Source organism: Micromonospora sp. C81 (assembly GCF_018070425.1).
GTDB lineage: Bacteria > Actinomycetota > Actinomycetes > Mycobacteriales > Micromonosporaceae > Micromonospora > Micromonospora zamorensis.
In genome coordinates this window covers 114572-172242 of record NZ_JAGPXS010000014.1, presented here as the reverse complement: position 1 = coordinate 172242, position 57671 = coordinate 114572, and the positions used below count along the sequence as shown (strand labels likewise).

General features: G+C 69.6%; 47 protein-coding genes, 1 tRNA gene and 1 pseudogene (2 of these 49 running past the window's edge). 17 read left to right on the top strand and 32 right to left on the bottom strand.

Annotated features, from left to right (window positions below; genetic code table 11):
* The 4 genes from KBX46_RS22470 to uvrB form a co-directional block, all read right to left on the bottom strand.
* Window positions 1-795, bottom strand: partial view of a helix-turn-helix transcriptional regulator gene (locus KBX46_RS22470; RefSeq protein ID WP_210793939.1) — the 5' portion only. The gene continues 63 nt to the left of window position 1, outside the view; 795 of the gene's 858 nt are visible here — the first part of the coding sequence; its start codon is at window positions 793-795; the stop codon falls past the left edge of the window.
* A 353-nt stretch (window positions 796-1148) separates the two neighbouring features.
* Window positions 1149-1517: a VOC family protein gene (locus tag KBX46_RS22465; RefSeq protein WP_210793938.1), complete on the bottom strand. Its 369-nt coding sequence runs from the start codon at window positions 1515-1517 to the stop codon at window positions 1149-1151.
* A gap of 79 nt (window positions 1518-1596) precedes the next feature.
* Window positions 1597-2451 (bottom strand): helix-turn-helix domain-containing protein, encoded by an 855-nt coding sequence (locus KBX46_RS22460; RefSeq protein ID WP_210793937.1) that lies wholly within the window; start codon window positions 2449-2451, stop codon window positions 1597-1599.
* An 84-nt stretch (window positions 2452-2535) separates the two neighbouring features.
* Window positions 2536-4644, bottom strand: a complete 2109-nt coding sequence (uvrB, locus tag KBX46_RS22455) for an excinuclease ABC subunit UvrB (RefSeq protein WP_088949283.1) — start codon at window positions 4642-4644, stop codon at window positions 2536-2538.
* 208 nt (window positions 4645-4852) lie between these two features.
* Here uvrB and KBX46_RS22450 point away from each other — a divergent pair, with 208 nt between their 5' ends.
* Entirely contained in the window at window positions 4853-6931 is a 2079-nt protein-coding gene (locus tag KBX46_RS22450) for a hypothetical protein (protein WP_210793936.1), read from the top strand.
* A 10-nt stretch (window positions 6932-6941) separates the two neighbouring features.
* Here KBX46_RS22450 and coaE read toward each other — a convergent pair whose 3' ends face one another.
* Entirely contained in the window at window positions 6942-8123 is a 1182-nt protein-coding gene (gene coaE, locus KBX46_RS22445; RefSeq protein WP_210793935.1) for a dephospho-CoA kinase, read from the bottom strand.
* Between the two features lie 293 nt (window positions 8124-8416).
* On the bottom strand, window positions 8417-9925 hold the full coding sequence (gene rpsA / locus KBX46_RS22440; protein ID WP_030337999.1) for a 30S ribosomal protein S1: 1509 nt from the start codon (window positions 9923-9925) through the stop codon (window positions 8417-8419).
* 491 nt (window positions 9926-10416) lie between these two features.
* On the opposite strand from rpsA, the gene KBX46_RS22435 reads away from it, so the two are divergent.
* The 4 genes and pseudogenes from KBX46_RS22435 to KBX46_RS22420 form a co-directional block, all read left to right on the top strand.
* Window positions 10417-11223: a class I SAM-dependent methyltransferase gene (locus KBX46_RS22435; protein WP_308159664.1), complete on the top strand. Its 807-nt coding sequence runs from the start codon at window positions 10417-10419 to the stop codon at window positions 11221-11223.
* 107 nt (window positions 11224-11330) lie between these two features.
* Window positions 11331-11882 carry a Uma2 family endonuclease gene (locus KBX46_RS22430; protein WP_210793933.1) on the top strand — a complete coding sequence of 184 codons (552 nt, stop codon included), beginning with the start codon at window positions 11331-11333 and terminating at the stop codon, window positions 11880-11882.
* 52 nt (window positions 11883-11934) lie between these two features.
* Complete coding sequence (locus tag KBX46_RS22425; RefSeq protein WP_210793932.1) at window positions 11935-12153, top strand: DUF2945 domain-containing protein; 219 nt, start codon at window positions 11935-11937, stop codon at window positions 12151-12153.
* Window positions 12140-12487 (top strand): annotated as a pseudogene (locus KBX46_RS22420) (DUF3140 domain-containing protein); the annotation flags it as partial. The gene KBX46_RS22425 and the pseudogene KBX46_RS22420, both read left to right, overlap by 14 nt.
* A 487-nt stretch (window positions 12488-12974) precedes the next feature.
* Here KBX46_RS22420 and polA read toward each other — a convergent pair.
* The 8 genes from polA to KBX46_RS22380 form a co-directional block, all read right to left on the bottom strand.
* Window positions 12975-15674: a DNA polymerase I gene (gene polA, locus KBX46_RS22415; RefSeq protein ID WP_088949290.1), complete on the bottom strand. Its 2700-nt coding sequence runs from the start codon at window positions 15672-15674 to the stop codon at window positions 12975-12977.
* Between the two features lie 134 nt (window positions 15675-15808).
* On the bottom strand, window positions 15809-16522 hold the full coding sequence (locus KBX46_RS22410; protein WP_088949291.1) for an ABC transporter ATP-binding protein: 714 nt from the start codon (window positions 16520-16522) through the stop codon (window positions 15809-15811).
* Window positions 16509-17450 carry an ABC transporter ATP-binding protein gene (locus KBX46_RS22405; RefSeq protein WP_088949292.1) on the bottom strand — a complete coding sequence of 314 codons (942 nt, stop codon included), beginning with the start codon at window positions 17448-17450 and terminating at the stop codon, window positions 16509-16511. Before KBX46_RS22405 ends, KBX46_RS22410 begins: the two co-directional genes overlap by 14 nt.
* Window positions 17443-18621 (bottom strand): branched-chain amino acid ABC transporter permease, encoded by a 1179-nt coding sequence (locus tag KBX46_RS22400; protein ID WP_088949293.1) that lies wholly within the window; start codon window positions 18619-18621, stop codon window positions 17443-17445. The genes KBX46_RS22405 and KBX46_RS22400 overlap by 8 nt, the downstream gene beginning before the upstream one ends.
* Window positions 18618-19601, bottom strand: a complete 984-nt coding sequence (locus tag KBX46_RS22395) for a branched-chain amino acid ABC transporter permease (protein ID WP_210793930.1) — start codon at window positions 19599-19601, stop codon at window positions 18618-18620. The genes KBX46_RS22400 and KBX46_RS22395 overlap by 4 nt, the downstream gene beginning before the upstream one ends.
* 66 nt (window positions 19602-19667) lie before the next feature.
* Entirely contained in the window at window positions 19668-20819 is a 1152-nt protein-coding gene (locus KBX46_RS22390) for a branched-chain amino acid ABC transporter substrate-binding protein (protein WP_099855881.1), read from the bottom strand.
* Window positions 20820-21184: 365 nt separating this feature from the next.
* Complete coding sequence (locus tag KBX46_RS22385) at window positions 21185-22372, bottom strand: hypothetical protein (protein ID WP_210793929.1); 1188 nt, start codon at window positions 22370-22372, stop codon at window positions 21185-21187.
* Window positions 22373-22437: 65 nt separating this feature from the next.
* A complete protein-coding gene (locus KBX46_RS22380; RefSeq protein WP_088951901.1) occupies window positions 22438-23061 on the bottom strand; it encodes an ANTAR domain-containing response regulator in 624 nt (207 codons plus the stop codon).
* Between the two features lie 97 nt (window positions 23062-23158).
* Between KBX46_RS22380 and KBX46_RS22375 the strand changes: the two genes are divergently transcribed.
* From KBX46_RS22375 to KBX46_RS22365, 3 genes are all read left to right on the top strand, one after another.
* A tRNA-Leu gene (locus KBX46_RS22375) sits at window positions 23159-23236 on the top strand.
* Window positions 23237-23269: 33 nt separating this feature from the next.
* Window positions 23270-24019, top strand: a complete 750-nt coding sequence (locus KBX46_RS22370; protein ID WP_210793928.1) for a transcriptional regulator — start codon at window positions 23270-23272, stop codon at window positions 24017-24019.
* Window positions 24020-24098: 79 nt separating this feature from the next.
* A complete protein-coding gene (locus KBX46_RS22365; RefSeq protein ID WP_210793927.1) occupies window positions 24099-24749 on the top strand; it encodes an NAD-dependent epimerase/dehydratase family protein in 651 nt (216 codons plus the stop codon).
* A gap of 9 nt (window positions 24750-24758) precedes the next feature.
* Here the strand turns inward: KBX46_RS22365 and KBX46_RS22360 are convergent, their stop codons facing one another.
* Window positions 24759-25937: a PLP-dependent aspartate aminotransferase family protein gene (locus KBX46_RS22360; protein WP_210793926.1), complete on the bottom strand. Its 1179-nt coding sequence runs from the start codon at window positions 25935-25937 to the stop codon at window positions 24759-24761.
* Window positions 25938-26020: 83 nt separating this feature from the next.
* Between KBX46_RS22360 and KBX46_RS22355 the strand changes: the two genes are divergently transcribed.
* A complete protein-coding gene (locus KBX46_RS22355) occupies window positions 26021-26500 on the top strand; it encodes an Lrp/AsnC family transcriptional regulator (protein WP_088949299.1) in 480 nt (159 codons plus the stop codon).
* A gap of 72 nt (window positions 26501-26572) precedes the next feature.
* The gene (locus tag KBX46_RS22350; RefSeq protein WP_199177177.1) at window positions 26573-27583 is read left to right on the top strand and encodes an LLM class flavin-dependent oxidoreductase; all 1011 of its coding nucleotides are present in this window, start codon (window positions 26573-26575) and stop codon (window positions 27581-27583) included.
* 200 nt (window positions 27584-27783) lie between these two features.
* Here the strand turns inward: KBX46_RS22350 and KBX46_RS22345 are convergent, their stop codons facing one another.
* On the bottom strand, window positions 27784-30030 hold the full coding sequence (locus KBX46_RS22345; RefSeq protein ID WP_210793925.1) for a cellulose binding domain-containing protein: 2247 nt from the start codon (window positions 30028-30030) through the stop codon (window positions 27784-27786).
* Between the two features lie 242 nt (window positions 30031-30272).
* Between KBX46_RS22345 and KBX46_RS22340 the strand changes: the two genes are divergently transcribed.
* The gene (locus KBX46_RS22340; RefSeq protein WP_307871488.1) at window positions 30273-31712 is read left to right on the top strand and encodes a pyridoxal-dependent decarboxylase; all 1440 of its coding nucleotides are present in this window, start codon (window positions 30273-30275) and stop codon (window positions 31710-31712) included.
* 220 nt (window positions 31713-31932) lie between these two features.
* Here KBX46_RS22340 and KBX46_RS22335 read toward each other — a convergent pair whose 3' ends face one another.
* Both KBX46_RS22335 and KBX46_RS22330 read right to left on the bottom strand, forming a co-directional pair.
* Window positions 31933-32910 carry a sulfite exporter TauE/SafE family protein gene (locus KBX46_RS22335; protein WP_210793924.1) on the bottom strand — a complete coding sequence of 326 codons (978 nt, stop codon included), beginning with the start codon at window positions 32908-32910 and terminating at the stop codon, window positions 31933-31935.
* Between the two features lie 302 nt (window positions 32911-33212).
* On the bottom strand, window positions 33213-33677 hold the full coding sequence (locus KBX46_RS22330) for an Rrf2 family transcriptional regulator (RefSeq protein ID WP_088949303.1): 465 nt from the start codon (window positions 33675-33677) through the stop codon (window positions 33213-33215).
* Between the two features lie 267 nt (window positions 33678-33944).
* Here KBX46_RS22330 and KBX46_RS22325 point away from each other — a divergent pair, with 267 nt between their 5' ends.
* A complete protein-coding gene (locus tag KBX46_RS22325; protein ID WP_210793923.1) occupies window positions 33945-34613 on the top strand; it encodes a YceI family protein in 669 nt (222 codons plus the stop codon).
* Window positions 34614-34678: 65 nt separating this feature from the next.
* Here the strand turns inward: KBX46_RS22325 and KBX46_RS22320 are convergent, their stop codons facing one another.
* From KBX46_RS22320 to KBX46_RS22305, 4 genes are all read right to left on the bottom strand, one after another.
* Window positions 34679-35563, bottom strand: a complete 885-nt coding sequence (locus KBX46_RS22320) for an acyl-CoA thioesterase II (RefSeq protein ID WP_088949304.1) — start codon at window positions 35561-35563, stop codon at window positions 34679-34681.
* Window positions 35560-37008: a pyruvate kinase gene (gene pyk / locus KBX46_RS22315; RefSeq protein WP_088949305.1), complete on the bottom strand. Its 1449-nt coding sequence runs from the start codon at window positions 37006-37008 to the stop codon at window positions 35560-35562. The genes KBX46_RS22320 and pyk overlap by 4 nt, the downstream gene beginning before the upstream one ends.
* A gap of 205 nt (window positions 37009-37213) precedes the next feature.
* A complete protein-coding gene (locus KBX46_RS22310) occupies window positions 37214-38590 on the bottom strand; it encodes an FAD-binding oxidoreductase (RefSeq protein ID WP_210793922.1) in 1377 nt (458 codons plus the stop codon).
* A gap of 134 nt (window positions 38591-38724) precedes the next feature.
* Window positions 38725-39090: a YciI family protein gene (locus KBX46_RS22305; RefSeq protein ID WP_088949307.1), complete on the bottom strand. Its 366-nt coding sequence runs from the start codon at window positions 39088-39090 to the stop codon at window positions 38725-38727.
* A 251-nt stretch (window positions 39091-39341) separates the two neighbouring features.
* On the opposite strand from KBX46_RS22305, the gene KBX46_RS22300 reads away from it, so the two are divergent.
* On the top strand, window positions 39342-40214 hold the full coding sequence (locus tag KBX46_RS22300) for an aldo/keto reductase (RefSeq protein ID WP_210793921.1): 873 nt from the start codon (window positions 39342-39344) through the stop codon (window positions 40212-40214).
* Window positions 40215-40345: 131 nt separating this feature from the next.
* On the opposite strand, the gene KBX46_RS22295 is transcribed toward KBX46_RS22300, so the two are convergent.
* Window positions 40346-41140 carry a triacylglycerol lipase gene (locus KBX46_RS22295; protein ID WP_099855912.1) on the bottom strand — a complete coding sequence of 265 codons (795 nt, stop codon included), beginning with the start codon at window positions 41138-41140 and terminating at the stop codon, window positions 40346-40348.
* A gap of 227 nt (window positions 41141-41367) precedes the next feature.
* Here KBX46_RS22295 and KBX46_RS33200 point away from each other — a divergent pair, with 227 nt between their 5' ends.
* The gene (locus KBX46_RS33200) at window positions 41368-42726 is read left to right on the top strand and encodes a pentapeptide repeat-containing protein (protein WP_210793920.1); all 1359 of its coding nucleotides are present in this window, start codon (window positions 41368-41370) and stop codon (window positions 42724-42726) included.
* Between the two features lie 18 nt (window positions 42727-42744).
* Here the strand turns inward: KBX46_RS33200 and KBX46_RS22285 are convergent, their stop codons facing one another.
* Window positions 42745-43320, bottom strand: a complete 576-nt coding sequence (locus KBX46_RS22285; protein ID WP_210793919.1) for a TetR/AcrR family transcriptional regulator — start codon at window positions 43318-43320, stop codon at window positions 42745-42747.
* Between the two features lie 215 nt (window positions 43321-43535).
* Here KBX46_RS22285 and KBX46_RS22280 point away from each other — a divergent pair, with 215 nt between their 5' ends.
* From KBX46_RS22280 to KBX46_RS22270, 3 genes are all read left to right on the top strand, one after another.
* Window positions 43536-45002, top strand: a complete 1467-nt coding sequence (locus KBX46_RS22280; RefSeq protein WP_210793918.1) for an MFS transporter — start codon at window positions 43536-43538, stop codon at window positions 45000-45002.
* Window positions 45003-45107: 105 nt separating this feature from the next.
* Window positions 45108-46094 carry an SEC-C domain-containing protein gene (locus tag KBX46_RS22275; RefSeq protein WP_210793917.1) on the top strand — a complete coding sequence of 329 codons (987 nt, stop codon included), beginning with the start codon at window positions 45108-45110 and terminating at the stop codon, window positions 46092-46094.
* A 127-nt stretch (window positions 46095-46221) separates the two neighbouring features.
* Window positions 46222-46668 carry a nitroreductase family deazaflavin-dependent oxidoreductase gene (locus tag KBX46_RS22270; RefSeq protein WP_210793916.1) on the top strand — a complete coding sequence of 149 codons (447 nt, stop codon included), beginning with the start codon at window positions 46222-46224 and terminating at the stop codon, window positions 46666-46668.
* 392 nt (window positions 46669-47060) lie between these two features.
* Here the strand turns inward: KBX46_RS22270 and KBX46_RS22260 are convergent, their stop codons facing one another.
* From KBX46_RS22260 to KBX46_RS22225, 8 genes are all read right to left on the bottom strand, one after another.
* Complete coding sequence (locus KBX46_RS22260) at window positions 47061-47372, bottom strand: hypothetical protein (RefSeq protein WP_308159663.1); 312 nt, start codon at window positions 47370-47372, stop codon at window positions 47061-47063.
* Between the two features lie 79 nt (window positions 47373-47451).
* Window positions 47452-49680 carry a DUF262 domain-containing protein gene (locus tag KBX46_RS22255; protein WP_210793915.1) on the bottom strand — a complete coding sequence of 743 codons (2229 nt, stop codon included), beginning with the start codon at window positions 49678-49680 and terminating at the stop codon, window positions 47452-47454.
* Between the two features lie 40 nt (window positions 49681-49720).
* Complete coding sequence (locus KBX46_RS22250) at window positions 49721-51220, bottom strand: class I SAM-dependent DNA methyltransferase (protein ID WP_247667952.1); 1500 nt, start codon at window positions 51218-51220, stop codon at window positions 49721-49723.
* Window positions 51217-52617, bottom strand: a complete 1401-nt coding sequence (locus KBX46_RS22245; RefSeq protein WP_210793914.1) for a restriction endonuclease subunit S — start codon at window positions 52615-52617, stop codon at window positions 51217-51219. Before KBX46_RS22245 ends, KBX46_RS22250 begins: the two co-directional genes overlap by 4 nt.
* Window positions 52614-56105 (bottom strand): DEAD/DEAH box helicase family protein, encoded by a 3492-nt coding sequence (locus KBX46_RS22240; RefSeq protein WP_210793913.1) that lies wholly within the window; start codon window positions 56103-56105, stop codon window positions 52614-52616. Before KBX46_RS22240 ends, KBX46_RS22245 begins: the two co-directional genes overlap by 4 nt.
* 251 nt (window positions 56106-56356) lie before the next feature.
* Entirely contained in the window at window positions 56357-56818 is a 462-nt protein-coding gene (locus tag KBX46_RS22235) for a hypothetical protein (RefSeq protein WP_308159662.1), read from the bottom strand.
* Window positions 56815-57258: a hypothetical protein gene (locus tag KBX46_RS22230; protein WP_210793912.1), complete on the bottom strand. Its 444-nt coding sequence runs from the start codon at window positions 57256-57258 to the stop codon at window positions 56815-56817. Before KBX46_RS22230 ends, KBX46_RS22235 begins: the two co-directional genes overlap by 4 nt.
* 342 nt (window positions 57259-57600) lie before the next feature.
* On the bottom strand, window positions 57601-57671 hold the 3' portion of the coding sequence (locus KBX46_RS22225) for a DUF6244 family protein (protein ID WP_088949318.1). It continues 193 nt past the right edge of the window; the window shows 71 of its 264 coding nt (coding positions 194-264); its start codon lies beyond the right edge, outside the window; the stop codon is at window positions 57601-57603.

The following is a 57671-nucleotide window of genomic DNA, read 5'->3' as shown; positions in this document are numbered from 1 at the left end:
CAATGCCTCGGTCATCCGCTGGTAGCGGTTGACGTCGAGCACGGTGGCCAACCGCACGTCGGTGGTCAACGCCTCCAACATCACCGTCCGCGGGTCCGCCGGGTCGGGAAAGGCATAGCAGGAGTACGGGGTCAGCGGGTGCAGCCCACCACCGGCCGCCCCGCGGGGCAGCAGCCGCACCGTGACATGGGACAGCCCGGTCACGGCGACCAGATGCCGCAACTGTTCACGCCATACCTCGTCCGGCAGGTCTCCCCTGTCACAGACGGCCTCGGCGAGCACCGCCGTGTAGCGCGGCGGATAGGCCCGCCGCAACACCTCCTGCCGCAGCGCCCGGGCACGCACCTCGGCCTCCACGTCGACCTCGGGCGTGAGCTGCGCGCCGGCCGCGACCAGCACCCGGGCGTACGCGGGCGTCTGGAGCAACCCCGGCACGATCGCCGGCTGGTATTCGACGATGTCGGCGGCACCCGCCTCCAACTCGGCGTAGGTGCGCTGCCGTTCGCTCATCTCGCCCAGCGTCTTCCACCAGCCGCGGCTGGTCGCCGCGTCCCGGGCGATCACGATCAGCGCGTCCCGGGCGGGCGAGGGCACCTTGTAGATGTCCAGCAGATCGAGCACATCGGCGAGGTCAGGGCGGCTCTGACCCAGCTCGATGCGGGACAACTTCGACGTCGAGGCCCAGCCCAGCCGGTCGCAGACCTGTTCCAGGGTCAGCGCCTCGCGCCGGCGTAACTGGCGCAACTCTGCGCCGAGACGTGCACGTCGAATGACAGGACTTGTTGGCAGCGGCATCCCGGCCTCCCCACCGAGGGAGAGTACGCAGGACGATCACCCAGTGCAATAGCTCGCTCGCGCACCGCAATCAGTGGAGATGGTGCCGTCCGGCGGTCGGACCGGCCATCGTCCGGCGTTTCCGCACGTCAAACGGGGTGTCGAGCCGTGCTGCCCAGTCCCGTGCACCGGAGTCCCGCGCACCTGGAGTCCCGCGTGGGACGGGGCCCTGCGGTGCGGCGCGGCCCTGGAGTGCGACGCGGCCTCGCGTGCGGCGCGGCCCTGGAGTGCGACGCGGCCTCGCGTGCGGCGCGGCCCTCGGTGCTGCGCCGCCCGGCAGTGCGGCACGGCTTCCGGCGTGCCGCGCGGTTGGCTCAGGGCCGGTAGGTGCCGAAGGACCAGACGGTGCCGGCCAGGTCGCGGGCGGCGTAGTCACGGGAGCCGTAGTCGGTGTCGAACGGCTCGCGCGTGATCTCGGCACCGGCGGCGCGTGCCCGGGCGCAGTGGGCGTCGACGTCCGGCACCGCCACGTAGACCGACCAGTCGTCGTCGGCCGGTCGAGTTGCCGCGTCGGCCCGGCCACCCAACATGATCATGCCGGTGTCGAGGACGAGTTCGGCGTGCGCGACGGTGCCGTCCGGCGCCTCGTGCACCGAATGCACCTGGAAGCCGAAGGCGGAGCAGAGCCAGTCGATGGCGGCGCGGGGATCGGGGTAACGGAAGATCGGGTAGACGGTTCGCATGCCCCGATTCTGCTGCCGGCGGCCCCGATCCGGATTGGACGAATGTGACCTCGGCGCGTCCCCTGCCGACCGAGTGGTGTCAGCCGGCCCGAGCGCGGGCGGCGAGCAGGGCGGCCGGAGTGGCCCCCGCGAACTGGCGGAAGTCCCGAATGAGGTGGGACTGGTCGTAGTAGCCGTAGCGTGTCGCCACCGTGGCCCAGTCGACGGCGCCCACCTCGCGCTGATCGGCGCCGACCGGCGCCCCGGCGGTCGGTCCGACGTCGGCGAGAACCGCGTACGCCCGCTGGAAACGCAGCAACCGGGCGGCCATCTTGGGCGGCAGACCAACCTCCTGCCGGAACCGGGACGCGAGGTGTCGCCGGCTCCAGCCCAGCTCGTCGGCCAACACACCGACACTCCCCTGCCCACCGCCGGAGACGAGCCACCGCCACGCCCAGTCGAGCCGGGCGTCGACCGGAGGGGACGCCGCCAGCCGGGCCGCGAGGACCCGGTCGAGCAGGGCGAACCGCTCCGGCCAGCCGGGCGTCTCCGCGAGCCGGCCACGCAGCCGATGCAGCCAACGGCCCGGGAGTTGCCCGACGTCGACGGCCCGGTTGGTCAGCTCACTCAGCGGCAGGCCGAGCAGCCGTCGGGCGGTCAGTGGGGCGAGCAGCAGCTCGACGCCCTCCCCCACACCCACAGTGCGCGTGGTGCACCAGCCGTCGAAGGTGCCGGCCACGAACGAGTCGACCATCGTGACGCCGCGCTGCGTGCTGCGCGGGTCGGTCACGTCCAGCGGAGCGCCCCAGCCAAGGATCAGCACCACGAAGACGCCCGCCGACTCGCGGCGCACCAGCGGGATGTCCGCCCGTTGCCGGTAGCCGACGTACCGGTCGACGAACGGACGCAGGCTGACCTCGGGCAGGCCGAGGACGAACTCGTCGACCGGTGCCACCGCAGTCAACCCCGCCCGCCCTTCGCACGGTCGCGATCCGGCCGGCCGCGCCCCGGGGAGCGCTGATGGCCGGCCGGATGGCTGTCACTTCACGCCGGCGGCGTCCATGCCGCGCAGCTCCTTCTTCAGGTCGGAAACCTCGTCGCGGATCCGAGCCGCCAGCTCGAACTGCAACTCGCGGGCGGCGGCCAGCATCTGGTCGTTGAGCTCCTGGATGAGCTGGGCCAGGTCGGCGCGGGCCATCCCCTCCCGTGACGGGGTGGTGGTGGCGGACCGGCTCCGGCTGCGGGTCTCCTTGACCGGCGCCTTGCCTCGGGACAGCTGACGCACCGCGCCCCCGACGCGGGAGTTTTCGGTGTCCTCCGCCTCGCGGTAGATGTCGTCCAGGATGTCGTGGATCTTCTTGCGCAACGGCTCCGGGCTGATCCCGTGCGCCTCGTTGTGCGCGATCTGCTTGGCCCGACGCCGGTCGGTCTCGTCGATCGCCGCCGCCATCGACGGGGTGATCTTGTCGGCGTACATGTGCACCTGACCGGACACGTTACGGGCGGCCCGGCCGATGGTCTGGATCAACGACCGGCCGCTGCGCAGGAAGCCCTCCTTGTCGGCGTCGAGGATCGCCACCAGCGACACCTCGGGAAGGTCCAGACCCTCGCGGAGGAGGTTGATGCCGACCAGCACGTCGTAGTCGCCCTTGCGCAGCTCACGCAGCAGCTCCACCCGGCGCAACGTGTCGACCTCCGAGTGCAGGTAGCGCACCCGGATGCCGTTCTCGAGGAGGTAGTCGGACAGGTCCTCGGCCATCTTCTTGGTCAGCGTGGTGACCAGCACCCGCTCGTCGCGGTCGGTCCGTAGCTTGATCTCGTGCATCAGGTCGTCGATCTGGCCCTTGGTCGGCTTGATCACGACCTGCGGGTCGACCAGACCGGTCGGCCGGATGACCTGCTCGACGAACTCGCCCTGGGCCTGCTCCATCTCCCAGGTGCCGGGGGTCGCGGACAGGTAGACCATCTGGCCGACCCGCTCCAGGAACTCGTCGAAGCGCAGCGGCCGGTTGTCGGCGGCGCTGGGCAGCCGGAAGCCGTGGTCGATGAGCATCCGCTTGCGGGACGCGTCGCCCTCGTACATGCCGCCGATCTGCGGGATGGTCACGTGCGACTCGTCGACCACAGTGAGGAAGTCGTCGGGGAAGTAGTCGAGCAGGGCGTGCGGCGGGCTGCCGGGCAGCCGCCCGTCCATGTGCATCGAGTAGTTCTCGATGCCGGAGCAGAAGCCCACCTGCCGCATCATCTCGATGTCGTAGGTGGTGCGCATCCGCAGCCGCTGCGCCTCCAGCAGCTTGCCCTGGCGCTCCAGCTCGGCGAGGCGCTCGGCCAGCTCCACCTCGATGTCACGGATCGCCCGCTCCATCCGCTCCGGACCGGCCGCGTAGTGGGTGGCCGGGAAGATCACCAGCTGGTCGACCTCGCGGACCACGTCACCGGTCAACGGGTTGAGGTAGTAGAGCTTCTCCACCTCGTCACCGAACAGCTCGATGCGGACCGCCAGCTCCTCGTACGCCGGGATGATCTCCAGCGTGTCGCCGCGGACCCGGAAGGTGCCCCGCTGGAAGGCCATGTCGTTGCGGGTGTACTGGATGTCGACCAGCCGGCGCAGCAACTGGTCGCGGTCGAGCTCCTGCCCGATCTGCACCTTCACCGCCCGGTTGAGGTATTCCTCCGGGGTGCCCAGACCGTAGATCGCCGAGACGGTCGCCACCACGATCACGTCGCGCCGGGTGAGCAGCGACATCGTCGCCGAGTGCCGCAGCCGCTCGACCTCCTCGTTGATCGAGGAGTCCTTCTCGATGTAGGTGTCGGTCTGCGGGATGTACGCCTCGGGCTGGTAGTAGTCGTAGTACGAGACGAAGTATTCGACAGCGTTGTGCGGCAGCAGCTCGCTGAACTCCTTGGCCAGCTGTGCGCAGAGCGTCTTGTTCGGGGCGAGCACCAGGGTGGGGCGTTGCAGTCGCTCGATCAGCCACGCCGTGGTGGCGCTCTTGCCGGTGCCGGTCGCGCCGAGCAGCACGGTGTTGCGGTCGCCGCGCCGAACCCGACGCTCAAGATCGTCGATGGCCGCCGGTTGGTCGCCGGCCGGCTGAAAGTCACTGACGACCTGGAAGCGGCTGTCCAGCCGAGGAATGTCGAGCGCCATACCGTCAACGGTACGCCGGAGGTCCGACAGGAACGGCCGTCACGCCAGGTACGTGATCAGCTTCAATATTCCCATTGTGTGGCCCATGTCACCGGGACTACCCTCTTCATGTAGGCCGCTCGCGGCGGCCGACCGGGCAGGTGGCCAGGCCGTCACATCACGGCCGGTCGCCCCCGGCACTGCGGTCGCAGCACCCGGCTCGCCCGGCGTGCGCACCCGTGTGGTCGCGCTCGAGGCGCAGACCGGCCGCCGCGAGCGCCCCTGCTCGTCACCCCGACGCCTCCCCGCCCGTTTCATCTCCGTGGACACCTCTCCGACCCCGGCACCCGACACCACTCCCCGCAGCGCGCCCCGGCCGGACGTCACCGCCGCCGAGCGGCCCAACTCCCCCAAGGTCGGGCGGTCAGGCAGCGGGCGGCACCGCTCCGGCACCGCCTCAGAGACCACCCGGAGCACGGACACCGGAGTCGGTTCCACCACCGGCCGGCCCACCGGCGCCCGCCGAGCCGCCACCGACCGCCCGACCGACGCCGCAGCCAGCGCCAGCCGACCTGCAAACGCCCGCTCGACCAGCCCAGGGCAGCCCACCGCCGCTCAGCGAACCGGCAGTGGGCGCAGGCCCGACAAGGACCGGACCACCGGCGGCCAGGTGCCCACGGAGATCCGGGCCACCACCGGCGACGGGCCCACGGAGAACCGGACCACCACCGGCCAGGGCCCCACGCAGAGCCGAACCCTCACCGGGCGAGGTCCCGGGACAGCCGGGACGACCACCCGCCGCGAGGCCACTGCCGAACCCCCCACCGACACGGCGGACGCCACCGGCCCGGCCCCGGTCAGCCGCCGCAGACGTACCCTGCTGCTGTTGCTCGCCCTGACCGCCGCGACGTCCGCGACGGCGCTGGTGCTCGGGTTGTTGAGCTGGGCGCCCGACCCGCCCGAGCCGACCCGGCCGCTGACCCTCGCGGAGGGCGAGCGGCTGGCCGCCGTGCGGGTCACCAACCTCCGGGACCTGCGCGCCGGAGTCCGCATCACCGCCGGCGCCGACGCCGCCCGGATCGAACTGGTGGGCTGGGTGGACTGGTCGCGGTCACTGCTCTACCTCGATGTGGGTGGGCCGGGCGCGGGCGCCGAACGCGGGCTGGTGCAGCGGGTCGGCCCGGTCCTGGTCATCCGGCCCGACCCGGCAGCAGTGCCCACCCCCGCCGCGCCGCCCCTGCTGCCTCCGGCGGACCGTTGGCGGCTGCACCGACTGGCACCCGGGACGAACCTGGCACCCGTGCTCGACCTGCTCCTCGACCTCGCCGCCGACCGTCCGGACCAGACCCAGGCGGTGCCCGGCAGCGGTGCGCGTTGGATCGCTCAGGACACCGTGGCGGCCGGTCCGGTGGACGTCCTTGAGGCGTCGCTGCCGGCCGGACCGCCACGCCGTAGCCCGGCTTTCGGCAGCACGGTGGCACCCACGCCGAGCGCCGCGCCGGCGAGCACCGACCCGAACGGGCAGACCCGGTTCTGGCTCGACCAGGACGCCCGACTGCACAAGCTGGTGACCCGGTTGCCCGGCGTCGGCCCGGTCACGATGATCCTCAACCGGGCGGACCGGCCGACGCTGCGTCCGGTGGACGCACTCGGCGGCCGGCCCGGCCTGCCCCGCGCGCTGACCGACGCCGAGCGGCGTCGACTGGACCGGTTGCCGGCCCGGCTCCGGGCCCAGCGCGGTGCGACGATGACGCTGACCGCGCCCGTTGGCACGGACACGAACCTGCGGGGCGCTGGCTGGGTGAGCTGGACCACGGGTACCGCGTACCTCGCGGTTGCCGACCTGGGCGTGCCGGACCGCCGGACCCTGCTGCGGCGCGACACCGCCGGTCTGGCCCGGGCAGATGTGCCGGCGGCCGCCGCTGGTGGCGGCACCGCGGAAGCGCCCGGCCGACCACCGCTGCCGCCCCCGGCCGGGCCCTGGCGGGCCCAGCGATCGGGCGGCGACGACCTGAACGTGCTGGTCGAGGCCGCGGTGGCCGCCGGGTCGGTCGGGCCACCAGGAACGGCCCTCCGGGTACGCGAGGACGTCACCGCCGGACGGACCGTGGACGTCGTCGAGGTGGGTCCGGCCGACGCCCGACTGCGTTACTGGATCGACCGCGACGGGTCGCTACGCCGGCTGGAGCTGCACACCGATGCCAACGCGTGGGCCCAACTGGACCTCCAGCCCGCCGTGGTGCCCCGACTGATTCCAGTGCCCCGCCCGGCCGCCAAGCCTCGACCCACGACACCTCGGCCCCGCTGAGCGGTAACGCTCAGGGCCGCCAGCCGGTCTGCTCGGCCCACTGCTCCGCCCGCAGGTACTCCTCGTCGAACCACGGGTCGCGCGCCGTGCCCGAATCGCCAGCGTCCGGTGCGGCGTCGACCAGGTCCCTCTTGAGCAGCAGGTACGCGGCCCGCTGATCCGGGTCGGCCCGCAGGTGGTCGCGCATCAGCAGCGCGTACCGCCAACCCGGCGAATCGGCCACCCGCACGTGCAGGCGAACCGGGCGGGCCGGGTCCGCGCTGCCGTGCAACCTCTTCTCCCACCGACCGCTGCCGGCCGGGCGTGGGTCGTCCCACCAGTGCCCCGGCACCCGGGGGAACCCGGCGTTCGCCAGCCGGTCGACCAGCGGCCCGTCGGCGTCGGCGAGGCTGCGCACGGCCACCTGCACGTCGATGACGTCCTGGGCGGCGAGGCCGGGCAACGCGGTCGAGCCGATGTGGTCGATCCGCAGGGCGTCCGAGCCGAGCGTGTGCCGGATCCGGGCGGCCAGCCGCTCGTACTGCTCCGGCCAGCTCGCGTCGGTCCCCGCCGGGTCGACCCGGCCCGGCAGGACCACCCGCCGCTCGCGCAGATTGTCCTCGTAGGGCAGCAGCCGCTGCCGCCAGAGCTCGTCGACGGCGTCGTGCAGATCCGCCAGGCTGCCGTCGTTGGTCAGCACCACGTCCGCGGCGGCTCGTCGACGGGCGTCGTCGGCCTGGGCGGCGATCCGCCGCTCCGCCTCCGCGCGATCCATCCCCCGGTCGCGCGCCAGCCGCTCCAGTCGGGTCGTCACGGCCGTCTGCACCACGATCACCAGGTGGTACGTGGGCGCGAGCCCCACCTCGACCAGCAGCGGCACGTCGTTGACGACGATCGCGCCGGGTGCCGCCGCAGCGGCCAGCTCTGCGGTGCGAGCCCGAACCCGGGGGTGGGTGATCGACTCCAGCCGACGGCGGGCCTTCTCGTCGGCGAACACCACAGCGCCCAGCGCGACACGGTCCAATGCACCATCGTCGTCCAACACCGCGTCGGAGAAGGCCGCAACGATCTCGGCCAGTCCCTCAGTGCCCGGCGCCACGACCTCCCGGGCCACCTGGTCGGCGTCGATGAGCACCGCGCCCCGCTCGACCAGCCTCGCGGCCACCGCGCTCTTTCCCGACCCGATCCCGCCGGTCAACCCCACTCTCAGCACCCGACCAGTCAACCGGATCCCCGAGCCCGCCGCCAAACCCACCGCCATCGTCCCGACCGACCCGGCCCGAACGGCCGAGGCCCGCGCAGTCTGTCCGGGCCGACCCGGCCCTGCCCCGCCTCGTCTCGGACCGGGCTCGTCTCGGACCGGGCTCGTCTCCGACCGGGCCCGTCTCGGACCGGGCCCGTCTCGGCCCGGGCTGCTCCCACAACGAGCGGGCCTCACCCACGGCGAGGGCCCCGCCCCCAGCGATCCGAAGATCGCGGGGACGGGGCCCGTCGTCGTTCAGCGGGTCACTTACCGCCGGCGAGCTTCTCCCGCAGTGCGGCGAGCGCCTCGTCGGTGGCCAGCGTGCCGGCCGGCTCCTCGGCCTGCCGGCTCGGGGCCGGGCTGGACGAGGAGGTGGTGCCACCGCCGCCACCGGCAGCGGCCGGGACGACCGGAGTCGGGTTGGCAGCGGCCTCGGCGTCGGCAGCCCGAGAGGTCTGCACCTGCTTGGTGTGGGCCTCCCAGCGCAGACGAGCCTCGGCGTACTGGTTCTCCCAGGTCTCGCGCTGCTTGTCGTACCCCTCGAGCCACTCGCCCGTCTCCGGGTCGAAGCCCTCCGGGTAGATGTAGTTGCCCTCGGTGTCGTACGTCGCGGCCATGCCGTAGAGGGTCGGGTCGAAGTGCTCCTCGCCCTCGACGAAGCCCTCGTTGGCCTGCTTGAGCGACAGCGAGATCCGGCGGCGCTCCAGGTCGATGTCGATGACCTTGACCATGACCTCGGAGCCAACCTGGACGACCTGCTCCGGGATCTCCACGTGGCGCTCGGCCAGCTCGGAGATGTGGACCAGGCCCTCGATGCCGTCGTCCACGCGGACGAACGCACCGAACGGAACCAGCTTGGTGACCTTACCCGGCACGATCTGCTGGATCGCGTGGGTGCGGGCGAACTGCCGCCACGGGTCTTCCTGGGTCGCCTTCAGCGACAGCGAGACCCGCTCGCGGTCCAGGTCGACGTCCAGGACCTCGACCTCGACCTCCTGGCCGACCTCGACAACCTCGGACGGGTGGTCGATGTGCTTCCAGGACAGCTCGGAGACGTGCACCAGACCGTCGACGCCGCCAAGGTCCACGAAGGCGCCGAAGTTGACGATCGAGGACACGACGCCCTTGCGGACCTGGCCCTTCTGCAGCTTGTTGAGGAACTCGGTGCGCACCTCGGACTGCGTCTGCTCCAGCCAGGCCCGGCGGGACAGGACCACGTTGTTGCGGTTCTTGTCCAGCTCGATGATCTTGGCCTCGAGCTCACGCCCGACGTACGGCTGCAGGTCGCGCACACGACGCATCTCGACCAGGGACGCGGGCAGGAAGCCCCGCAGCCCGATGTCGAGGATGAGGCCGCCCTTGACCACCTCGATGACCGAACCGCGGACGACGCCGTCCTCGTCCTTGATCTTCTCGATCGTGCCCCAGGCCCGCTCGTACTGTGCCCGCTTCTTGGAGAGGATCAGACGACCCTCCTTGTCCTCCTTCTGGAGGACCAGGGCCTCGATGTGGTCGCCAACCGTCACAACCTCGGCGGGGTCCACGTCGTGCTTGATCGACAACTCCCGAGAGGGGATGACACCCTCGGTCTTGTAGCCGATGTCGAGCAGGACCTCGTCCCGATCGACCTTGACGACGGTTCCTTCGACAATGTCGCCGTCGTTGAAGTACTTGATGGTCTCGTCGATCGCGGCGAGGAATGCCTCCTCGGAACCGAGATCGTCGTGGGTGACCCGGGTGGCGCTCGAGGGGGCCTCGATGCTGCTCGTCATGTGGGCGGTTGCTCCGGTCGGTGGGTTGTCACAGCAGGCTGGTGTCGCAGTGACCTGTTCGCGCCAGCGGATCCGCCGCCGGGCACACCGAACGATCGCCTAGTGAGATCATGATGTGGCTCCGACGACCGCGTACCTGCTCCCTGCCGAGGCAACGCGATCCGCGAGCGCATCGTCTAGCCTACCGTGCGCATTACCACAGCGTGCAAGCCCTCCCGGCTTCTCTCCGTGCGGTGACCTGCGAAAGGCGAACAATCGCCCGTAAACGGCCTCTGCTGTCTCGTGCGTCACAGCAGTCCCAGCCGTCGCATCATCCAGCGGACATGCGCTCCGCGTGATCGACCCGGTTTCCTGAACATCGGCGTGTCCCACCGGCCCGGACACCGCGACTTCACCGAAACCGAGTCGATCAGGCGTCACCGCGCGAGGAGTCGCAGGATCTAGGACGCGCCGCCGTACCGAACGGGGCGATGGGGCCTAGCGTGAGCGCCGTGGATGACGACAGCCGGGTCACCCGGCGCCGGGTGGGTGACGCCGAGGCCCGGCGGGCCAACCGCGGCTGGTGGGACACCGACGCCGACGACTACCAGGCCGAGCACGGCGCGTTCCTCGGCGACGTGGACTTCGTCTGGTGTCCGGAAGGGCTGCGCGAGGCCGACGCCCGGCTGCTGAGCGACCTGGCCGGGCGGCGGGTGCTGGAGGTTGGTTGCGGCGCGGCGGCCGCTGCCCGCTGGCTCGCCACCCAGGGTGCCCGGCCGGTCGCCTTCGACCTGTCCGCCGGCATGTTGAGGCACGCCGCCAAGGCCGCCGACGACACCGGGGTACGCGTACCGCTGGTGCAGGCCGACGCCCTCGCCCTGCCGTTCGCCGACCGGTCGTTCGACCTCGCCTGCACCGCGTTCGGGGCGATCCCGTTCGTGGACGACTCGGCGGCCCTGCACGCCGAGGTGCACCGGGTGCTGCGCCCCGGGGGGCGGTGGGTGTTCTCGGTGACCCACCCGATGCGCTGGATCTTCCTCGACGACCCGGGTGAGGGCGGGTTGACGGCTGTCCACTCGTACTTCGACCGCTCCCCCTACGTGGAGCAGGACGAGTCGGGCGTGGCCACCTACGTCGAGCAGCATCGCACCCTCGGCGACCGGATCCGTGAGCTGGTCGGCGCCGGGTTCCGACTGCTGGACCTGGTGGAGCCGGAGTGGCCGGAGGGGCACGAGGGGATCTGGGGGCAGTGGAGCCCGCTGCGCGGTCGACTCTTCCCCGGTACCGCCATCTTCGTCACCGAGAAGCCCGCGGAGTGAGCGCGTCGCACCCGCGGTCCGCCCTACGTCGCAGCGACCGCCGGTAGGCTCTTCCCATGAGGGCCGAGCCCATCCGGACATCACCTGGCCCCTGGTGTCCGGACCCGATGCGGCAGCAGCGTGCCGACTACACGCTGGAGGACCTGCTCACCCTGCCGGACGACGCCCCCCGTGTCGAACTCGTCGACGGAGTCATCCAGGTGACACCCTCCCCCACCCTGGGCCATCAAGACATCTCGTTACTGCTTGCGCACTGGCTGCTGCAACATGTGCCGGCCGACCTCCGGGTCGTGCAGGCCGTCGGAGTCGGGCTGAGTTCGAACACCAGCCGACAGCCCGACGTTCTGCTGCGGCGGGCAGGCGTGTCTTCCTCCCGATCCTCGCTGCGTCCGGCGGACGTGGTCCTCGCCGTGGAGATCGTCTCGCCCGGTACGCGACGGATCGACAGGTTCGCTAAGCCCGGCGAGTACGCCGCCGCCGGCATTCCGTTCTACTGGCGCATCGAGCAGGACCCGGTGCACGTCTACGCGTATCGGATCGGCGACCGGGTGGGTCCCGGCGGTGAGCGGCAGTACGAGCTGGTCGCCGACGGCGCCGACGTGATCGAGCTGGCCGAGCCGTTCGACATCAAGCTGCCGATCGCCGAGATCACCCCGTAGCGCGTCGCCGGAACGGCCGTTTCGCCGTCCCGGTGTCGGGTAGCCGAGGAGCATGGCCGAGCAGCGATTCCGCAGAGGCGACCAGGTTTCCTGGTCGGCCCACGGCAGCCGCGCGTACGGCGTGGTGCAGGAAAGGATCACCGAGCGGACACGGATCCGCGGGCGAGCCGTGAACGCGGCCCCCGATGACCCGCAGTACCGGGTTCGCAGTGACGGAACGGGCCGCGACGTGGCCCACCGCCCCGAGGCGCTGCGTCATGAGCAAGGCTGACGACCCGGGCCGGGACACCTACCGGGAGTTCACCGAGGCGGTGAACATGAAGCCCGGCGAGCTGTCCACATGGCTAGAAACCGACGAGTCGAAGCAGGTCGGCTGGCACAAGGGCGGCCGTTCCGGTGGCGGCGAGTCCGTCGGCCACGAGTCCGGCCGGAAGATCATCAACCTGTTGCGTCGTAAACACGGGGACCTGTCCGAGGGCGACTACAAGCACATGCGCAAGGTGGTCGGCTACGTCCGACGACACATGGCGCAACGCCCGTCCGGCAACGTCCGCGACACCAAGTGGCGCTGGTCCCTGATGAACTGGGGCCACGACCCCCTGAAGTAGCCCGTGAGCATGCCCGAACCACGTCACTCCACAGCAAGATCCGCACAACTTCGGCGAAGTTGGTGCCTCAGAACCCCGCGACCCAGCACTTTCCCCGAAGTTGCGCGGATCTTGGGCCGGCGTCGGCGCACGGCGGCGCGGCGCGGCGCGGCGTGGCGCGGCGCGGCGTGGCGTGGCCCAGCGCGGACCTTGCGATCAAGAAAGCGGCGAACATCGGCGCGCACGACGTGGACCTGGCGACCCGGCGTCAGCAGACGGCGACGAAAGCGGCGCAGACCTGGCGATCAAGAATGTTGTCCACCAGGCCGAGCTGGACCGACCGCAGGGACCTCGTCGGGTTCCGGGGCAGCCCGACCCGCGCAGGGATCAAGCCTGACCGCCCGGAGCGGGTCGGGCTGCCCCGGAACCCCCAACCGCGACCGACCCAGGAACCCCGACCGCGGCGAAGCCCGAAGTCCAACCGCGATCGCGACCGCCAAAAGGCTCAGTGGTCAGCGCTGTTCCAGTCCCGCCCCTCACCCACGGACACCTCCAACGGCACCGACAAGGGGTACGCCCCGCCCATCTCGTGCCGGACCAGCGCCTCCAGAGCCTCCCGCTCACCGGGGGCCACCTCGAAGACCAACTCGTCGTGCACCTGCAGCAGCATCCGCGAGCGCAGCCCGGCCTCACGCAGCGCGGTGTCGACGTGCAGCATCGCCACCTTGATGATGTCCGCCGCGGAGCCCTGGATCGGGGCGTTGAGCGCCATCCGCTCGGCGATGTCGCGGCGCTGCCGGTTGTCGCTGACCAGGTCGGGCAGGTAGCGGCGGCGACCCAGGATGGTGGAGGTGTAGCCGTCCTGACGAGCCCGGGCGACCACCTGGTGCAGGTAGTCGCGCACCCCGCCGAACCCGGCGAAGTAGTTTTCCATCAGCCCGCGCGCTTCTTCGGTGTTGATCCCGAGCTGCTGGGACAGGCCGAAGGCGCTCAGCCCGTACGCCAGGCCGTAGTTCATGGCTTTGATCTTGCGGCGTTGGTCGGGGGTGACCTGGTCGAGCGGCACCCCGAAGACCGACGAGGCGGTGGCCGCGTGGAAGTCGGCGCCGGAGTTGAAGGCGTCGATCAGCGCGTCGTCCGACGACAGGTGCGCCATGATGCGCATCTCGATCTGGCTGTAGTCGGCGGTGAGCAGGCACTCGTAGCCCTCTCCCACCACGAAGGCCCGGCGGATCCGCCGGCCCTCCTCGGTGCGGATGGGGATGTTCTGCAGGTTGGGCTCGGTGGACGAGAGTCGACCGGTGGCCGCCACCGTCTGGTTGAAGGTGGTGTGGATCCGGCCGTCGTCGGAGACCGACTTGAGCAGACCGTCCACTGTCGACTTGAGCTTGGCGACGTCGCGGTGGCGCAGCAGGTGGGCCAGCACGGGGTGCGGCTGTTGCGCATAGAGCCACTGCAGGGCGTCGGCGTCGGTGGTGTAACCCGTCTTGATCTTCTTGGTCTTCGGCAGGCCCAGCTCGGTGAAGAGGATCTCCTGCAGCTGCTTGGGCGAGCCGAGGTTGAACTCCCGGCCCACCGCCTCGTACGCGCCCTGAGCGGCGGCCTTCACCTCGGCGGCGAAGTGCGCCTCCAACTCGGACAGATAATGCGTGTCGGCGGCGATGCCGGTGCTCTCCATGCCGGCCAGCACCCGCATCAGCGGCAGCTCGACCCCGGCCATCAGGCGGGCGGACTGCTCGCCGTCGCGGGACAGCTCAGCGTCGATCGCGTCGGCCAGGTCGAGGGTGGCCCGGGCCTGGAGCATCAGGTTCTGCTCGACCACACCCTCGTCGCCCAGCCCGTCGAGGGTGAGCTGGCCGGACTCCGGGACGTCGACGCGCAGCTCCCGGTGCAGGTAGCGCAGCGCCAGGTCGGTCAGGTCGTAGGACCGCTGGTCGGGGCGGGCCAGGTACGCGGCGATCTGGGTGTCGCGGACGATGCCGGCGAGCTGCCAGCCGTGCGCGGCGCAGGCCAGCACGGCCGGCTTGCTGTCGTGCAGCACCTTGGGGCGCTGCTCGTCGGCCAACCAGCTGGCCAGGGCGCCCTCGTCGGTCGGGTCGAGCGTTGCCGGGTCGACCCAGGCCGCCGCACCGCCGGCGGTGGCCAGCGCGAGACCGGTGATCGAGGCGGTGTGCCGGCGGTTGGGGCCGGTGTCGAGCTTGACCGCCAAACCGACGGGGGTGCCGGTCGGCGCGTGCGTCGTCAGCCAGCCAGCCAGCGTGCCGGGCTCGGTGAGCACCTCGCCGGTGAGGTCGAACCCGGACTCGGCCTCCGGCTCGACCGCCTCCAGGTACTGGTAGAGGCGGTCGCGCAGGATGCGGAACTCCAGGGTGTCGAAGACCTGGTGCACGGCCTCCCGGTCCCAACCGGTCCACCGGGCGTCCTCCGGGCGCAGCGGCAGCTCCAGGTCGGAGACCAGGCAGTTGATCTCGTAGTTGCGGATCACGTCGGCGAGCCGCTCGCGCAGGCTGTCGCCGGCCTTGCCCTTGATCTCGTCGGCACGGGCGATAACGCCCTCCACGCCGCCGTACGTGATGATCCACTTGGCTGCGGTCTTCGGGCCGACGCCGGGGATGCCGGGCAGGTTGTCACTGGTCTCGCCGACGAGCGCGGCGAGGTCCCGGTACTGCTGTGGCGGAACGCCGTACTTCGCCTCGATCGCCGCCGGGTCCATCCGGGCCAGGTCGGAGACGCCCTTACGCGGGTAGAGGACGGTGATCTGGTCGTCGACCAGCTGGAACGCGTCCCGGTCGCCGCTGCTGATCAGCACCGTCATGCCCTGGTCGCGGGCCTGGCAGGCGAGCGTGGCGATGACGTCGTCGGCCTCGAAGCCCTCTTTTTCCACCACTGGGATCTGCAGCGCGGCCAGGACCTCCTTGACCAGGCTGACCTGCCCCTTGAAGTCGGTCGGGGTCTCGCTGCGGCCGGCCTTGTACTCCGCGTACTTGTCGGTGCGGAAGGAATGGCGGGAGACGTCGAAGGCGACGACGATGTGGGTGGGCTGCTCGTCGCGCAGGACGTTGATCAGCATCGAGGTGAAGCCGTAGACCGCATTGGTCGGCTGACCCGTCGTGGTGGAGAAGTTTTCCACAGGCAGGGCGAAGAAAGCCCGGTATGCCATGGAATGTCCGTCGACGAGGAGCAGGCGCGGCGTCGTAGCTGTCACGGCAGCGACTCTAGCCCGTCGCACCGACATCCCTGGCCGGCGGCACCGGGTGACACGACGCCGAAACGGCGTCCGCTCCGAACGCCGACGGCCGGCCACCCCGTGCAGGGATGACCGGCCGTCGCTCGGGTGGCTCAGGCCACGCCGAGGTACGCCTCCTTGACCGACGGATCGTGCAGCAGGTCCTGACCGGACCCCTCCTTGACGATCTGACCGGTCTCCAGCACGTAGCCGCGGTGTGCCCGCGACAACGCCTGCTGGGCGTTCTGCTCCACCAGCAGGATGGTGGTGCCCTGCTGGTTGATCTCCGTGATGATGTCGAAGATCTGCCGGATCACCAGCGGGGCCAGACCCATCGACGGCTCGTCGAGCAGCAGCAGCTTCGGACGGCTCATCAACGCCCGGCCGACCGCGAGCATCTGCTGCTCGCCGCCGGAGAGCGTGCCGCCGGCCTGCTTGCGCCGCTCGGCCAGCCGCGGGAAGAGGGTCAGCACCCGCTCCAGGTCGGCGGCGATGCCGGCGGAGTCCCGCCGGGTGTACGCCCCCATGTCCAGGTTCTCCATCACCGTCATACCCGGGAAGATCTGCCGCCCCTCTGGCGACTGACACAGCCCCCGGACCACCCGCAGGTCGGCCCGGAGCTTGCTGATGTCTTCACCATTGAAGGTGATCTTCCCGTTGGCGAGCGACCGGGTCCCGGAGATGGCCCGCATCGTGGTGGTCTTACCGGCGCCGTTCGCGCCGATCAGGGCCACCACCTCACCCTCGTTCACGGTGAGGCTGATGCCGTGCAGCGCCTCGATCCGGCCGTACGCGACGGCGACGTTCTCGAGCTCAAGCAGCGTCATCGGCTGGCTCCCCCAGGTATGCGGCGATCACCTTCGGATCGCGGCTGACCTCCGCGGGCGCACCCTCGGCGATCTTGCGGCCGAACTCCAGCACCACGATCCGGTCGGTGACACCCATGACCAGCCGCATGTCGTGCTCGATGAGCAGCACGGTCAGGCCCATGTCGCGGATGTTGCGGATCAGGGTGAGGAGCTCCTCCTTCTCCGCCGGGTTGAAGCCGGCGGCCGGCTCGTCCAGGCAGATCAGCTTCGGCTCGGTGGCCAGCGCGCGGGCGATCTCCAACCGGCGCTGGTAGCCGTACGGCAGGTTGCGTGCCTCGTCGTTGGCCCGGTCGGCGATGCCGACGAAGCGCAACAGCTCGAGCGCCTTGGCCTCGGCGGCCCGCTCCTCGAGGATGTGCCGGGACAACCCGAACGTCTTGGCGAACGTCCGGCGAATCTCCTGCCACGACCGCTGGATGCCCGACTCGGCGGTGACCTGCGGCAACTCGTGCTGCTTCGGCCTGCGCCGAGGCAACCGGAAGAGCGCCCCGGGCACGCTGGTCTTGTGCCGGGAGTCGGTGCCGACCATGACGTTCTCCAGCGCCGTCATCTCCGGGAAGAGACGGATGTTCTGGAACGTCCGGGAGATGCCCAGCTGGCTGATCTGGTGCGGCTTGCGGCCGGTCACCTGCTGGCCCTGGAACCGGACCGCTCCGGAGGTCGGCTTGTAGACCCCCGTCATCACGTTGAAGCTGGTGGTCTTGCCGGCGCCGTTGGGCCCGATGAGACCGAGGATCTCGCCCTCGTAGATCTTGAAATTGATCTTGTCGAGGGCCACCACGCCGCCGAAGCGGAGCGTGACGTCGTCGACTTCGAGCAGTACCGACCGGGGCCCCGGCTGGGCCGGGATCTTCGGCGCGGACGTGCTGGTGGTCTGGTCAGACATGAGCAGGCGCCTCCTCTGCCTCGGCCGCGCGGTCCTTCAACTCACGGGCCCGCCGCCGGCTGGGGATCAGGCCCTGCGGACGCAGGATCATCACCAGCACCATGGCCAACCCGAAGACCAGCCACCGGTAGTCGGCGAAGTCGCGGAACCGCTCCGGCAGGTACGCCAGCAGGACCGCGCCGAGCGAGACGCCGATCATGTTGCCGGAACCGCCGACCACGACCATGGCGACGAAGAGGATCGAGAGGTTCGCGTTGAACTGGGTCGGGTCGATGAACGCGTTACGGCTGCCGAAGAGGAAGCCCGACAGGCCACCGAGCGCCGCGCCCATGGCGAACGCCCACAGCTTGAACTTGAACGGATACACGCCCATCACCGCGGCGGCGTCCTCGTCCTCACGGACCGCGAGCCACGCGCGACCGACCCGGCTGTGCTCCAGCCGGCGAACCAGGATCACCATCAGCAGTACGAAGGTGATCGCCAGCCAGTACCAGGGCTTCGCGTCGATCAGACCGAAGACCTTGTTGTCCGCCGACGGCGGACCCTCCGGACCCGGAATGGCCGAGATGCCGACCGGACCGTTGGTGACGCCGGTGGCGTTGCGGGCGACGATGCGGATGATCTCACCGAAGCCGAGTGTCACGATGGCCAGGTAGTCACCGCGCAACCGAAGCGTCGGCCAACCCAGCAGCACACCGGAGATCATCGTCAGCACGATCGCGAGCAGGAGACAGATCCCCCAGGTCACCGCCCAGGTCGGCGGCAGGTTGAACTCCTGCTGGATCCACTTGACGACCGGCGAGTTCACCGAGCCGAAGAGCGCCACGCTGTACGCGCCGATGGCGAAGAAGCCGATGTAGCCGAGGTCGAGCAGGCCGGCGAGGCCGACCACCACGTTCAGACCGATCGCGACAAGCACATAGATGGCGCAGATGAAGAGCACACCCGCCCAGTTGTTGCCGCCCTCGATCGAGTCGGTACGCAGGTTGTTCAGACCGGGGATCATGAGACCGCCGGGCAGCTTGCCCAGGTACGGCAGGTGGTAGACGAAGACGAGCAGAGCCACCACACCGATGGCCTTCTGCCACTTCGGCAGGGCCTGCCAACGGTCGCTGACCGAGGTCAACAAACCGACCCGGCGGCGGTCTGCGGAGCGAATCTTGTCGATCATGCGCGGGCCCTCCCGAGCGACTCACCCAACAGGCCGGTGGGCCGGAACATCAGCACCACGATCAGCACCACGAAGGCGATGACGTCCTCCCAGTTGGACGCGAAGAGCGTCGCGCCGTAGACCTCGACGATGCCGAGGAAGAGGCCACCCAGCAGCGCACCGCGCAGGTTGCCGATGCCGCCGAGCACCGCTGCGGTGAACGCCTTCAGGCCGAGCACGAAGCCGATGCTGTTCTGCGTGAAGCCGAACCGCATGCTCCACAACAGCGCGGCGGCGCCGGCCATGATGCCTCCGAGCACGAAGATCAGCATGATCACGCGCTCCTGGTTGACGCCCATCAGCGCGGCGGTTTCCGGGTTCTGGGCCACGGCCCGCACACCCCGGCCGTACCGGGTGCGGTTGATGAACCAGTCCAGCAGCGCCATCATGGCCACGGCCGAGACGAAGACGATGAGCTGGATGTTCGTGATCGCCGTGTTGCCGATGGTGAACAGGGTCTCCTGCTGGATGATCGTCGGCATACCGACGATCTGCCGGGGTCGGCCGAACACATCCGGCAACGCGCCACCAAGCAGCTTGGGCAGGACCTGCCCGAACAGCTCCACGAAGACCAGCGACAGGCCGATCGCGGTGATCAGGAAGATCAGCGGCGGCGCGTTCTTGCGTCGCAACGGCCGGTACGCGATCCGTTCGAGCGCCAGGGCCGTGCCGCCGGAGGCCACCGCCGCGACGACCAGACCAAGCACCAGGAACAGGATCGCCTGGCCGATAGGCGGGTTATTTTGCACCCCGAGCTGGTTCCAGACGATCAGCACCGCGAAGGTACCGACCATGAACACCTCGGAGTGCGCGAAGTTGATCAGGCGAAGGACGCCGTAGACGAGGGTGTAGCCGAGGGCGATCAGGGCGTAGATCGCACCCTTGGACAGGCCGTCGACCGTGTGCTGGCCGAGATGGCCGATCAGTTCATCGAAATGCACCGGGGGTCTCCTTGAATCGAGTGCGGCCGGGGTGAAACACCCCGGCCGCACTCCATTGCGGGGGCGTCAGCTGAGCTTGAGCTCCTGCAGCGCTTCGATGGCCTCGCCCTTGATCTGGTAGGCCCAGATGACGACCTTCGTCGGGTCGACGTCACCCTTGGAGTCGAACTTGATGTACTTCGACACACCCTGCTTGTCGTACGACTTCACGAACGCCAGGATGTCCCCCCGGCTCTTCTTGCCAGCCTTGAAGGCGTCCAGGTAGATGGTGGCGCCGTCGAAGCCTTCCGCACCGTAGGAGCCCGGCGGGATGCCGAACTTCTTCTGGTAGTCGGCAGAGAAGGTGCCGCCAGCCTTGTCAGCCGGGAGGCACGGGCAGGTGATGATCGCGCCCTCGGCACCGCCGGAGGCACCCTTCGGGAACGCCGTGTCGTAGAGACCGTCCGGACCGACGAACTTGGCGTTGACGCCAGCGGCACGCATCTGCTTCACCAGCGGGGCGGCCTCACGGGTGTAGCCGCCGTAGAAGACGAAGTCAGCCTGCGAAGACTTGATCTTCGAGACGGTGGCGTCGAACTGCGTCTGCCGCTCCTGGATCTTGTCCTTGTTCACGACCAGCGGGCCGAGCTGCTTGCCCAGCTCGTCGGTGATACCGGCGCCGTAGGCGCTGGCGTCATCGACCATGAAGACCTTCTGCGCGTTCTGGGTCTTCAGGTAGCTCGCCACCGCACCGGCCTGCGTGCCGTCGTTGCCGACCACGCGGTAGAAGGACGTGTTGCCCTTCTGGGTCAGGTCGGTCCGGGTCGCCGACGGGCTGACCATCGCCAGGCCAGCGGCCTGGTAGATCGGCATCGTCGCGTCCGACTCACCGGAGAAGTGACCACCGATGACACCGAGGAACGAGTTGTCCCCCGCGATCTGGTTCGCGAACGGGGTCGCCACCGCGGGGTCACCCTGGGTGTCGAACTCCTGCATGGTGACCTTGCAGTCCGCGTTCGCCGCGTTGAACTGCTCCACGGCGAGCTTCGCGCCGTTGAGCGACGGGATCACCAGACCCGCGTTGTCACCAGTGAACGCGCCGAAGATCGCGATCTTGCCACCGCAGTCACCGGACGCGGTTCCACCCTCGCTGCCACCGGAATCCTGGCAACCAGCCGCGACCACCAGGGTCGCGGCGAGCGCAACGGTGCCCAGCGCCCGTACATAGCTTCGCCTCACGGCTTCAGACCTCCTCCAGATGCGGACGCGGCTGACCCGTTGCGACGGCGACAGCAGCAGACCGCAATTCCACCCACCCCGCAGGGACTGCCCCTGCGTTACGGCTCGTGATGGCGGAGCGTACCGACACCGCATACCGTCCCGGAAGACCTGAACGCTGGGTCTGCGAAACCGTTACGAAGACGTGGGCAATCATGTCGATGTCCGTAACAGGTGAATCCGCCGGACGGTCCTTAAATCCACGGCGGGTCGCAGTCCGTCCGCACCCGCCCGGACCGGGCACTGCTGCCGAAAAGGCCGATTGACCTGCTGAAACGCCTCAGCGGGACCACAACCGGACCCATGCACCACGTGAACGTCGGCGTTCAGACGCCCACACCGGCCGCCCACCACAGCCCGGCCCGCGTCCCGTCGTCGGCCGCCAACCACCACCGGTCACCCACCGCCACCAGCGTCACGTCCCGATCAACACCGGCCGGCACATCGAGCGGCGCCGTGACCTCCCGCCACGACCCGCCCCGGTCCGACGACACCCACACCGAGTGCCGCGCCCCGTCCGTCACCGCCGCGAACAACCGATCCCCGGACGACACCAGCGACGTCACACTCTGCACCCCGGCCCCGGCCCGCCGCCCGAACGTCCCGGCGGACACCCAACTCTCCGCCTCCTGCCGCCAGGCGCCGAACACCGCCCCACGCAGACCGACCGCCACCGCCACCCCGCCGACCAGCACCACCCGCTGCAACTCCTCGTACTCCGAACCGCCCGGCAGCACGGTGCGCCGCCACGACCGCCCGTCCGGTGACGACCAGACCGCCGGGTCACGGTCGATCCGGCCGGCTGGCAGAAGGCCGCCCACCGCCAACCAGCCCGACGACGTCGCCACCGAGTCGAACGCCCAGGTCACCCCCACCGCGTCACTCGCCAGCTCCGGCGCACCCTCGACCAGCGCGAACTCCGCCGCGTCCGGCGACGACACCCAGGAGGCCGCGCCCGCCGAACGGTTACCGACGATCAACCAGCCCTGCGCACCCGCCGTCAGGCGGGAAACGTTCACCGCCGTCGGCCCGCCGTACGTCTCGAACGACGCCTGCACCTCGAGCAGCGCACCGTCAGCCACCTGCCGCCAGGTGCTCACCCGCGGGTAGCCGTGCGCGCCACCGACCTTCGCGCCGATCAGCGCCGCCTTCCCGTCCCGGCAGGCCACCGACAGGAACACGTTCTGCCGACCGTAGAAGGACTCCGCGCGAATCGGCAGCAGCGTCCAGGTCGTACCGTCCACACTGGTCCAGGCCGCCGGACGCGTGCCGCCCTCGGCGTCGACGACGCCACCGACCACGAACCACCGATCCGCGCACGACGCCGCGTCACGTATCACTGGACGTCCCGCACCGCCCGGCGGCGCCGGCAGTGTCAGCGGCTGCCAAGCCGGCCGCAACGCCGGCGCGGCGGGCGTCGCCGACCCCGCGCCGTCGGGCGCGGCCGACCCGTCGCACCCGGCAAGCACCAGCGTGAAGAGGCCGAACACCGCGATCACCCGTCGGACGGACATCCGCCGATGCTAACCACCGGAGGCCGCTCACGGCGGCCCACACGGCCCGTTGTCGCGCGGAGCGCTCAGACGGTCGGCTGCTGCGACACCTCGCCGCCGGCGGTCTCCGCGAGGATCCGCTCGGCGACCTCCTTCATGGTCATCCGGTGGTCCATCGCCGTGCGCTGGATCCACTTGAACGCCTGCGGCTCGGTCATGCCATACGTGGTCATCAGCGCGCCCTTGGCGCGCTCCACCGCCTTGCGGATCTCCAGACGGTCGGTCAGGCTCGCGACCTCGGCCTCCAGGGCCGCGACCTCCGAGTAGCGCGACAGCGCGATCTCCACCGCCGGGACCAGGTCACTCTTCTGGAAGGGCTTCACGAGGTACGCCATCGCGCCCGCCGCCCGCGCCCGCTCCACCAGATCACGCTGACTGAACGCGGTCAGGATGATCACCGGGGCGATCCGGGCACCGGCGATGCGCTCGGCGGCGGCCAGCCCATCCATGATCGGCATCTTGATGTCGAGGATGACCAGGTCGGGCTTCAACTCCTCGGCGAGGCGAACGGCGGTCTCGCCGTCGCCGGCCTCCCCCACCACCTCGTAACCCTCTTCGACCAGCATCTCGGCGAGGTCCAGCCGGATCAGCGCCTCGTCCTCGGCGATCAGTACGCGCCTGCGCTCGGTATCCGTCGGCATCTCAGCCACCAGCCCTACCCCCACCAGTTCGAACGCGTCACCCGCCCAGCCGGGTGTCACCGCCCTCAGCGTAGTGGGTATCCTGTCAGTGCTGAATCAGGGAAGCGCCCTCGTAGCCCAACTGGCAGCAGGCAATGGTCTCAAACTCCATACAGTGTGGGTTCGAATCCCACCGAGGGCACCAAAATTTGTCGTACGGGTGTTCGAGAATCTTCTCGTGCATCCACCCGAGATACGTGCCCGTGCGCGACAGCTCTTCCTCGCTGGCGGCACGGTTGCCGACACCGCTCGTGCGGTCGGCCTGCCCTATCGGACCGTCTGGCACTGGTGCAACGACCGACCAGAGACGAAGTTCCAGGGCACCCAACACCGGTGTTTTCGCTGCCGTGACGGTGTCGACAGTCCGACAGACCCGCAGGCCTATGCCTATCTGCTCGGTCTCTACCTCGGCGATGGCCACCTGGTGACGACGGCACGCGTGCCGGTGTTGCGCATCTACTGCTCCGACGCATGGCCAGGGCTGATCGAGGCGTGCGACGTCGCCATGCGGGCCGTGCTCGCGGCAAAGGTGCAGCGTGTCCAGAAACAGGGTTGCGTGGGAGTACAGAGTTACGGTGTGCACTGGCCGTGCCTGCTCCCGCAGCACGGCCCCGGTAAGAAGCACGAGAGGCCGATCGTCCTGGCCGACTGGCAGCGACCGATTCTGGAAAACCACCCCGGTGACTTCCTGCGCGGTCTGTTCCACTCCGACGGCTGCCGCGTCGCCAACCGGGTGACAGTGCGCGGCAGGGCGTACGTCTACCCGCGGTACATGTTCGTCAACGAGTCGGCCGACATCATGCGGCTGTGCCAGTGGGGCCTCGACCTGCTGGGCATCGACTGGCGGATGAACCGGCGCAACTCGCTCTCGGTGGCGCGACGGGGCGCGGTCGCCGTGTTGGACCGGCACGTGGGCCCGAAGTCCTGACCGGTACCGCGCGGATCACACCGACCGTGGGAGCCTGGCCGCCAGGCGGCAGCGGGGTCGACGACAGGGGTGGGAACTGATGCGGGTGGTCATCTTCGGTGCGACCGGCATGGTCGGCCAGGGCGTGTTGCGGGAGTGCCTGCTCGCCGACGACGTGCGGGAGGTGCTGACTGTGGGTCGCCGGTCGACCGGTCGGCAGGACGCGAAGCTGCGGGAGCTCACGGTCGCGGACGTGGGTGAGTTGGATTCGGTGCGCGCCGAGTTGACCGGTGTGGACGCGTGTTTCTACTGCCTGGGCGTGTCCTCTCTGGGTCTGGACGAGGCGGCGTACACGCGGGTGAGCTACGACTACCCGCTCGCGGCGGCACGGTTGTTGGCGGAGGTGAGCCCGCAGGTCACGTTCGTCTACGTGTCGGGCCAGGGCACCGATTCGTCGGGTCGGGGTCGGGTGATGTGGGCGCGGGTCAAGGGTCGGGCCGAGAACGCGATCGTCGAGTTGCTGCCCAACGGCTACGCGGCGCGTCCCGGTTTCATCCAGCCGACCTACGGGGCGGTGTCGAAGACCCGGTTGTACCGGTTCGGGTACGCGGTCGCGCGGCCGCTCTTTCCGGTGTTGCGTCGGTTGCTGCCGAACCAGGTCACCACCACCGACGGGATCGGTCGGGCGATGCTGCGGGTGGCTCGGCAGGGCTCGCCGCGTCGGGTGTTGGGCAACCGCGAGCTGCGCTGACCGGGCCCGTCAGGCGATCGTGTCGAGGGCCTGGGCGAGGTCGGCGCGCAGGTCTTCGGGGTCTTCGAGACCGACCGAGAGCCGCAGCAGGGCGGCGACGGGTTTCGCGTCTCCCTCGACGGGTCGGTGGGTGAGCGAGGCGGGGTGCTGGATGAGGGTGTCGACGCCGCCGAGGGAGACGGCGTGGGTGATGAGGCGGCAGGCGCTGGTGACGGCGGCCGCGGCGGGTGCGCCGCCGCGTACCTCGAAGGCGAGCAGGCTGCCGGGTCCGGCCATCTGCCGGCCGACCAGCGCCGCCGGGTCGTACACCGAGGGGTGGTGCACCCGGTGTACGGCCGGGTGGTCGGCGAGCCAGCCGGCGAGTTTCTCGGCGCTGGCCTGTTGGGCGCGGACCCGCAGCGGCAGGGTTTGCAGGCCGCGGTGCAGCAGGTAGCCGCCGAGTGGGTGCAGGATCGCGCCGGTGACCGCGCGGACCTGGCGTAGTCGTGCGGCCCAGTCGGCGTCGCAGGCGACGACGCCGGCGAGCACGTCGCCGTGCCCGCCGATGCTCTTGGTGGCGCTGTGCAGGACGAGGGTGGCGCCGTGTCGGGCGGGTTGTTGCAGTACGGGGGTGGCGACGGTGTTGTCGACGAGCAGCGGGACGTCGCCGGCCGCGGCGGCGAGGGCGGCGATGTCGACCAGGTCGAGGGTGGGGTTGGCGGGTGTCTCGACGATGATCAGCGCGGTGTCGGGGCGGATGGCGGCGGCGACCTCGTCGGGGCGTGCCCAGGTGACTGTGGTGCCGAGCAGGCCGGTGGCGAGGACGTGGTCGGTTCCGCCGTAGAGGGGCCGGACGGCGACGACGTGCCGGCGGTTGTCGCGGGCGGCGGCGAGCAGGGTGGCGGTGAGGGCGGCCATGCCACTGGCGAAGGCGACGGCCTGGGCGGTGCCCTCCAGTTCGGCGAGGGCGGTTTCGAAGCGGGCGACGGTGGGGTTCCAGAGCCGTTGGTAGACGGCGCCGCCCTCGGCGGGGAGGGTGCCGCCGGTGGCGAGCTGCTCGTACGCGGCGCCGCCGTCGTCGACCGAGGGCAGTGGGTTGGTGGTCGACAGGTCGATGGGTGGCACGTGCACGCCGAGGGCGCGTAGGTCGTCGCGGCCGGCGTGTACGGCCCGGGTGTCCACCGTTGTCATGCCGGTAGCGTCGAACATCTACTGCCTGATGGGCAATGGTTCGGCAGATCATTCTGTCGATCGGCTTGGTTTTGGTGGCGGATTCGGGCGATGATGGCGGGATGCCTCCTGAGCCGAACGATGTGCGGCCGTATCCGGCCCTGGACGAGGTGGACCGCGCGATCCTGAGCGAGCTGGCCGCTGATGGTCGTCTGCCGAACAACGCCCTCGCCGAGCGGGTGGGGGTGGCGCCGTCGACGTGTCTGACGCGTACGCGGGCGCTGCGCGAGCGTGGCGCGATCCGTGGTTTCCACGCCGAGGTGGATCCGGCCGCGCTCGGCCTGCCGTTGCAGGCGTTGGTGTCGGTGCGGTTGACGGCGCACGAGCGGGCGGCGGTGGACGCGTTCCGGGCCCGGTCGGTGCGGCTGCCGGGGGTGGTGTCGGTGTTCCACGTGGCCGGCGCGGAGGATTACGTGCTGCACGTGCGGGCGGCGTCCGGTGACGCGTTGCGGGACTTCGTGCTGGACCATCTGGCGGTCGACCCTGTGGTGCAGCACACCCAGACCAGTCTGATCTTCGAGCAGGCGCGCGGGATGGGCTGAGCAGCGGGTGAGCTGGCCGACGAAAACCCGCGTGGCGGAACAAAGCCGCCCGTTGACGGGTTGGTTGACCTTGTGATCACCGTACCGTTGTCTGTTCTTGATCTTGCCCCGGTCGCCAAGGGCACCTCCGCTGGCGCGGCGTTGCAGGCCACCACCGAGCTGGCCCGACGCACCGAGGAGCTGGGCTACCACCGGTTCTGGGTGGCCGAGCACCACAACATGCCGGCGATCGCCAGCTCCGCGCCCGCGGTGCTGCTGGCGCACCTGGCCGCGAACACCTCGACGATCCGCCTCGGGTCGGGTGGGGTGATGCTGCCCAACCACGCGCCGCTGGTGGTGGCCGAGCAGTTCGGCACCCTGGAGGCGCTGCACCCCGGTCGCATCGACCTCGGTATCGGCCGGGCGCCGGGCACCGACCAGGTGACCGCGCTGGCGTTGCGGCGCACCATGGAGGGCCTGTCGGCGGAGGGCTTCCCCCGCGAGCTGGCGGACCTGATGAACTACTTCAGCGGGGAGAAGCCAGGGCAGATCGTCGCCACGCCGGGTCACGGTGAGCAGCCGGCCGTGTGGCTGCTGGGTTCCAGCGGTTTCAGCGCCCAGCTCGCCGGTCTCCTCGGCCTGCCGTTCTCGTTCGCGCACCACTTCAGCTCGGCGAACACCCTGCCTGCGCTGGCCCTGTACCGGCAGAACTTCCGGCCGTCGCAGTGGTTGGACAAGCCGTACGCGATGGTGGCGGTCAACGCGGTGTGCGCGGAGACCGACGAGCGGGCCGAGTGGCTGACGGGGCCCAGCGCGTTGTCGTTCCTGAAGCTTCGCTCGGGCCGGCCGGAGCCGCTGTCGACGCCGGACGAGGCGGCGGCGTACCCGTACTCGGAGTTCGAGAGGGAGTTCGTCCTGCAACGCCGAGACGGTCAGGCGATGGGTTCGCCGGAGACGGTACGCCGGCAGCTGACCGAGTTGATCGAGCGCACCGGCGCGGACGAGCTGATGCTGACCACGCTCGTGTACGACGTCGAGGACCGGGTGCGGTCGTACGAGTTGATTGCCGAGCAGGTGGCGGGCGGTCTGCACCGGGCGGCGTGAAACACGATCTTCACGTCAGCGTCACCCGGCCGACCCGGACGGTGCCTAATGTTGGTGCCGGTGGTGGTACGGCATTCTCGGTCGGGACGGGTCGAGAATGCCGCGGTGTGGCGCACCGGGCCGGAGCTGAGCGGATTCCGCGGCTGCGGCCCGGTGCCTGCCACCCTGGGCGGCCCCGTTCGGGACCACCAGGGGTCAGATCAGCGTAGGTAGATGTTCGGGGTGGGCGGGTCGGCCATCCCGTTGCCGATGAAGAACCCCGGGTGTGGCGGTTGGTTGTAGGCGGTGTTCTGCCACGCGATCGCCACCCGATACTGCGGGTCGTGCATCAGGGTGTGGATCCGCGTGCTGGTCGGTGTGGGCGTGCTGTAGACGCGCAACGCCCGGCTGTCGGTGGTTCGCCAGATCACCTCCTCACGCCAGTCGCCCAGGATGTCGCCGGAGAGCGCCGGTGTGGACTTGGTGCCGTTGTTGGACGCCACCCCGCTGCCGGTGAGCAGCCGGGTGTCGCCACCGGTGCCGTACTTGTCGATCTTCGTGGCGTCGAGCAGTTCCCGCACCGGGTCACCGTCCCACCAGGCGAGGAAGTTCGCCGACGACGGCTTGCGGCCGATGTTCTGCCCCCGGGTGTTGGCCAGCCCGGTGGCCGCCGACGACCAGGACTCCGCGCCGGGGCTGCCGGCCCAGATGTCCGCGGAGGCACCCCGGCCGTTGTCGCCGGAGGCCGGCGTGGACCAGAGGACCTGACCGGTACGGGCGTCGGCGAAGTAGGAGCTGGGCTTGCTGGCGTCCTCGTCGACCTTGAACACCTCCAGGCCGGCGCGGCCCGGGTCGAGGTCCCCGACGTGCATGGCGTCGCCGTGCCCGTTGCCGGTGGAGTGCAGCAGCCGACCGTTGTCGTCGATGGTGGCGGCCCCGTAGACGATCTCCTGCCGGCCGTCGGAGTCGACGTCGGCGACGGAGAGCTGGTGGTTGCCCTGCCCGGCGGCGGCGCCGTTGCCGGAGGCGTTCGAGTCGAACGTCCAGCGCTTGCGCAGCGTGCCGTCACGGAAGTCCCAGGCCGCGATCACCGCTCGGGTGTAGTAACCCCTGGCCATGATCAGGGAGGGGCGCTGCCCGTCGAGGTAGGCGGTGCCGGCGAGGAACCGGTCCACCCGGTTGCCGTACGAGTCGCCCCAGGAGGAGACGGTGCCGCGCGGCGGGTCGTAGTTGACGGTGGAGAGCACCGCGCCGGTCTGCCCGTTGAACATGGTCAGGTACTCCGGACCGGACAGCACGTAGCCGCTGGAGTTGCGGTGGTCCGCCGACGACGAGCCGATGACCTGGCCGGTGCCGGAACGGGTGCCGTCGGCGGTCTTCATGGCCACCTCGGCACGGCCGTCGCCGTCGTAGTCGTACACCTGGAACTGCGTGTAGTGGGCGCCGGCGCGGATGTTGCGGCCCAGGTCGACGCGCCACAACCGGGTGCCGCCGAGGGTGTACGCGTCGACGAGGACGTTGCCGGTGTAGCCGGACTGGGAGTTGTCCTTGGCGTTGGACGGCTCCCACTTGAGCACGATCTCGTAGCTGCCGTCGCCGTTGAGGTCACCCACCGAGGCGTCGCTGGCGCTGTAGCTGTAACTCTCGCCGCTGGGGGTGCTGCCGCCGGCCGGGACCTGCAACGGCACGTCCAGGTAGCCCGCGCCGAACTGCAACGCCGGTGCCGACGCCGCCTGCTCGGCGCCGTCCACCACGGCCCGCACGGTGTACGCCGAGCCGGCCGCCGCGCCGCTGTCGAGGTAGTTGGTGGCGCCGGTGATCGGGCTGGCGTTGACCTTTGTCGCCCCCCGGTAGAGGTTGAACGCGACCCCGGAGGTCTCGGTGCCGAGCAGCCGCCAGGAGACCAGGTTGCCGCTGCCGGAGCGGACACTGATCAACCCGCGGTCCAGGTTCTCCATCTGCAAAACGCCAGCCGACGGCGGCGGAGTGGTGGGTGGTGGCGTGGTCGGGGGTGGCGTGGTCGGGGGTGGCGTGGTCGGTTCGCCGGTGGGTGGGGCGCCGGTGCAGGTGGTGCCGTTGAGCCCGAAGCTGCCCGGCACCGGGTTGCTGCCGGTCCACGAGCCGTTGAAGCCGAACGTGGCGGTGCCGTTGGTCGCGATGGCGGCGTTGTGGTCGACGTTGCGGGCGGTGACCTGGGCACCGGACTGGGTGACGGCGGCGTTCCACGCCTGGGTGACCTGTTGCCCGGCGGCGTACGACCAGGTGAGGGCCCACCCGTTGACCGGGTCGCCGAGGTTGGTGACGGTGACGTTGGCGCCGAAACCGCCCTGCCACTGGTTGGTGATCTGGTAGTCGACCCGGCAGCCGACGGCGGCGGCCGAAGCGGCGACCGTGCCGAGGGTGCCGGCCACGACGGCGGCGGCCGTCGTACCGGCGAGCAGGATCAGCCGATGTCTGGACGGGTGCATGGACTGCCTCCGGGGATCCGGTGATGATCGCTGCGGCCCACTGACCCTGCCCGGGAAGCACAGTGGACCGGCCCGGCCGCGACTGCGGCGGACGGCGATCTGATCGGGGTTGAACGCCCTGGAACTCACGGATCCGGCTCACCGCGCATCGTAAGGCAAGCGCTTTCCGGTACGCAATATCGACGACCGTCGTTCATTTTCAGGTCTTGCCCCGTCAGGCGCCACCTGATCAACTCGTGGGTGTGAGCGCCCCACACATGAGCCCCGACGAGTTCCGCCGAGCCGGCCACGCCGTCGTCGACTGGATCGCCGACTACTGGGCGACTGTCGAACAGCGACCGGTCGCCCCGTCCGACCCGCCGGGCACCGTCGCCGCCGCCCTCCCCGCCACGCCACCGACCACCGGCGGCGAACCGGTCGAGGCGGTCCTCGCCGACCTGGACTCCATCGTCGTACCGGGGCTGACCCACTGGCAGCACCCCGGCTTCTTCGGCTACTTCCCGGCCAACACCTCCGGCCCGAGCGTGCTCGGTGACCTGGTCAGCTCCGGGCTCGGTGTGCAGGGCATGCTCTGGGCCTCCAGCCCGGCCTGCACCGAGCTGGAGACGGTGATGATGGACTGGCTGGCCCACCTGCTGGACCTGCCGCAGCGGTTCCGCTCGACCGGCAGCGGCGGCGGGGTCATCCAGGACTCCGCCTCCTCGGCGACGCTGGTGGCCACCCTGACCGCACTGCACCGGGCCAGCGGAGGGCGCTGGCGCGACACCGGCATCGACCGGCGCTACCGCGCCTACACCTCCACCCACGGCCACTCCTCCATCGAGAAGGCCGTACGCATCGCCGGGCTGGGCAGCGACGGCGTCCGGTCCATCGAGGTGGACCCGGACACCCAGGCGCTGCTACCCGACGCGCTGCGTACGGCGATCGAGGCCGACCTGGCCGCCGGTGACGTTCCCGCCATCGTGGTGGCGACCATCGGCACCACCTCCACCACCGCCATCGACCCACTGCCCGAGATCGGGGCGATCTGCGCCGAATACGGGATCTGGCTGCACGTCGACGCCGCGTACGCGGGCTCCGCCGCCGTCTGCCCCGAGCTGCGGTGGTCGCACGCCGGCCTGGAGCACGCCGATTCGTACTGCTTCGACCCGCACAAGTGGCTGCTCACCGGCTTCGACTGCGACGCGTTCTGGGTGGCCGACCGCGCCGAACTGATCGAGGCGCTGACCGTGCTGCCGGAGTTCCTGCGCAACGCCGCCTCCGACTCCGGCGCGGTCATCGACTACCGGGACTGGCAGGTGCCGCTGGGCCGGCGCTTCCGGGCCCTGAAGCTGTGGTTCGTGCTGCGCTGGTACGGCGCCGAAGGGCTCCGGGCCCACATCCGCTCCGGGGTGGCGCTCGCCGCCCAGTTCGCCGATCGGGTGCGCGCCGACGACCGCTTCGAGCTGGCGGCGGCACACCCGTTCTCACTGGTCTGCTTCCGACTGCGCGCCGACGACGACGTCAACGCCGCACTGCTGGCCCGGGTGAACGACACCGGGCGGGTGCACCTGACACACACCCGGGTCGCCGGCCGCTACACGCTGCGCATGGCCATCGGCTCCCCGCAGACCACCGAAGCGCACGTCGACGAGGCCTGGACGCTGCTCGCCCACGCGGCCAAAGACCTGCTCACCCCCTGACGCCCTCTCCCCCGCCGCCGCACCCCGCGCCCCGCGCCCCGCGCCCCGCGCCCCGCGCCCCGCGCCCCGCGCCCCGCACCAAGATCCGCGCAACTTCCCGGATGTTGCTGTCTCCGGCGCGCGGGAGGCAGCAACATCCCTGATGTTGCGCGGATCTTCCTGTGCGATCTCCCCGTGCGATCTGCACGGCGCGGCATGATCACGCGGGTGTGGCGCGCGTTCAGCGCGGGTTGGGCGTACCCGTCGCGGCCAACTCGCCCGCGACCACCGCGGCCGGAGTGGCGGGAGCAGCAGGAAGGGCGTCGGGGGCAGCCTCGGCGGTCGTTGCTTCGGCGCGGGCCAGGCGGGTCCGGCGTAGGGCCCGCACGGCCAGCACCAGGGCGGCCAGCCAGCCGGCGGCCAACAGAGCGTACGTGATGGGGCGGACCGGGCCGTCCAGGTCGGCGGAGCGGAGCAGGGTGCGGGCGTTGGTCAGCACGATCACGCCGCCGACGGCCGCGCCGAGGAGTTGGGCGGGGACGATGCGCACCAGCCAGGCGGCCAGCGGGGCGGCGATGAGCCCGCCGATCAGCAGTGCCGCGACGGTGGGCAGCAGGAACCCCTCGGTGCCCAGCCCGATCAGGAAACCGACGCTGGCGGCGGCGGCCACGACGAACTCGGAGGTGTCCACCGAGCCGATCACCTTGCGGGGCTCCATGCGGCCGGAGACCAGCAGTGCCGGTGTCGCCACCGGGCCCCAACCGCCGCCGCCGGTCGCGTCGACGAAGCCGGCGACCAGGCCGAGGGGGCCGAGGAAACGACCGCGGAGACGGCCGCCGACCCGATCGGTGCGCAGCGGTCGGGCGAAGCGGATCAGCAGGTACGCGCCGAGGGTGAAGAGGATGGCAGCCATCCACGGCGCTGCCGCCTCGGTGGAGATCGAGCTGAGCACTGTGGCACCGGCGAAGGCGCCGATCGCGCCGGGTAGGGCGATGCGGGTCACCACCCGCCAGTCGACGTTGCCGAACCGCCAGTGCGCGACGCCTGCGGCGAGGGTGGTGCCGATCTCGGCCAGGTGCACCGAGGCCGAGGCGGCGGCCGGGGCTACCCCGGCGACCAGCAGCAGGGTGGACGAGGTCAGCCCGTACGCCATGCCGAGCGAGCCGTCGATCAACTGCGCGACGAGCCCGACCAGAGCGAGGACCAGCAGCTTGCGCACGAGCGCCCCCTGACTTTTCGGCATCTCCTATCGACTTGGTCGACAATGCGGCACGGGGCTGCCAGGGTCAAGCCCCCGATCGGTGGATGGGACGCCTCATTGCGGAGACGGCACGAGAGACGACATCACGCCGCGCCGCACCACGGATGACGTAACCAGTGGCCGCACTGCGAGGACAACAGACGCGGCGCGCCGCCGAAAACGACGTCAAGGGCGCGCATCGCGGCAGAGGCCGCCGGGCGGTGCGGGGTGGCGGGTGACGCCGGGTCTGAGCGGGGGGGCGGGTCTGAGCGGGGCGGCGCTCAGATCCAGGCGCGCGGGTCGGCGACCAGCTCGGTGACCCGTGCGGGAAGGGTGCCGGCTGCCACGTCGGCGATGCTGACCAGGTCCAGGATTTCCCGCTCGCTCGCCCGCAGCGCGATCCAGACCTCCTGGAGCGCCCGGGCCGGGCCGTGGTAGCCGAGCTGCTCGGGACGCTGCCCGCGTACGTGGGCGAGCGGCCCGTCGATCACCCGGATCACCTCGGCGAGGGAGATCTCCTCGGCGGGGCGGGCCAGCCAGTAGCCGCCCTCCGGGCCACGCTGGGCGTGCACGATGCCGCCGCGACGCAGCTGCAACAGGATGCTCTCCAGGAATTTCGGCGGGATCTCCTGGGCACGGGCGATCTGGTCGGCCGTGACCGGCCGGCCGCGCCCAGGACCACTGGCCGTCGCGGCAAGCTCGGCGGCCGCGCGGAGGGCATAGTCGACCCGGGCGGATAGGCGCATGCCGGCAAGGTTAGTCGCTGGTCAGCCGGCTGGGCGGGCGACCCTCGGCCGATCGGGTACGCATCGATGGAAGCCCGTGCCGCTCGCGCCCGTTCCCGCCACCGATGCGCAGCGGTGAAGCGCGTCATGATCCACCTCACGGTGGGGGCCGAAATGCTGTTCTGGAGCGTCCTTATGCTGGGCGGGAGTACGAATGTCTGGCCATTTACGTGGCCGCCGGCAAGATATAGATAAACACCCGGGTGTGCTCGGGGGGAAGGCAATACGATGACCGATGTCGCCACACGCACCTGGGATGGCATGACCATCCCGGTCGCCGGCACCTATCTTCTCGATCAGGCGCACAAGCGGATCGGTTTCCTGTCCCGGCACATGATGGTGAGCCCGGTGCGCGGCGAGTTCGCCGAGGCCACCGCCGAGATCATCGTCGCGGAGGATCCGCTGCTCTCCTCTGTGACGGCCACCATAATGTCGGCCAGCATCACCACCGGCAGTGTCGACCGGGACACACATCTGAAGAGTGCCGACTTCCTCGATGTGGAGCGCTATCCCACTCTCGAATATCGAAGCACCGGAATCAAATGGCAGGGCACTGAGGACCCCATATTCCAGTGGGCCCGTCTGCGCAACCATCGGTTGGGCGGACGAGGCCGGAGTCACATTGTTCCGCCGCAGTCCGACAGCACACCCGGACGATTCGTCCTCACCGGTGAGTTGACGGCGAAGGGAGTCACCCGGGCTGTCGACCTGGAGGTGAATTTCGGTGGCACCCGTCGTGATCCGTACGGGCAGAACATCTTCGGATTCAGCGCGACGGCCGAGATCAACCGCGAGGACTACGGCCTGCTCTGGAATGTCATCCTGGAGAGCGGCGGAGTGCTGGTCGGCAAGACGGTGCAGATCGAGATCGCCGGCGAGGCCATCTACCAGGCCTGACCCGCCTCATCCCCGCCACGACACGGCCGTAGTGGACGCGCGCCTGGCGGGGATGATCGAGAAGGTCAGGCGCCGACGCGGCGCAGCAGGCCCTCCTGGACGGCGCTGGCGATCTGCTGGCCGTCAGTGGTGAACATCCGGCCGGTGGCCAGCCCACGCGCGCCGGACGCCGACGGGCTCAGGCAGTCGTAGAGGAACCACTCGTCGGCCCGGAACGGCCGGTGGAACCACAGCGCGTGGTCCAGGCTGGCGCCGACCAGCCCGCCCGGCCCCCACACCTCGCCGTGCGCGGAGAGCACCGAGTCGAGCAGGGTGAGGTCCGAGGCGTAGGTGAGCGCGCAGGCGTGCAGCAGCGGATCGTCCGGCAGTTTGCCGTCGATGCGCATCCAGACCCGCTGGTGCGGGTCGGCGGGCCGGTCACCGGGACGGACCCAGCCGGGCTCGCCCACGTAGCGCACGTCGATCGGACGCGGGATCTGGCCCCAGATGCCCAGCCGCTCCGGGTAGCGGGAGAGCCGGTCGGTCATCGTCGGCACGTCCTGCGGCATGGGTACGTCCAGCGGGGCGATGACCTGGTGGTCCAGACCCTCCTCGGCCCGCTGGAACGACGCCGACATGAAGAAGATCGGCTTGTCGTGCTGGAGGGCGACCGCGCGGCGAACCGAGAAGGACCGGCCGTCGCGGATGTTCTCCACCTGGTACTCGATCGGCTCGACCGGGTCGCCGGGGCGGACGAAGTATCCGTGCAGCGAGTGCACGAAGCGCTCCGGGTCGACAGTGCGGCCGGCGGCGACCAGGGCCTGACCTGCGACCTGGCCGCCGTACACCCGTTGTGGGCCGACCGGTGGGCTCATCCCCCGGAAGGTCATGTCCCCGGTCGGGTCGAGGTCCAGCACTTCCAGGAGCTGGTCCACCGCGGCCTGGCCGACCGCGACCCGACCGTCGCTCACTGCAGCGCCCGCGCCGACGCCGCGTCGACCAGCGACCCGAGCTGGTGTACGCGCAGCGTGTTGGTCGAGCCGGGGGTGCCGGGCGGGCTACCGGCCACGATCACCACGTAGTCACCCGGGTTGGCCCGGTTGAGGCCCAGCAGCGCCTGGTCGACCTGACGGAACATGTCATCAGTGTGCTGCACGAACGGCATCAGGAAGGTCTCCACGCCCCAGGAGAGGGCGAGTTGGTCGCGCACCTCGGGCACCGGTGTGAAGGCCAGCAGCGGCAGGTCGCAGTGCAGGCGGGACAGCCGTCGGACGGTGTCGCCGGTCTGCGAGAAGGCGACGAGCGCCTTGGCGTTGATGGCCCGGGCGATCGACGAGGCGGCGACGGTGAGCGCGCCGCCGTGGGTACGCGGGTCGTGCTGCAACCGGGGCACGCCGATCGAGCCGGACTCAGTGGTCGTCACGATCTTGGCCATGGTGCTGACGGTCAGCACCGGGTACTTGCCGACGCTGGTCTCGCCGGAGAGCATCACCGCGTCCGCGCCGTCGAGCACCGCGTTGGCGACGTCGGAGGCCTCCGCCCGGGTGGGGCGGGAATTCTCGATCATGGAGTCGAGCATCTGGGTGGCCACGATGACCGGCTTGGCGTTCTCCCGGCACAGCTGCACGGCGCGCTTCTGCACCAGGGGCACCTGGTCCAGTGGCATCTCGACACCGAGGTCACCGCGGGCGACCATGACACCGTCGAAGGCCAGCACGATGGCCTCCAGGTGCTCCACCGCCTCCGGCTTCTCGACCTTGGCCAGGACCGGGCGGAACACGCCCTCCTCGGCCATGATGCCGTGCACGAGCTTGATGTCCTCGGCCGAGCGGACGAAGGACAGCGCGACCAGGTCGACACCGAGGCCCAGGGAGAAGCGAAGGTCCTCGGCGTCCTTGTCCGACATGGCGGGCACGCTGACAGCCACGTTGGGCAGCGAGACGCCCTTGTTGTTGGAGACCGGGCCGCCCTCGGTGACCAGGCAGCGGATGTCGTTGCCGGTGACGTCGGTGACCTCGACGGCGACGCGACCGTCGTCGATCAGCAGCCGGTCGCCGGGCTTCACCTCGTGCGGCAGCTTCTGGTAGGTGCAGGAGACCCGCTCCTTGGTGCCGATGATGTCGTCACCGGTGATCACGACCGAGTCGCCGGTGCGCCACTCGTGCGGGCCGTCGGCGAACTTGCCGAGCCGGATCTTGGGGCCCTGGAGGTCGGCGAGAACGGCCACCGGCTTACCTGCCGCTTCGGACGCCTCCCGGACCAGTCGATAGACCGCCTCGTGGTCGGCGTGGCTGCCGTGGCTGAAGTTGAGCCTCGCCACGTTCATGCCGGCCTCGACAAGACCCCGGATGCGCTCCGGGGACGAGGTGGCGGGACCCAGAGTGCAGACGATCTTTACGCGGCGTGTCACGCCCATCAGGCTAGTCTCTCCTTCAGGTCGGACTCGGGGCCGACCCATTGCAGGCAGCGGAACATGTGTCCAACGACGCGCGGTGCGCGTCGGGCCGGCGGGTGGAACCGCACCGGGAACGTTGTGGCGACGGGCAACGGCGACCGCGCGCCGGGAATCGTACGCCTCCGGTGGCGTGCGCTGTCGGGGTGCTCCCGGCGGCAGGTCACCATCAGCGCCGCGACCGGGGCAGGGTGGGCACCGCGGTGAGCAGGTCACGCGGGTCGTAGCGGTGCTTGGCCCGGCGTAGCCGCGGCCAGTTCGCGCCGTAGGCGAGCTGGACCCGGTCGGTCTCCTCGGGGGCGAGCAGGTTGGGGTAGCCACCGGGCAGGGCGTGCGGTGCGAGTGCGGCCGAGGTGTGCTCGGCCCACTCCCGGTGTGGTCTGGCCTGGTCGCCGGGTGCCCAGACCGCGATGATCTCGGTCAGCAGGTGGTCGGTGCGCAGGCCGAACGCCGTGTCGGCGAGACGGACCCGGGTGGCCGCGCCGTGGAAGTGGTGCACTGCCAGCGCGGAAAACGGGGAGCTGACCTGCCGGGCCGCGTCGACGAGCACGTCCACCGTGCTGGCGGTGAGCGCGGGTAGCCAGCGGGTACGCAGCAGGTAGTGGTTGCCGTCGACCATCCCGCCGTCGAACATCCGCAGCGCGTCCGCGTACGGCATCGGGGCGATCTGGTCGATCAGCGGGGTGCCCAGCGCGCGCAGCCGATCCATCCACGGCAGCCCGGCGTCCAGGTCCGGGCCGCTGTAGAACGGGCAGACGAAGATGACCGGTTCGCCGGCCGGGCCGGGCAGGAAGCCGGTCATCACGGTCAGCTCGTCCGGTGCCTCGGCGATGAGCGCGCCGTAGCCGCGCAGGACGGCCGGCGCCTCCGCCAGAGCGAACATGATCATGCCGGCCAGCACGCCGGGCAGCCGGTGCGCGCGGAAACGCAGCTCGGTGACCACGCCGACGTTCCCACCGCCGCCGCGCAGCGCCCAGTACAGCTCGGCGTCGTGTCGAGGGTCGGCGGTGACCCGGCGGCCGTCGGCGAGGACCACCTCCGCGCCGAGCAGGCTGTCCAGGGTCAGCCCGAACCGGCCGCACAGCGGGCCGTACCCGCCGGCGAGGGCCAACCCGGCCATGCCCACGTCGCCGACGGTGCCGGTGGGCACCACCAGGTCGTACGGGCGGGCGGCGGCCAGCAGACCGGCGGCCGTGACGCCGCCACCGATGGTGACCGTGGCCGCGTCCACGTCGATGTCGACCGCGCGCAGACCGGTCAGGTCGAGCACCACACCGCCGTCGCGCAGCGCCCGACCCGCCCAGTCGTGCCCTCCGGAGCGGACCGACAGCGGCAGGTGGCACTGGGCGGCGACGCGGACGGCGTCGGCCACCTCGTCGGCGTCCAGGCACTGGGCCACCAGGACCGGCGTGCGCTGAACCGCACCGTTCCAGAGCGTCGTGGTGGTGACGTACGCCGGATCGCCCGGCTCGTGCAGCCGGTCGCCGAGCAGGGCGCGCAGCCGGGTGGTGGCCGTCGCGACATCGGGGGTGGCGGCGGAGATCATGGCGACTCCTCGACCGGGGCCTACCCAAGGCTTTCCGGGTACGCCCCGGCGGCGGCCCTCGCTGGGCGCGACCGTAACACCGGCAGGCAGCCGAGCGCCGTCGCCATCACGACAGCCGTCGATTGACCGGGTGGTCAGCTTTCCGTCTTCACCAGCGGAAACTCCAGGGATCCGGCCGGGCAGAGGAAGGTCAGCACGTCCACCCGGTAGAGCCCGGCCTGCACCGCCGGGTCGGCCTCCAGCACGCTGCGGACGTCGTCGACGCTGCCGGTGCGGGCCAGACCGAAGCCGATCGGTGGCTCGGGCTCGCGGGCCGGCCCGTCCACCGAACCGGCGACCAGGATGATGCCGCTTCGCTGTAGCGCCTGCATGTGCTCGGCGTGCTCGGCCTGCAACCGCTGCACGGTCTCGGCGGGCAGGACCCGTCCGGCCGCGCCGGGATAGATCACGATGCACTCGTACGTGTCGAGCGCGAAGTTGACCTGCGGCACTCCCGCCATGGGTGCTCCCTCTGCCGTCGCGCCGGAAGGCACCGGCTCCGGCCAGCGTCGCACGGACGCCCCGGTCGTACCGGCAGCTTCCGGGCAATGCCCGGCGCGGACTCCAGGCGACCGCCCGACGGCTTGCGGGTGAGGTGTCCACGCACACAGTCGGCCGACGAGCGGAATACCGGCCGGCTGCCGGGGGATGATCTATCTGGTGGCGGGTGGGCCTTTCCACGCCCCACGACACGACGATTGGGGATCGGCCAATGGCGACCAACATCAGTGAGCAGCCCGCGAAGGCGTCCGGCACGTACCGCATCGGTGGCGACGTCACCGTCAACCGGCTCGGCTACGGGGCGATGCAGATCACCGGCCCGGGTGTCTGGGGAGACCCGAAGGACCCGGCCGAGGCGGTTCGGGTGCTGCGCCGCGCGGTCGAGATGGGCGTGACGTTCATCGACACCGCCGACTCGTACGGCCCGTTCGTCTCGGAGTTGCTGATCCGGGAGGCCCTGCACCCGTACGCCGATGACCTGGTCATCGCGACCAAGGCCGGGCTGAGCCGCTCCGGTCCGGGCGACTGGCGTGCGCTGGGCCGCCCGGAGTACCTGCGCCAGCAGTGTGAGCTGAGCCTGCGGCACCTCGGTCTGGACAGCATCCCGCTGTACCAGCTGCACCGGATCGACCCGAAGGTGCCGCTCGCGGACCAGTTGGGTGAGCTGGCGCTGCTGCGCGAGGAGGGCAAGATCCAGCACATCGGTCTGTCCGAGGTGAGCGTCGCGCAGATCGAGGAGTCCCGGGCGATCACCACGATCGCGTCGGTGCAGAACCTGTACAACCTCGCGAACCGCAGCGCCGAGGACGTGCTGGAGTACTGCGAGCGCAACGACCTCGCGTTCATCCCGTGGTTCCCGATCGCGACCGGTGAGCTGGCCCGCCCGGGCGGCCCGCTGGACGCCATCTCCACCGCGCACGGCGCGTCGCCCGCGCAGCTCGCGCTGGCCTGGCTGCTGCGCCGTTCGCCGGTGATGCTGCCGATCCCCGGTACGTCCTCGGTGGCGCACCTGGAGGAGAACTTGGGCGCTGCCGACGTGCGGCTCACCGACGACGAGTTCGAGGCGCTCGCCAAGGCGAGCTGACCCACCGGTGCGGACGCCGTCGGTGTCAGTCGACGGCGTCCGCGATCCCGTTTCGCCGTACCGTCGCCGACCCGACACTCACCGTCGTGGGCCCGTGGGGTGGTCCCGTCGGGACCACCCCCGTGGACCGGTCAGAGCGCGAGGCAGTTGGGTCGCACCGGGCCGTCGACCAGGGCGCCACGCACGATGGTGTACGCCGTGCCGTCGAGCACCAGGCCGAGGTGCCCCACCACCCGCAGCGGGCAATACGTCTGGATCAGCACGTTGGTCGCACCATCGTTGACCACGGCGTTCCCGGTCGGCCGGACCAGCTCGTCCTGAAGCGTTCGGATGGTGGTGTAGCGGACCGCGCCGGGGGTGTCGTCGCCAGCGTTGAGGTCGGCGAGGAACGCCGAGCCGATGGTCATCTGCTGGCAGGCCACGACGCCGGCGCAGCTGCCCAGCCCGAGGAACGCCACGATGTTGGCGACGTAGGTGCCGTACTGCGGTGTGCCGAGGCTGACGTAGCGCCCGATGGCGGCGGTGCCGCCGAGCCGCTTGAGGTAGTAGCGGCTGACCAGGCCGCCTTCGGAGTGGGCCACGACGTCCACTGTCGCCGCACCGGTGCTGGCGCGCACCTGGTCGACGTAGGTGGCGAACGCGCGGGCGGACGTGGGGATGTCGCCGAGGCCCAGCCCGGGCAACTGGTAGATGAAGGTGCGGTAGCCGTCGGCGCGCAGCCGGGCGGCCATCGGCTCGTACGCGACCGCGATGCCACTGAGCCCGCCGACCACGATCACCGGGTTGGCCGCGGCCGCGGCAGCGAAGGCTTCGGGGGTGACGGGAGCCGGGGTGGGATCGGCGGGGGCGGCGGTCGCCGTGCCGGCGGACGCGAACAGGGCGGCGGCGACGAGGGACACGACGAGGGCGGTCTTTCGGAGCAGCATGGCTGCACCTCCGGGGGGAGGCACCCGGCGTACCGGGCAGGTGGGTGGGGGTGTCCGGTCGACCGTGCGACGATCATCCCCGCAACAATTCAGAAACGTCAATGACTTGTTACGCGCCAGTAACCCGTTGTCCCGGCGAGGGCGCAAACGCGCAAATCGCAGCTCTCCACATCGGACCGCCGGCCCGGAGTGCGCACCCCGGGGTCGGCGGATGGCATGCTGTGGCCGTGGCCGCCGACGAACCCACCGAGCGCCAGCTACAGGTGATGCCCTGGTGGCTGGTCCTGGTCGGCCTGCTGCTCGCCGCCGCCCTGGGCTGGCTGGTGCTGGACCTGCTGCTCACCGAGGCCGACCGGGCCAGCCAGCCGGACACCCGCGCCACGCTGCGCATCGACGCGATCCGCACCGGCCTGACCGTGGTCGCCGGCACCGGCGGAGGTCTCGCCCTGCTCCTGGCCGCCCGCCGCCAGTGGATCACCGAACGCGCGCAGCGGCACCAGGAAAGCGTCGCCGCCCGGGACCAGGCCCACCGCGACCGGGTGCAGGCGCACGCCGAGTCGGTGGCCGAGGCCGCGCAACGCCAACAGGACCGGCAGTCCACCGCCGCCGAGCACGACGCCGCCGAACGTCGACTGACCGAGCTCTACACCCGGGCCGTCGAGCTGCTCGGCAACGACAGCGCGGCGGTACGCCTCGGCGGGCTGCACGCGCTGGAACGCCTCGGTCAGGACAACCCGGGGCAGCGCCCGACGATCGGGGCGGTGCTCTGCGCGTACCTGCGGATGCCGGCGCCCGACGACGAGCCGCGCGAGACGGAGGTCCGGCGCACCGCGCAGCGTGTGCTGACCCGCCACCTGCGGGCGGACGACGTGGCCCACTGGCCGGAGGTGGTGCTGGACCTGACCGGCGCCATGCTGGTCGACTTCGACGCCGCGGGCTGCACGCTGGTCGACGCGAACTTCACGGCGACGGCGTTCACCGGCACGACCACCTTCGCGGGCGCGACGGTGCGGGGGCGTGTCCTGCTCGGGGCGGCGACCTTCGGCGACGTGGTCTTCGAGGGCGTCGCGGCCGACGGTGAGGTCCTGCTGGACGGCGTCCGCGTCAGCGGTCAGGCCACCTTCGACGGGGCCACGTTCAGCGACGGCCTGTCCTGTCGACGGTCCACCTTCGCCGGCCACACCTCGTTTCGCCAGGTGACCTTCGGTCAGCCGACCAGCTTCGACGCGACCCGCTTCGAGGACTCCACCACGTTCCGGCAAGCCGTCTTCGAGGGCGCCCTGTCGATGGAGCACACCGAGTTCGGCCGGTCGGCCAACTTCCACGCTGCCCGTTTCACGAACATGGCGCTGTTCCGCTGGACGGTGTTCGGGGCGGAGGCGTTGTTCGACCAGGCCCGCTTCACCGACGCCGCGAACTTCGGCCGGGCCCGGTTCCACAGCATGGCCAGCTTCCGCGACACGCAGTTCAGCCGGCCACCGCAGGTCGATCAGGCCCGGGCGGTGGTCGACCCTGGTCATCGCTGGCCGGCGGGCGCGGTGGTCCAGCAGCTCGATGACGGGTGGCTGTTGCTGGTCGACCGCTGACCGGTCGGCGGGCGAGCGTCAGCGGGTGGAGGCGCGCAGCCCGTCCAGGGCCACGCCGAGCACCCGGTCGCGCTGCTCGGGTGACGGGAACTGGGCCATGGTGAGGCCGCTGATCAGCCGCACCACGTCGTCGAAGCCGATGTCGTCACGGACCACGCCGGCGGCCTGGCCGCGACGCATCAGCGGCTCGCCGGCGGAGTAGATCTCCGTCCGGCAGCTCCGGAAGATCTCCGAGTCGTGCAGCAGATGCTCGGCAAGCGCCCGCTTGGTGGCGACGTACGCGACGAAGCGGTGCAACCAGGCGACGAGCGCGTCCCACGGTGGCAGCTCGGCCAGGTCCTCGGCGGAGCGGCTCAGCGCCCGGACCTCCTCGACGTACACGGCCTCGAAGAGGTGCCGCCGGCTGGGGAAGTTGCGGTAGAGCGTGCCGATGCCCACCCCGGCCCGTCGGGCCACGTCCTCCAGGGAGGCGGCGGCGCCGTTCTCGGCGAACGCGTCGCGCGCGGCGGCGACCAGAGCGTCGTAGTTGCGCCGTGCGTCGGCCCGCTTCGGGCGTTGCGCGAACACCTCGGGCACCTGCCCCGCGCTGGTCATGACGTGCGTCACCTCGTCCTGGTTGCAACCGGAGGCAACCCTCCGCTAACTTAGTGGAGGCACCCCTCCGGAATCCCGGAGGCCTGCCTCCGCTTAGCTTACCTCGGGACCCGCCCGATCCGCCTGGCCACCCGATCGCCCGGACCCGACAGCCAGCCCGCCACAGACGACGGGTGACAAACCTCCTTCCGTACCTTTATCAGGAGTCTTCTCTCGTGGCAGTGACCTCCCGACGCAGCTCGCGTCGGCTCACCTTCACCGTGCTCGCCGCCGGTGCCGGGTTCTTCGCGATGCTCCAGTCGCTGATCACCCCGGTGCTGCCGACCATCCAGCATGATCTGCACACCTCCCAGAACACCGTGACCTGGGTCCTGACCGCCTACCTGCTCTCCGCGTCGATCTTCACGCCGATCCTCGGACGGGTCGGCGACATGGTCGGCAAGGAGCGGATGCTGGTCGTCGCGCTCGCCGCGCTCGCCCTCGGCTGCCTGCTGGCCGCCATCGCGCCGAACATCGGCGTCCTCATCATCGCCCGGGTCGTGCAGGGCATCGGCGGAGCGGTCTTCCCGCTGTCGTTCGGCATCATCCGCGACGAGTTCCCCGCCGCGCGGGTCTCCACGGCCGTGGCCGCCATCTCGGCGATCGTCGCCGTCGGCGGTGGCCTGGGCATCGTGCTGGCCGGCCCGATCGTCAGCACGCTCGACTACCGCTGGCTGTTCTGGATCCCGATGGTCGTGGTCGGGCTGACCGCCGTGGCCGCCCACCTGTTCGTCCCCGAGTCCCCGGTCCGCACCCCCGGCCGCATCGACTGGCGAGCGACACTGCTGCTGTCCGGCTGGCTGGTCGCGTTGCTGCTGCCGATCAGCCAGGGCGCGGCGTGGGGCTGGACCAGCCCCCGGGTGCTCGGTCTGCTGGCCCTCGCCGTGGTGCTGCTGGTCGGCTGGCTGGTCGCCGAGGTGCGGTCGCCCAACCCGCTGATCGACATGCGGATGATGCGCCTGCCCGGCGTCTGGACCACCAACCTGGTCGCCCTGCTCTACGGCGCGTCGATGTTCTCCGTGTACGCCTTCCTCCCCCAGTTTTTGCAGACCCCGACCGCCGCCGGTTACGGCTTCGGCGCGACCATCAGCCAGGCCGGTCTGCTCATGCTGCCGATGCTCGTCGCGATGTTCGTCGCCGGCATCGTCGCCGGCCGACTCCAGGCCGTCTTCAGCGCCAAGGCGCAACTCGCCACCGGTGCCACGTTCAACGTGGCCGCCTCCGCGATGCTCGCCGTCGCGCACGACACCCGCTGGGAGGTCGCCATCGCCGGTGGCCTGGTCGGCCTCGGCATCGGCCTGGCCTTCGCGTCGATGGCCAACCTGATCGTCGCCAGCGTGCCCGCGAGCCAGACCGGCGTGGCCACCGGCATGAACGCCAACATCCGCACCATCGGAGGAGCGATCGGCGCCGCCGTGGTCAGCGGTGTGATCACCGCGAACCCGCAGGCCAACGGCCTGCCCCGGGAGGCCGGCTTCACCATGGGGTTTCTGGTCCTCACGGCCATCGCGCTGGCCGCCGCGCTCGCGGCCCTCGCCGTCCCGTCCGCCCGGCGGAAGGCGGCCGGTCCCCGGCCGTCCGCCACGACGATCGTCGAGTCCGAGCTAGCCGGCGAGTTCGCCACCATGCCCGCGACCCGCTGAGGGAACGTGTCGGAGCCCGGGCGGTTCGCCGCCCGGGCTCCACCATGTCCGGGAGTACGCTGGCCGCTTCCCCGTCCACCACTCGCCGTTCTTCAGGATGCCCACATGCCCGAGTTGCTGACCACCGACCGCATCGAGGAGATCGGCTCCCTGGGTCCGGAGAGCCCGGACCCGGCCGCGCTGGTCGCCGAGTTGGTGGGCGCCGTCGACGAGGGGCGGGTCGCCGACCCCGACGACACCGCGTACGCCCTGCTGGTCGCCGCGGACATCCTGGAGCAGGCGGGTGACCTGGCCGACGCGCTCGCACTGGCCACCCGCGCCATCGCCGAACAGCCCGACGAGGACGCGTACGCCCGCTCGGTGCGCGGCGGTCTGCTGCTGCGCCTCGGCCGCTCCGACGAGGGCATGGCCGAGCTGACCGCCCTGCGCCCGCTGCTGGAGACCAACCCCAACGCCACGTACCTGGTCGACGAGCTGGCCGATAACGGCCACACCGACCTGGCGCTGGAATGGCTGACCGGGGCGCTCGACGCGATCCTGGAACGGACCCGCAACCAGCAGCACGAGTCCGAGGACGCCCAGGACGAGGCCGCGGCCATGATCTACGGCCTGACGCAGCGGCGGCACAACCTGCGCGAGGAGATGGGCCTCCCGCACGATGAGTACGACAACCTCGCCGACCGGCTGCGCGCCGCGAGCGACCACGCGCTCGACGCACTGGACGAGGGCCCCGCGACGCTGCTGTTCTGGCCGCAGGCGGAGTTCAACGCGCTGCTGCTGCGCTGGCCCGCCCTCGCCGACAGCTACCCCGCGAGCTGGGACGAGCACCGCGCTCAGACCGAACGCGCCCTCGTCGACGCATCCGCGCTGGGCGGCGCCGACCTGGGCGTGGTCGTCGGTTCCGTCGCCGGGTTGTCGGCCTTCGCCGAACGCGAGGGCAGCGACCCCACCGACGAGGAAACCCAGGACGAGTACGCCGACTCGCTCACCGGCCCCGACCTCAGGGCCTGGCCGCCCGGGCGCAACGACGCCTGCTGGTGTGGGTCCGGGGCGAAATACAAGAAGTGCTGCCTGCCGCGCTCGCGCGGATGACCCCCTCGGTCCTGGCCCCACGCAACTGGAGGCCATGTCCCGTGAAAGCCTGATGCCGGTGAGTCATCTTGATGACTCACCGGCCTGCCCTCCCCCAGCGGACAGGCCCGATGAAGGAGGCGAAGCGATGACCGCGCAGGAGCAGCACGAAACGATCGAGGACAGCCCGGTCGGCTGGGTGGCCAAGCACATCCAGCGGTACGTCGAGACCGACGGCGCCGACGGCGGCACCTACCACGGCGTACCGTCGCTGCTGCTCACCACCCGCGGACGCCGCACGGGCGCCCTGCGCCGCACCGCGCTGATGTACGGCCGCGACGGTGACAACCACCTGCTGGTGGCGTCCAACGGGGGCGCGGACAAGCACCCCGCCTGGTACCTGAACCTGAGCGCCGACCCGGTGGTGGAGATCCAGGTCGGCGCGGAGCGCATCGCCGGTCGGGCCCGCACGGCGACGGGCGAGGAGCGGGCCCGGCTGTGGCCGGTGATGACGAAGGTCTTCCCGACGTACGAGCGCTACCAGAAGGGCACCGACCGCGAGATCCCCCTCGTCGTCATCGAACGCACTAGTTGAGGACGCGGATGCCGGAAGGTCGCCGCCGTCGCCGTACGCCTTACCCTCGCTGGTCAGCACCGAGGCGTCGTGCTCCAGGACAGCCATCACGGCAGCGGCAAGGTCAATCCGACCGGTCAACACGCGCCAGTACGCCAACGCCTTCCAGTCCTCGCCCCAGGTCGGCAGCACCGCGCAGGCGGACATTCGAGCAGTCGATGCAGCACCGCTCAATCGCCCGGATCGTCCGCCACCGCCAGCACCTCGGCCGCGACCACCGCCGGCACACCGAACCGGCCCCCACACTGGGCGACCTCGTGGAGGTGCTCAGCGACATCCATCGATCCAGCCACGTAGGCGAGCAGCGCGGACCGGTCCAGTATCAGCCGGACCGCCGGGCCCGTCGGGGTCCGTCACGCCGCCGGCGCCTGGCTACCTGCGCCGTCGAGCATCTCCGCTGCCGCACGGCGGGAACGGTCACGCAGGGCGGCGCGCCGACCAGGCGACCATTCCTGCTCGACCTGGGCGCGTTGGGCCCTGGCACGGGCCTGTCCCTCCGCTGTCACGGTCATCCCCCGGCGGGCCAACTCGGCGTCGAGATCCTCCGCACGCATCCGTGCCCGGATCGTGTCGACGACGTACGCGCTGGCGTTGGGCTCACGCTCCAAGCGCTCCGCCACGTCCTGCGGAAGCGAGAACGACTTCTCGCTCACCGATCCGGTCACACCAGGGAGCCTAGCGAATCGCACGACCATCGACAGCGACAAGAGCACATTTGCTCCGATCGGACTGAGCGCAACACCCCTATGTCGCCACCTCAAGCAGCCCACGCGACAACGCATCCGCCCGCACATCGTGCAGCGGCGTCAGGCTGTTGCCCCGCCGCACTTTCCATGCGCTCCACCCGTTGATTGTCGGCTTACCGGTGGCAGTCGACCCGGCCGGGGACGGTGACTCGAACGCCTCTCCGCTCTCCAACTCGATCTGACCGGCTTCGTTCACATGCGCAAGGTAACGATCGCGCTTGTAGGTGAGAACCAACTCCTCACCAGCGCTGAGCGCCCCAACCGTGACAAGTCTGGCAACCGTAACGCCACCGAAGTGAGCCCGGGTCCGTCTGGCAACGGCGGCAGACACGCGCTGGCTGGGAACAACGATCGGAACGTCGCTCTGCTCGGCTACTTCCCGTGCAACAGTGGGCGGGAGGATGAAACCGAGCCGCTTCGGCTCCCAGATGATCTCGCATAAGCGCTCGTAGAGCTGCTGTCGCAGCTCGATGGCTGACATGTCGAAACGGGCCACAGAATGGAAAGTCTTCTCCAGCCGATATTTCTTGACCACTCCCTCCGTGAAGGGTCGGTTGCGTTCCTGGGTCGACTTGTGTAGCGACGCCGCGAGGTGATTCTGGCCGCGGTACCACTCAATCTTCTGCTCATACGGCGCGTCCTGATAGCTGGCGTTATGAGACTTCCTGAGCAGCAGCAGTGCGCCGATCCGATTGCGCTGCACCCGGAAGACCGACTCGGTCTTGACCTCGGGCTGGTGGCGTTCGAACTTGTTTGCCCAGATATGTTCGATTTCGAATGGCTCATCCTTGTCCAGATACCGGACGATCTCGTTCGGTCGGCCGCACTCGGTCTCCACGAAGGCCGTCAGCCGGGCGAGCAAGTACCTGACCTGAGACCGGTTGTCCGCTCGCAGCCCGTACCGCTTGACTCCGGTGAAGTCGACATCCAGCTCAGCTATTCGCCGCCCCAGCACCTTCGCGACAGCATCGATGTCCGGGCAGGCTCGAAGATCGAGGATCACCGGGAGAACGTGGGCGTCCAAATCATCCGGCTTTCCGATCCGGTTGTTAACGGCCATCCGGACGAACACCAGGTCGAGGTAGGCGGAAACCAGGAACGCCTTCTCTCGGAACTGGGCGTCGCTGTCCTCGGGGTCGATCGCGGCCAGCAGGAACGGCATTTGGTCGATCTCGTTCCTGGCATTGTAAAACAGCGGTTCCAGAGTTGGCTCCAGGACGCTCGTCGCCGCGTGCAGTGAGGCATAACGCTTGGAGAGGCGTACTAGATCGTGTTCGATGAAACGCGCGAAGTCCGGCGCATACTTCAGGTTCATTCGGCGCGAGGCGTTCTCCTGCACCCATCCGTGGAACGACACACCAATGTCGGTGACCTCGGCGGCGCTCTGTGCATACCGCCCGATGAGCAATGCTTGGAGGAACCTCGCTGCTGCCTGCGGGGCGCGGTTGTCGATCCTGGCCAGGACGCCACCCCACGCCTCCCCCAACCGGGGCAGGTTGTGGCCATTGCTGGCGCGTCGCAACAGGAAGCTCTTCAAAAGATCGGCGGGACCGAGCTGTACCCCACGATCGTTCATCGTCTCGAAGATTTCCCAGCCCTGACGGCGGTTGTTAGCGTTGATGCCGACAAGGCAGACCCGGTTGAGCAGCCAGTGGATGAAGAGCGGCAGGGCTTCGTCGCGGATTGATTCCGGCAGCAGCCCGTCAAGCTCCTGGCTGCGTTCATAGAGGTTGGCAACCGACGGGCTCGCGTCGGCGGGCAACGAGAACGGTTTGTCTTCGAAAATCGCGTCAAGGACAGGGGCCCGCTCATCGGAGCGGATCGCGTACGCCCGCTCCCCGTATGAGCTGCCGGCGATGAGCGGCTCCAAGGCAGCAATGTCGCCGTGATACTCGGGCCGCTCTGCCTCCATCGCTAGCCGGCGCAGGTGCAACAGCAGCAGATGCAACGTGGTGATCCGTTGCTGTCCGTCGACAAGCGCCGCCACCTCGTCGTCCTGGTAATAGACGAAGGGCCCGAGGAAGTACGGCCGATAGTGGCGCACCTCGCGCCGTTCATGGCCAGGCATCCAGTCTTCAGCGAAATGGTCAGTCAGGTCGTCGATTAGCGCTTTGACGTCCTTCCGGCCCCAGCTGTACTCACGCTGATATGGATCAAGCCGGAATTTTAAGAGGCTGAATAGCTCCTTGATCGTGAAGCCGTCACCACGAATGGGAGAGTCGGTCATGCCACCACCTTCGTCGCACCAGCACTACGGAGCGGACAAGTTAGCTCGGATTCGGCTGCACCTTCGACGCGGTCAGGGCTTCTGCGATGGCTGCGAACTCCCGTAGCGCCGCTTCCAGATCCTCTACGATCTCCTGGGCGATCACTTCCGGCGGCAGTAGTGCGTCGGCGTCCTCAAGGGAGGCGTCCTTGAGCCAGGTGATGTCGAGGTTCACCTTGTCGCGGGCGATCAACTCCTCGTAGGAGAACGCCCGGAACCGCTCGGTCTCGACCCGCTCGGCGCGGTCCTTGCCCGGCAGGTAACAGTCGACGAAATCCTGGAGGTGTTCGCGACGCAGTGGGTTCTGCTTGAGCGTGAAGTGCTGGTTGGTGCGGAAGTCGTACACCCAGAGTTTTTGGGTCCACGGCTCCTCGCGGGCGCGCTTGCGCTCGAAGAAGAGCACGTTGGCCTTCACCCCGCCGGCGTAGAAGATGCCGGTGGGCAGGCGCAGCATGGTGTGAAGGTCGTACTGCTTGAGCAGCCGGCGGCGGATGGTTTCTCCCGCGCCACCCTCGAAGAGCACGTTGTCCGGCAGGACAACCGCAGCCCGACCGTCGATCTCCAGCAGGGACGCGATGTGCTGGACGAAGTTGAGCTGCTTGTTGGCGGTGGTGGCCCAGAAGTCGTTGCGCTCGATCTCCCGCTCCTCGCGGGTGGAGCGACCGTCCTCGCCGACCATCCGGATCGAGGAGCTGCGGCCGAACGGCGGGTTCGCGAGAACCAAGCTGTAGTGGTGTGCCGGCTCCTTGCCGAGCGCATCTCCGATCGTGATCAAAGAATCGCCGCTGGGGGTGCCGATGCCGTGCAGCAGCATGTTCATCGCGGCGAGTCGAGCGGTACCGTCGACCAGTTCGGTGCCGCTGATCGCGCCGTTGGCCAGCCGCCGCCGCTGGTCCGGGGTGAGGTCGCCGCCGTGGTGCCGCTGAATGAAGTCGAACGCGGCGAGTAGGAAGCCACCCGTGCCACAGGCTGGGTCGGTGATGGTGTCGTCGGGCGTGGGCTGCATGCAGTCGACCATGGCCCCGGTCAGTGCACGAGGGGTGAAATACTGCCCCGCGCCTGACTTGGCGTCCTCGGCGCCCTTGGCCAGCAACTCCTCGTAGGCGTCACCCTTGACGTCGACGCCGGTGCCGGACCACTCCACCTTACCGATCAGGTCGACGATCAGCCGCTTGAGCTTCGCGGGATCTTGGATCTTGTTCCGCGCCTTTCGGAAGATCGTGCCGAGAGTGCCACTACCGTGACCCAGTGTTTCGAGAATGTGCTGGTACTGCGCCTCCAACGCCTTACCGTCGACGTCGAGCAGGGTCTGCCAGGCCAGCTCGTTCGGCACGATCTGCTCGGGTCGGATCTCGCGATTGGCCCGCTCATCTGCCATTTTCAGGAAGAGCAGGAAGGTCAGCTGCTCGACGTAGTCGATGGTCGAGACGCCGTCGTCGCGCAGCACGTCGCAGTAGTTCCACAGCTTCCGTACCAACTGGCGCGAATCCAAAGTGCTCAAAGCGGCAGTGCCTCCTGCTGATAGTTGTCGCCGGTCACCCGGGTCGGCGGAGCCGCCAGCTCCTTCGGGGTACGCCGGGAACGCGCCCTCTGCTTGGGCGGCGCGGCTGCCCGTTCGGCACTGATACGTGCCAAAAGCTCCGGCGCCGGCTCATCGTTCGGGTCCTGCGGCACCAGCCGGCCCGCAAAGGCCGTCGATAACAGCGAAGTCCGCAACTGAGCCGCCCGCTTCGCCGCGGTCATCAACGCCGCCCGCAGGCGTTGCGTTTCCTCGGCCGCCGCCTTCCATTGAGCGACGATCCGATCTTGAACATCGAGCTTCGGTACAGGTAGCGCAATGTCAAACAGTATGGCCTGGTTAACCTTGTAGATGCCGGCGGTAGTACGCGCTGACTGCTCAATCTGGCGACGAACTTGAGGCGAATTCCAGACGAGGGCCAAAAACTCGGGCCTGATCGCAGTCTTATCGACTCGAACACGAATCAGCGTGTCCGGAAAGGCGACAGGATTACGGCCGGAATCTTGAGATACCAGCCCTCCACGCCCAACCAGTCGAAGCGATCCGTTCCCCCTGCTTATTAAGAAATCGTCCTGATGCACCAGATACTGCTTTGCCTCGTCAAAACTCCACGCACCCGATTTGCGCTCCGCTAAATCAACTCCGTCGCCGCGCAAAGCGGTTAGGCGAAGCACCGGAAAACCACCGGCCTTCGTGGGCACCGATTTACCGTTGATCATTTTCTCCGCAAGTAGTTCGCCCAACTTCCGATGCTTGATCAAGCTTGAACCCAACAGGTTTCTTGTCCAGGACCTACTCAATGAATCGAGCCGCAGACTGCCCGCAGTCAGGTTTGCTACGCCTGCGTTGAGACTAAGCAACGCGTCTTCGAGGGCATCGATGATTCGCTGCTGCTCGGCGATCGGCGGCAGTGGAAGTCGTACAGACTTCAGCTTTCCGGTGCTCAGCGTGTATAGCCCACTTGTGGAGCCTGCAACTTCACGAAGGTGGCGCGCTACAAGAGGTGAGTTCCAAACCAGCTCGAGAAAATCGTGCAGGAGCGCGGCGGTCGGACGGACACGGATCAAGTGGTTCTGATGCACGCACTTATCAATGCTTCCATCCCATGTCGCCGCGCGGCCGATCTGGTCCGGGCTACCGTTTCCCTCGACGACCAGAAGGTCCCCGCGCCGCAGCTCGAACCGCTCCAGCTCGTCATCAAACAGCTCCACCTCATGCACATCAGCAAGATCCAGCTTGCCTCGGTGCACGTTGGCCACCCGCAGAAACGGATACTTGTTTAGCACCGGGCGCCGCTTGGCCTGCTTTTGGATTCCGCCCTGGACCTCCGCAACCTCAGCCAGGTCTACCCAGACCCAACCCACTGGCAGTTCGGTCACGCGGACAGCTCCTGGTTCAGCTCGTTCAACAGCGGCTCAGCACGCTTACCGAACGCGCCAGCGAACCCGTCGATCCCGCCCCGCTCACTAAACGGCGCACCCTCCAGGTCGTCCGGGGTGACCTCCACGCTGACCGCTATCACGTCCTTGATCCTCTCCAGCCACCACGCCTGATCGGCAGTGAACGTAGCGCCCGCCTGTTCCTGTCGGAGCAGCCACCCACGGAAGCGCTCCTCGACGAGGCTGCGGTACGGACGCAGCTCCTGATCGAGCCCCAACTCATACCGGATGAGGCTGACAAGATCGGTCACTCCCCTGCTGCCGGGTGCTTCCGCGGTGCGGCCGAGCAGCACGTACGACTTCCACAGCGACTCCGGCGTCCACGCCTGCGGCGGCCGGGCAATCCGCTTCGCGAGTTCGTTGAGCTGGTCGTAGCCCACCCGACCCCGCCCCTCGAAGAAGACCTGCAACGCGGTGATCTCGTCGCGGTGTTCCTCCAGATAGTCGTGCCAGCTCTTCACCGTGACCTGCGCGCGTTCCTCGGGCGGCACCCCGGCCGCCGAGATCAGTTTGTCGGCGTTCACCTCGTCGATGGTGATGTCGTGCGCGCGGCGAATCTCCAGGATGCGTTCGCGCAGCGGCGGGTTCGCTGCGAGCGGACGCAGCGCGCCGGCCAGCAGGTCGCGTACGGCATCCGGGCCAGCTTCCTGGGCGGGGTTGAGCTGCTCAGGCGCGACCGCGTCGACCAGGCCGCGCACGATGCCGGTCAGTGGTTGGTCGGCGAGGTCGGCCAGTTCCGCACGCTCGTCGTCGGTCGACTGCTGGTCCAGCCGGGCCAGCCGGGCGGCGAGCGTGGCCACCTCGTCCGGGTCGGCGGTCAGCGTGCCGGCTTTCTTCAGCAGGTCGCGCAGCGAGATCTGCCGTTCGGTGTGGCGTTGCAGGGGCACCGCCTCGTCCAGGTCCGCTTCGGTGACACCAACCGCGTCGACGATGACGAACCGGTCCTTGACCTCGGCATCGGGCGTCACGGCCTGGAACTCGGCAGCGTCGATCGTGCGAGCGCCACGACCCTTCATCTGCTCGAAGTAGGTGGCGCTGCGCACCGGGCGGAGGAAGAAGACACACTCCAACGGCCGGACGTCGGTGCCGGTGGCAATCATGTCGACGGTCACCGCGATACGCAGCTCCGGACTGTTGCGGAACGCCTGGATGAGGGTGTCCGGGTTGTCGCCACTCTTGCGGGAGGCGTAGGTGATCTTCGCGGCGAAGTCGTTGCCCCGCCCGAAGACCAGCCGGACCATCTGCACAATCTCCTCGGCGTGGTTGTCGTCGCGGGCGAAGATCAGCGTCTTGGGCACGGTCTTCCGCCCAGGGAAGATCTCGGTGAAGAGGCGTTCCCGGAACGTGTTCAGCACCAGCCTTAGCTGGCCCTTCGAAATCACCGAGCGGCCGACCTGGCTGCCGCCGTACGTGAAGTCGTCTTCCAGCTCCTGGTAGCGCTCGGCCCGGGTGCGGCGGTCGCGCAGCGGCACTACGGTGCCGGCCTCGATGTCGGCGCCCTTCTCGGTGATCTCCGTCTTGATCCGGTACACGTCGAAGCTGACGTTCACGCCGTCGGCGACGGCCTGCTCGTAGGTGTACTCCGAGACCAGGTTCTGTTGGAAGAAGCCCAGCGTCTGCTTGACCGGTGTGGCGGTCAGCCCGACCACGAACGCGTCGAAGTACTCGATGACGCCTCGCCACTTGCCGTAGATCGAGCGGTGGCATTCGTCGACCACGATCAGGTCAAACGTCTCCGGCGGAAGCAGCCGGTTGTAGGCGACGTCGGCCGGCTCGTCCAACTCGTAGTCGTCGTACGCCCGGTCATCGAGATCCACGTCCGGCAACTCGTCGCCGCGCAGTGCGCCGTAGAGCCGCTGGATCGTGGAGATGACCACGGCGGAGGAGTCGAGCATGCCGGTGCCCGAAAGCCGGTCGACGTTGTGCAGTTCGGTGAACTTCCGCCCGTCGTCCGGGGTCTGGTAACCCGCGTACTCTCGCAGGGTTTGCTTGCCGAGGTTGTTGCGGTCGACCAGGAACAGGATCCGCGCGGCGCGGGCGTGCTTCAGCAGCCGATAGCTACTGGTGACCGCCGTGAAGGTTTTGCCAGCGCCCGTGGCCATCTGGATCAGCGAGCGCGGCCGATCCTCGGCGAGGGAGCGTTCCAGCCCATCGATCGCATCGATCTGAGCCGGACGCAGTCCGAGCCGGTCCAGCGCCGGCATCCGCCGCAGCCGCGCCCGCAACGTGGGTGCCGCCGGGTCGTCGTCGGCCTCCCGCATCCACCGCGCGAACGTCTCGGGCCGATGGAACGCAAAAACCTCGCGGGTACGCGGGAACGGGTCGAGCCGGTTGACGAAGGCGGTCTCGGTGCCCGTGGCGACGTAGCCGAAGGGCAGTGGATCGTCCCGGCGCCACGCGGCGAGCTTCTGCTCGGCGGTGAGCCCGTTGAGATAGCGGTCGAGCTGCGCCTCGACACCGCGCGGTGCAGTCCCCTCCCGTTTGGCTTCGATCACGCCGACCAGCCGCTGGTTGACGTGGAGCAGGTAGTCGGCCCGCCCAGTCGCCAGGGTCACCTCCCGCACGGCGATGCCGGTGCCGGCCCAGAGGTTGATCTTGCTCTCGTCCTGGACGATCCAGCCGGCCGCGCCCAACTGCCGGTCGATCTCGGCCCGGGTCTGTATCTCGTTGAGCGGTTCGTGGGAGGCACGACGGGCACGGGCGATGAATTCCTCGCGCCGAGCGGCCGAGACCTTGGCCGTCGCCTTGCTGTCCAGCGCCGCCTGCTCTGCCTCGGCGGCCGACGTGAGGCTCGCCACCAGGGCAGCGGCCTGATCGCGGCGGGCGTCGGCATCGCGCACGGCGCGATCCGCCGCGACCATCGCCTCCGCCTTGGCCTGCGCCAACGACGCCTTGCCCTCCAGCAGAAGCTTGGTCTGCGCCAGCTCGTCCTTGTAGCGCTGGATCTCGGCCTGGAGCCCGTCGGCGATGCTCTGTGACATCTGCTGAGGCGGCGGAGAGGGCGGCACGAAACCGAGCGGCGTGCGGTCGCCGGTCAAGGCCCGATGGAACCAGACCCCCAGCTCAAATCCGGTACGCAGCATGTCCAGCGCCGCGCGAACCTCGCCCAGATGATCGTGTACGGCCTTGTTGCCTTGATCCCGGAGGCGGTCGAACGCTTGATAGATCTCTGGAACGAGGGTGCCGTCTGCATAGAGCGCCTCAACCCGGCGGTAGAAGTTGTTCTGCTGCGGCCTTACCCCGGTGCGGCGGACGAGGTCCTTGGCCATCTCGTCGCCGAAGGCGCGGATCTTGAACATCGCCGACTGGGCGTCGACATAGACGAGCAGCTCAGCGCCCGCGCCGTACCAGACCAGCAGCGGGTGTTCCTTGAGGAACCCGAAGTTGGCGGACTGCTCTGCCAGACGTCGTACCTGTCGAGGATCCACGACACTCCACGTGGCTAGCCTGCGGTGAACACGTCAGGATAGGGACGATCACCGCTTCGCACAGCCCGCACCACGCGCGGTGACAGCTTTCCGACACCAGGACGCTGATCAACTGCGGCTAGGGGTCGGTTGCGCAGGACGCCTCGACCGGGTTCACGCGCCCGCCTTGGGGCCCGCTTGAGCGGGCTCTTCGTTTCTTTCGCGCTCGTCCCTGTCGAGCAGTTGCCCACCTCAGCGGACGAGCCGATCGCCTAAGTCCGGCGGGCTGGCGGATCTGCCGCAGCTGTTGCAATTCGCTGCGTAATCGCCCGCAAGTTGCCCACGGTGAACCGCTCCGGATCGACCAGCACGTCGACTGCCACACCGGGCGCGGCCAGCCAGAACGCCTCGGCGGCACCGATGAGGCCAGGATCCTCGCCGTGCTGAAAGTCGGTGAGTGCCCAATCAGCGTTATCACGCTCGTGATACTCGGCCAGGAAGTCGCGTAGCTTGGCGATGGTGCCCAGCCGGTCGCCCCGGAGCACGTGTACCCGTAGGTCGACTCGGTGGCCGTCCTCGACTTGACGCTCCCAGACCCGGGTGGCGAACGTGACGTCCTCCCACTCGGAGACGAAGTCCGAAACCAGGTCGCCGACGTCCGGCGGCAGATAGCCGATGCGGAAGCCGTCCAACTCGCCACCGTCCCGGGCAACCGAATCAGGCACACCCGTCACCTGGCGGCCTCCATGGCCGCCTCAATCCGGTCGAGGTAGTCCCACCACTTCTCGTCGTCCCGGCGACAGGAGGAGAGCAGGTTCGCCGCAACGACGAAGGCCAGGATAATGACGTTTTCAGTCGGGACTGCGGTGCCGAACGGCTCACCCCTCATCAGCCTCATCAAGAAGTCCGCCACCTCGCGGCGAGTCGGTTGCGCCCAGGATTCCGCCTCGGCGACTTCCTCAGCCACGGCCAAAATCTGATCGTCGCTCGGCCGACCCTTATGGATGTCGACCATCAGAAAGCCAACAAGGGTGAGGGCAAGCTCGACGGTTGCAGCCGCCGTGTTGTCGTCGTTGAGGGTCCGCAGCCGCTCATCGAGCTTCGGGAAATCACGCTGCACGGCGGCGTGGATCATGGCTCGCATCGCGGCTTCGGTGGAGCTATTGATCTTCACTTTGATTCCTCTCTCGGCGCCTCTTCAACCATGACTTGCCGGCACTGACTGTGGCCGCCGTCGCCAAGAGCGTCCCGGCGACCGCCTTCGGCAGCACTGGCATGAACTCGGCGACTGTTGCCCAAGCGGCCCCACCAGCCGACGCCCAAAAACCGACTGCCTCGGCGCTCACCCGTTCCCGCCGCCTACCGGGTTGTGCAATGTCTTGCGCGTCAGCGTCTCGGCGAGCACGAGCACCCTCTCGTCGGTTCGGAGGGTTCTGAGGCTGGCGGGGCACATGAGGACGGATGATCGGACTCACCGCTGCGGGTGGCTGGTGGGTTGTGCTACCACCACCCGTGGTCAGTTTCCCAGCGCTCGGACCTTGGCGATCGTCTCCTGGACGTGCTGCTTGGCCGGGTCGCCGCCCTGGG

What these genes read in the sequence shown, in the direction of transcription:
- KBX46_RS22465 (WP_210793938.1), bottom strand. Translation starts at nt 1,517, where the DNA reads ATGCGAACCGTCTACCCGATCTTCCGTTACCCCGATCCCCGCGCCGCC.
- uvrB (WP_088949283.1), bottom strand. Translation starts at nt 4,644, where the DNA reads ATGGCGCTCGACATTCCTCGGCTGGACAGCCGCTTCCAGGTCGTCAGT.
- rpsA (WP_030337999.1), bottom strand. Translation starts at nt 9,925, where the DNA reads ATGACGAGCAGCATCGAGGCCCCCTCGAGCGCCACCCGGGTCACCCAC.
- KBX46_RS22430 (WP_210793933.1), top strand. Translation starts at nt 11,331, where the DNA reads ATGCGGCAGCAGCGTGCCGACTACACGCTGGAGGACCTGCTCACCCTG.
- KBX46_RS22425 (WP_210793932.1), top strand. Translation starts at nt 11,935, where the DNA reads ATGGCCGAGCAGCGATTCCGCAGAGGCGACCAGGTTTCCTGGTCGGCC.
- KBX46_RS22410 (WP_088949291.1), bottom strand. Translation starts at nt 16,522, where the DNA reads ATGACGCTGCTTGAGCTCGAGAACGTCGCCGTCGCGTACGGCCGGATC.
- KBX46_RS22405 (WP_088949292.1), bottom strand. Translation starts at nt 17,450, where the DNA reads ATGTCTGACCAGACCACCAGCACGTCCGCGCCGAAGATCCCGGCCCAG.
- KBX46_RS22400 (WP_088949293.1), bottom strand. Translation starts at nt 18,621, where the DNA reads ATGATCGACAAGATTCGCTCCGCAGACCGCCGCCGGGTCGGTTTGTTG.
- KBX46_RS22385 (WP_210793929.1), bottom strand. Translation starts at nt 22,372, where the DNA reads ATGTCCGTCCGACGGGTGATCGCGGTGTTCGGCCTCTTCACGCTGGTG.
- KBX46_RS22365 (WP_210793927.1), top strand. Translation starts at nt 24,099, where the DNA reads ATGCGGGTGGTCATCTTCGGTGCGACCGGCATGGTCGGCCAGGGCGTG.
- KBX46_RS22360 (WP_210793926.1), bottom strand. Translation starts at nt 25,937, where the DNA reads ATGTTCGACGCTACCGGCATGACAACGGTGGACACCCGGGCCGTACAC.
- KBX46_RS22355 (WP_088949299.1), top strand. Translation starts at nt 26,021, where the DNA reads ATGCCTCCTGAGCCGAACGATGTGCGGCCGTATCCGGCCCTGGACGAG.
- KBX46_RS22345 (WP_210793925.1), bottom strand. Translation starts at nt 30,030, where the DNA reads ATGCACCCGTCCAGACATCGGCTGATCCTGCTCGCCGGTACGACGGCC.
- KBX46_RS22330 (WP_088949303.1), bottom strand. Translation starts at nt 33,677, where the DNA reads ATGCGCCTATCCGCCCGGGTCGACTATGCCCTCCGCGCGGCCGCCGAG.
- KBX46_RS22325 (WP_210793923.1), top strand. Translation starts at nt 33,945, where the DNA reads ATGACCGATGTCGCCACACGCACCTGGGATGGCATGACCATCCCGGTC.
- pyk (WP_088949305.1), bottom strand. Translation starts at nt 37,008, where the DNA reads ATGGGCGTGACACGCCGCGTAAAGATCGTCTGCACTCTGGGTCCCGCC.
- KBX46_RS22310 (WP_210793922.1), bottom strand. Translation starts at nt 38,590, where the DNA reads ATGATCTCCGCCGCCACCCCCGATGTCGCGACGGCCACCACCCGGCTG.
- KBX46_RS22305 (WP_088949307.1), bottom strand. Translation starts at nt 39,090, where the DNA reads ATGGCGGGAGTGCCGCAGGTCAACTTCGCGCTCGACACGTACGAGTGC.
- KBX46_RS22300 (WP_210793921.1), top strand. Translation starts at nt 39,342, where the DNA reads ATGGCGACCAACATCAGTGAGCAGCCCGCGAAGGCGTCCGGCACGTAC.
- KBX46_RS22295 (WP_099855912.1), bottom strand. Translation starts at nt 41,140, where the DNA reads ATGCTGCTCCGAAAGACCGCCCTCGTCGTGTCCCTCGTCGCCGCCGCC.
- KBX46_RS22285 (WP_210793919.1), bottom strand. Translation starts at nt 43,320, where the DNA reads ATGACCAGCGCGGGGCAGGTGCCCGAGGTGTTCGCGCAACGCCCGAAG.
- KBX46_RS22275 (WP_210793917.1), top strand. Translation starts at nt 45,108, where the DNA reads ATGCCCGAGTTGCTGACCACCGACCGCATCGAGGAGATCGGCTCCCTG.
- KBX46_RS22270 (WP_210793916.1), top strand. Translation starts at nt 46,222, where the DNA reads ATGACCGCGCAGGAGCAGCACGAAACGATCGAGGACAGCCCGGTCGGC.
- KBX46_RS22255 (WP_210793915.1), bottom strand. Translation starts at nt 49,680, where the DNA reads ATGACCGACTCTCCCATTCGTGGTGACGGCTTCACGATCAAGGAGCTA.